The following is a 56,526-nucleotide window of genomic DNA, read 5'->3' on the forward strand; positions in this document are numbered from 1 at the left end:
ACTTCAGCGCGGCGAAGGCCTTTTCAGCTGCATCCAGGGTGATCTGCAGCTCTTTCTCACCATGGACGATCGAAGTGAAGCCCGCCTCGAACGCGCTCGGCGCCAGGTACACGCCACCGTCGAGCATCAGGTGGAAGAAGCGCTTGAAGCGCTCGGCGTCGCTGGCCATCACGTCGTCGAAGGTGACGATGTCGTCGGCGCCACTGAAATACAGGCCGAACATGGCGCCCGCCTGGGTGGTGACGAACGGCACGCCAGCGGCATCGGCGCGCTGCTGCAGGCCATCGAGCATACGGCTGGTGAATGCGCTCAATTCGTCATGGAAGCCCGGGCGGCTGATCAGCTTCAGGGTGGTCAGGCCAGCGGCCATTGCCAGTGGGTTGCCCGACAGCGTACCGGCCTGATAGACCGGGCCCAACGGGGCGATGCAGCCCATGATTTCGCGTTTGCCACCGAAGCAGCCCACCGGCATGCCACCACCGACGATCTTGCCGAAGGTCGACAGGTCCGGCTTGATCCCGTAGTAACCCTGGGCGCCGCCCAGCGAAACGCGGAAACCGGTCATCACTTCGTCAAAAATCAGCACCACGCCGTGCTTGTCGCACTGCTCGCGCAGGCCTTCGAGGAAGCCAGGCGCCGGTGGCACGCAGTTCATGTTGCCGGCCACCGGTTCGACGATGATGCAGGCCACGGTCTGGCCGACCTCGGCCAGGGTCTTCTCGACGGCCGCGATATCGTTGAACGGCAGGGTCAGGGTGTGCTTGGCGAAGTCCGCCGGTACGCCTGCCGAACTCGGCACGCCTTGGGTCAGCAGGCCGGAACCGGCTTTTACCAGCAGGCTGTCGGAGTGGCCGTGGTAGCAGCCTTCGAACTTGATGATGGCGTCACGGCCGGTGTAGCCACGGGCCAGGCGGATGGCACTCATGGTTGCTTCGGTGCCGGAGCTGACCATGCGCACCATTTCCATCGATGGCACCAGCGAGCAGACCAGGTCGGCCATCTCGGTTTCCATCGCGGTCGGCGCGCCATAGGACAGGCCGTGCTGCAACTGGTTACGCACGGCGTCCAGTACTTCCGGGTGGCCGTGGCCGAGAATCATCGGGCCCCACGAGCCGACGTAGTCGACATAGCGCTTGTCATCTTCGTCGACAACGTAGGCGCCTTCGGCATGTTTGAAGAACAGCGGAGTGCCGCCGACGCTCTTGAAAGCGCGGACCGGCGAGTTGACGCCGCCTGGGATGTGTTTCTGGGCTTTGGCGAACAGGTCTTCGGAACGGGACATGGGATCTTCTCTCGAAATCAGGAAGCGAACAGGGCGTTGAAGGCGCGGGCGCGGCGGGTGACTTCCTGCGCGCTGTCGGCACCGAACAGGCCGTGGATCACCGCCAGCAGGTCGGCTCCATGGGCGATCAGCGGGGCGGCGTTGTCGAGGGTGATGCCACCGATCACGGCGATCGGCAGTTTCACCTGGGCACGGGCTTGCTCCAGCAGATCGACGTTGGCAGCCGGCGCACCCGGCTTGGTGACGGAATTGAAGAAGCGGCCGAAGGCCACGTAGCTGGCACCTTCGCTGGCGGCCTGGGCGGCCAGCTCGAGGTTTGCGTGGCAGGTAGAACCGATGATTGCCTGGCGGCCGAGCAGGGCGCGAGCCGGCGTCAGTGGGCCATCGGTCTGGCCCAGGTGCACGCCGACACCCAGGCGCGCGGCCAGTTCGGCGTCGTCGTTGATGATCAGTTGTGTGCCATAACGCTCGCAAAGCTTCATCAGCGCTTCGGCCTCGCGCAGCCGGCGGGCGGCGTCGTCGCTCTTGTCGCGGTACTGCAGCAGGCACACCCCGCCTTCCAGCGCGGCTTCGACGTGGGACAGGAAACGGCCGGCGAGCAGCTGGCTGTCGGTGATTGCGTACAGACCGCGTAGCTTCATTGAAAGCCTCGTATCAGGAGCAGAAATCCAGGGGCAGGCGGCGCGGGACGAACTGGCCTTTGCCCAGCTGCTCGGCGTCGCGCAGGGTGCGCCAGGTGTAATCCAGGGCGCTTTTCACCGCGCTTTGCAGTTGCTCGCCAAGGGCCAGGCGACCGGCCAGGGCGCTGGCCAGGGTGCAGCCCGAGCCATGATAGCTGCCCGGCAGGCGCTGGCAGGTCCAGGTGTGGCTCTGGCCGTCGCGGCTGTACAGGCGGTTATGGATTTCGTCCTCGTCGCCGTGACCACCGGTAATCAGCAGGTGTCTACAGAACGGCAACAGTTTTTCGGCACACTCGTCGGCAGTGCCGTCAGGCAGTTCGGCGAGGATGCGCGCTTCTGGCAGGTTCGGCGTGGCGATGGTCGCCAGCGGCAGCAGGCGTTCGCGCAGGGCATAGCCGACTTCGTCCTTGCCCAGGCGGCCACCGCCACCGGCACGCAGCACCGGGTCGCAGACCAGCGGCAGGTGCGGGTGGGCACTGAGCAGCTCGGCGACGGTGTCGACCATGCCGATCGAGCCGAGCATGCCCAGCTTCACGGCGGCGACCGTGGAGTCGGCCAGCACGGCATTGGCCTGGGCCAGGACCCATTCGCGGTCGAGCACGCGGAAGTCGGAAACGTTGACGGTATCCTGCACGGTCAGGGCGGTCACGGTAGGTGCAGCGTGACAGCCTTGGGCGATCAGGGCTTCGATATCTGCCTGCAAGCCGGCGCCGCCACTTGGGTCGTGGCCGGAGAGACAGAGGACAACGGGGCGGGAGCTGTAGGTATTCATGGTCGGCGAGCTTACCACCAAACCCATTTGTGCGGATCGTCCTACAAACGAGATTTGTTGATCGAGCGGTCAAATTTTATTGGCTATTACCTCTGAAAGCATTGATTTAGAGCCTTTTCTTTAAAAAATGGAGTGGCCCATCGCAAGGGTTGAAAGCTATGCTAGAGTGCTCGGATAACTCGACAAACGGGCTCTGCCGGATTTCGTCGTCTCAAAAGGATTGGAGGCCATCGCGACGCGACCGGACAGGCCATGCTGGGGCTGTATGCGCTATTTGCTGATTATGCTTCTGGGCTTGCTGCCCGCGCTGGCCGGAGCCGTCGAATTCGACGAGGCGACCCGGCACCTTCCATTGGGCAAAGTCATGCAGGTCTACGAGGACCGTGATGGCAGCGCCAGCATCGCCCAGGTCAGCGCGCCTATTTTCGCCAGCCGTTTCCGCACGCACCGCGAGGATGTGCTGAACGCCGGTTACTCGACTTCGGTGTTCTGGCTCAAGGTCGACCTGCACTACGTCGCCTCTGCCAATGCATTGCCACGTCAGTGGTTGCTGGAGCTGGCATACCCGCCCATGGACCATATCGAGCTGTACTTGCCTGGCAGTGATGGCGAGTTCCGCCTGGCTCAGCGCACCGGCGACGCCTTGCCCTACGACAGCCGCCAGATACGCCAGAACAATTACCTGTTTGAACTACCCCTGCAGCCGGGGCAGTCGACCACCGCCTACCTGCGCCTGCACAGTCAGGGTTCGTTGCAGGCACCGCTGGCGTTGTGGTCTGCCGAAGCCTATATGGAAGATCAGCCGACCCGCCTCTATGTGCTGGGCATGATCTACGGCGTGCTGCTGGTAATGGCGGTGTACAACCTGTTCATCTACCTCAGCGTGCGCGACGTCAGTTACCTCTATTACATTCTCTATATTGCCTCGTTCGGCCTATATCAGGTTTCGGTCAACGGGGCGGGGGTCGCCTATTTCTGGCCGGACAGCCCGTGGTGGGCCAACGCCGCAACGCCTCTGTTCATCGGCGCTGCGGGCCTGTTCGGTTGCCAGTTCGCACGTCACTTCCTGCAGTTGGGCAAGATCAGCCGCGGCTTGGACCGGCTGCTGCAGTTCTTGATGCTTGGTGGCGTGCTGGTGATGGTGCTGTCGGTGAGCATGCGCTACGGCATCGCCTTGCGCATGGCCACGGTGCTGGCTTTGCTGTTCACCGTAAGCATCTTTGCTGCCGGCTTGTATGCCTGGGTACGTGGCCTGCGCGTGGCGCGCTGGTTCATCATTGCCTGGACGGCGTTTCTGCTCGGAGGGCTGGTCAACACCCTGATGGTGCTGGGTTACCTGCCCAACCTGTTCATCACCATGTATTCCAGCCAGTTGGGTTCGGCGCTGGAAGTCGCGTTGCTGTCGCTGGCCCTGGCTGATCGCATCAACAGCATGCGCGAACAGCAGGCGCAGACCCTGCGTGATACAGGCCAGGCGTTGGAGCAGATGAACCAGCAACTGGCCAGAAGCAACCACCTCAAAGACGAATTCCTCGCCACCGTCACCCACGAACTGCGTACGCCGATGAATGGCGTAATTGGCTCGCTCGAACTGATGCACACGTTGCCCATGAGCGCCGAGATGGCCCAGTACCACCGCACAGCGGTCGGTTCGGCCCAGGACATGATGGACATGGTTGACGACATTCTCACCTTGACCGAGCTGCAGGCTGGCCGCATGCGCCCGCAGGCGATGCCGTTCAGCTTGCGGCGCACGCTGCAGGACCTGCGTGCCGGCTATGCCGGAACAGCCTTGGGCAAGGGCTTGTACCTGAGCCTGGACATCCCCGCCGAGTTGCCGGACGAGTTGCTGGGCGATGCGCAGAAAGTGGCGCGCTGCCTGGGTTGCCTGGTGGACAACGGCCTGAAGTTCACGCACCAGGGGGGGGTGATGGTGCAGGTTCGCGGTCGCCGCCTTGGCCCTGACAGCCTCGCGCTGAGTTTCACCATCAGCGACAGCGGTATCGGTTTCGATGATCTGGACCAGGCGATCCTCTACCAGCGGTTCTTCCAGGTCGACGGTTCGATGACCCGGCGCTATGGCGGACTGGGTATTGGCTTGTCGATCTGTCGGCAGCTCGCCGAGTTGCTTGGTGGCAAGCTGTCTCATGAGTCGACGCGGGGGCTGGGGAGCCGGTTTGAGCTGACCTTGAATGTGGCCATTGCCCAGGTGCAGATGCCGCCGGGCAGAGCTGTTTCGGGGGTTACGCGGTTCTAGGTGCATGCCTTGAGGGTTTGGCACCTGTGAGATCTTGTGGCGAGCCCCTGGTAGACCTGAGTCTCCCCCTCGCCACATGTTTAGTCATTAATGTCACTTTGACTGACCCGCAGGGAGTGCTTCACTGGGCCTTTCAGGCATGCCCGGATCCAGGAGCTCCCGATGAACCTGCACCAGTACGCTGAAACCCACGAAGTCACCAACCAGCCGCCGTCACTTGACGGTGCCAACCTGTACCGCCTCGATCTGCCATTGCAGGAGTGGTCACGGCGCTTCGGGGCCGGTTGGGCCGAATCGCGGATCGACGCCTATGGTGCCCTGGCCGGCGGGCCGTTGATGGCCGCAGGCTTCCTGGCCAATGCGCACAAGCCGGAATTCAGCAGCCATGACCGCTACGGCCATCGCATCGACCTGGTCGAGTTTCACCCCGCCTATCACGAACTGATGCGCACCGCCGTCGAACACGGCCTGCCTTCATTGCCCTGGGCTGAACCTCGGCCCGGTGCCCATGTGGCGCGGGCGTCGATGACTTACCTGCACAGCCAGGCCGAAGCGGGTACCGGCTGCCCGCTGACGATGACTTTCGCTGCCGTGCCTGCGCTCAGGCTGCAGCCCGAGCTGGCCGAATACTGGCTGCCGAAGATTCTTGCCTGTGAGTACGACCCGCGTAATGTCGGCGACCGGCACAAGGCCGGGGTGACAATTGGCATGGCCATGACCGAGAAACAGGGTGGCACCGATGTGCGCGCCAATACCACTCGCGCTTACCCGGTCGGAGGTCCCGGCCCGGGGCAGCCCTACGAGCTGGTCGGGCACAAGTGGTTCTGCTCGGCGCCAATGTGCGACGCCTTCCTGACCCTGGCGCAGACCGACAAAGGCCTGAGCTGCTTCCTGTTGCCGCGCCACCGGCCCGACGACAGCCGCAACCAGTTCTACATCCAGCGCCTGAAGAACAAGCTGGGCAACAGCTCCAATGCCTCCAGCGAAGTCGAGTTTCGTGGTGCCTTGGCGTGGATGGTCGGCGAGGAGGGGCGTGGGGTACCGACCATCATCGAGATGGTCGCCATGACCCGCTTCGACTGCATGGTCGGCTCCAGCGCGCTGATGCGTCAGGCGTTGACCCAGGCTGCACACCACTGCGCCCATCGCAAGGTCGGTGGCCGGGTGCTGAACGAACAACCACTGATGCAGAACGTGCTGGCCGACCTGGCCCTTGAAAGCGAGGCGGCGCTGGCCCTGAGCCTGCGCATGGGGCACGCCCTGGAGCAGCTCGACGACCCGCAGCAGGCGCATTTCGCGCGGCTGGTCACGGCAGTGGGCAAGTACTGGATCTGCAAGCGGGCGCCGGCAATGATAAACGAGGCCGCCGAGTGCCTGGGCGGTGCGGGTTATGTGGAAGACAGCATCCTGCCGCGGCTGTACCGCGAAGCACCGGTCAACTCGACCTGGGAGGGCTCGGGTAACGTGCAATGCCTGGACGTGTTGCGCGCGTTGTCCAAGGAGCCTGGGGTGCTCGATGCTCTGTTCGCCGAGCTAGGCGACGGGCATGGTGACCCACGCCTGGCCGCGCATATCGGCAACCTCAAAGGGGCGTTTGCCGATACCAGCGATATCCAGTACCGGGCACGGCAGCTGACCGAGGACATCGCCTTGGCGCTGCAGGCCAAGCTGCTGCTGGAGGCGGGTAATGCCGTGGTCAGCGATGCGTTCATCGGTAGCCGGTTGACCGGTGGCGGGCGGGTGTACGGCGCATTGCCGCGCGGGGTGGATGCCGAGGCACTGGTGGCTCGGGCAACGCCAGCCTGGGCTGGATGAATTGCCTTCTTTGCAGGCAAGCCCGCTCCCACAGGGTTATCACCGACCTTGAAGGTGGCTCAGCATGTGTGGAAGGGGGCGTGCCCGCGAAGAAGGCGACACCGATCAATGGGGATGTATTTACCCAAGAAGGCAGGCAAGATGGCTTACACGCATGTCCAGACAGGAAGCCCAGTGTGAGCCAAGCTTTTGTAGTCGTTGATACCCCCGAACAGGCCGTCGACCGTCTGGCGGCCTTGCATGAACAGGCCACCGGGGCCCTGAGCCAGGCCCTCAAGCGTTACCTCAAGGACCGTACCGAGCCGGATGCCGACGAGCGCGCCTTGTACCGCTATCCGGCCCTGCGCCTGACCTACTACAGCCACGGCGAAGTTGCCGCCACTACCCGTGCCTATGCCAAGGTCCAGGTAGCGGGCACCTACAGTGTCACTGTCACCCAGCCCGCGGCATTCCGCGGTTACCTGCTGGAGCAACTGCGCCCGTTGATGCACGACTACACGGTGACCGTGGAAGTCGGCGTCAGCGAACAGAACATCCCGTACCCCTATGTGGTCGACCAGGGCGATGAGCTTGCCGGCAGCGGCATCACCGCCGCTGAGCTTGCGCGGGTGTTCCCCAGCACCGACCTGTCGGCGGCCACCGACAACATTGCCGACGGCCTCTACGACTGGGGCAACGCCGAAACCCTGCCGCTGGCGCTGTTCGATGCCGCCCGCGTGGACTTCTCCCTGCGCCGCCTGGTGCACTACACCGGCAGCGACTGGCGCCATGTGCAGCCGTGGATCCTGCTGACCAACTATCACCGTTATGTCGACCAGTTCATCAGCCATGGCCTTGAGCAACTGCGTGAAGACCCGCGCTTCGTGCGCATGGTGCTGCCGGGCAACGTGATGATCGAGAAGGGCATGGACCACGGCGAAGCTCAAGCCCTGGTGGCCAGTGTGGTCTGGCACCGCTACCAGATGCCGGCCTACCACCTGATCGCTGGCGACGGCGATGGCGTGACCCTGGTCAACATCGGCGTCGGCCCGTCCAACGCCAAGAACATCACCGACCACCTGGCGGTGCTGCGCCCGCACTGCTGGCTGATGATCGGCCACTGCGGTGGCCTGCGCCAGTCGCAGACCATCGGCGACTATGTGCTGGCTCACGCCTATATGCGCCGCGACGGTATTCTCGACCGCGTGGTACCGCCGAACATTCCGATCCCGGCGCTGGCCGAAGTGCAGTTGGCGCTGCAGGAAGCCGCAGCGCAGGTAACCGGTGAGCGTGGCGAAGAGCTGAAAAAGCGCCTGCGCACCGGCACCGTGCTGACCTACGACGACCGTAACTGGGAGCTGCGCTGGGCCCAGGAGCGCCCCTTGATCAACCTGTCGCGCGCCGTTGCGGTAGACATGGAAAGCGGCACCATCGCAGCCCAGGGCTATCGCCTGCGGGTACCGTACGGCACCTTGCTGTGCGTTTCCGACAAACCGCTGCACAGCGAAATCAAGCTGCCGGGTTCGGCCAACGCCTTCTACAACCGTGCGGTCAGCCAGCACCTGAAAATCGGCATCGCTGCCCTCGACCTGCTGCGCACCGAGCTCAATTCGTTGCACTCGCGTAAACTGCGCAGCTTCGATGAGCCGCCGTTCCGCTGAGGATCCATGCCACTGCCACCCCGTTCCAAGCCGCGCCGCCCCCAGGCGCGGCCTGCCGGCCCCCGTCGCCAGGCCAAGGCGCCACCGGCCGAGCCACGCCTGATTCTGTTCAACAAACCGTTCGATGTACTCACCCAGTTCAGCGACGGTGAGGGGCGCGCGACCCTCAAGGATTTCATCGGCATCCCTGGTGTATACCCGGCCGGGCGGCTCGACCGCGACAGTGAGGGCTTGTTGCTACTGACCAACGATGGCGGGCTGCAGGCGCGCATTGCCGACCCGAAGCACAAGTTGCCCAAGACCTACTGGGTACAAGTAGAGGGCGAGCCGAGCGACGAACAGATCCAGCGTTTGCGCGATGGTGTGGAACTGAATGACGGCCCGACCTTGCCCGCCGAAGCCCGGCGCCTCGACGAGCCCGAGCTATGGCCACGCAATCCGCCGGTACGTTTTCGCAAAAGTGTGCCGACCAGCTGGCTGGAACTGGTGATCCGCGAGGGCCGCAACCGCCAGGTGCGGCGGATGACAGCTGCCGTGGGTTTGCCGACCTTGCGCCTGGTGCGTGTGCGGATCGGTGACTGGGCACTGGATGGGCTGGAGCAGGGTTGCTGGCGCGAAGTGGCGCCAAAGCTTTAGACCCCTTCGAGAAACGCCACCACCACGCTCTTGATGATGAAGGCCAGCACCCCCAGCCCAAGCACGAAGAACAAGATCATCGTGCCAAAGCGCCCGGCCTTGGACTTTTTCGCCAGGTCCCAGACGATGAAGCCCATGAAACCGATCAGTACGGTGACCAGGACGATCATCATCCACTCTTCGAATACGGCGGGATCCATCTGTGTTCTCCAGGCAGGCTGAGCTTGCGATTATACGCGGGGGAGCCGGCGTTTAGCGCAGGTGGGTCAATGGCAGCTCGGTGCTCGCCAGCACCTGGTTGAGCACGAAGCTCGAGCGCACGCTGGTAACGCCTTCGATACGGGTCAGGCTGCCTAGTAGCAATTTCTGGTAGTGGTCCATGTCCGGCACCACCACCTTGAGCTGATAGTCGGCATCCATACCAGTGACCAGGCTGCACTCGAGCACCTGCGGCAGGTTGCGGATGGCGGCTTCGAAGGTCTCGAAGCGTTCCGGGGTGTGCCGGTCCATGCCGATCAGCACGTAGGCGGTCAGGCTCAGGCCAAGCTTCTTGCGGTCGAGCAGGGCGACCTGGCGCGAGATATAGCCGTCGTCTTCCAATTGCTTGACCCGACGTGAGCATGGCGATGGCGACAGGCCAATGCGTTCGGCCAGCTCCTGGTTGGAGATGCGTGCGTCACGCTGCAATTCGGCGAGGATGCTCAGGTCGTAGCGGTCAAGTTTGCTCATGGAAAAGGCCTTTTCTGTTCAGATTGCGGTGAATTATCGATCCAGGGTTAAAAATTGCGCAAGTGCTATTTATCTGAGCAATCTTCGCAATCCTCTGCCGCAACCTCTCCCGTATCGTTACCTACAGAATCACTGCCCGGACATCAGTCCACGGCGACGCGCCCTAGGCGGGCGGTCGCGGCCAGCCATCCAACAGGATCTGCAGGCCCCCGGGCTACACAGCTTCCAGAAGACGCTGTGAGGTGAGCCGGCGCCACAAGTGCCGAGCACGGACGACAATTCTCAAAGGGAGGCCAATGGCCTCCCTTTTTTCATGGCCGCGATTTCATCTGCCCGTGGTGCCGGCGCGGTAGACTGGCAGCATGCCGTTTTCTTTACCGTGAGGAACAACATGAAGTCGCGCATCTGGCAGTTGGCAGGTGTTGGTTTGTTGGGTTTGAGCATCAGCTTCGGGGCCATGGCCGAAGGGCCGGGCGAGGGGCATGGCGAGGGGCGTGGCAACGAGGGTGGCCCGGGCCGCCCACTCAACTCGCGTGACGAAGTGCAACAGACCCAGCCCGCGCGGCAGGGCTACTACCAGGATATCCCCCGGCACAACGGCGACAATCGCCACTGGCAAGCCGGCGGCCCGGGGCAACGGCCCGGCGGCGACTGGCAGGGGCGCCCGGACGGCCACGGTAATGGCTGGGGCCCCGGGCCGCAGTATCGCCCTGGGCACACCATCGATCACTTCCCGGACCGCTACTGGAAAGTGCCGTATCGCGGCAATGACTACTTCTACTCCGGTGGTTACTGGTATCGCCCGCACGGTGGCAGCTACGTGGTGGTGACCCCGCCCTACGGCGTGCGGGTCAACTACTTGCCGTCCTATGCACGGGAAGTCTGGCTGGGTGGCGCTCTGTTCTTTCTGGTGGCTGACACCTATTACCAGTACCTGGCTGACAGCCAGGAGTACGTCGTGGTCAACCCGCCCGCCATGGCACCGGCACCGTTGCCAGCGGCAGCCCCGGCCGGCAACAGCTACGACGTGATTGCCTACCCGATGTACGGCCAAGGGCAGGAGCAGCAGGATCAGGACCGCTATCAGTGTCACCGCTGGGCTGTGAGCCAGTCAGGCTTCGACCCGGCAACGGCGCCTTATGCGCCGCCCATCGAAGTGGCGAGCAACTACCGACGGGCGCTGAGCGCCTGCTTCAGCGGCAGGGGCTACAGCGTCAACTGAGTCACACCGGATCGGCATGCACCATCACATCCGCCCTTGGATAACGCTGGCGGATGACCTCCGAGGCCCGCACGCACAGGTCGTGGGCTTCATTCAATGGCAACTGCCCGGGCAACTCAAGGTGCAGTTGCACGAACCACTGGTTGCCCGACACCCGCGTACGCAGGTCATGCACGCCTTTGACGCCCGGAATACCCAGGACCAGCTCGACCATCCCTTCGCCAATGTCGCCGGGCAATTCCTTATCCATGAGGATAGCCGTGCTTTCGCGTGCGATCTGCAGTGCACTCCAGAGGATGTAGAACGCGATGCCCAGACCGAACAGCGCATCCAGTTGCGGCCAGCCGAAGCGTGCCAGCAGTAGCGCGAGCAGGATGCTGCCGTTGAGCAGCAGGTCGGAGCGGTAATGCAGTGAATCGGCGCGCACTGCGGTCGAGCCAGTCAGGCGAATGACCTTGCGTTGCAGTGCCAGCAAGGCGATGGTCAGCGCCAGCGACAGCAGCATCACGCCGATGCCGATGGCGGTGTCACCCAGCGGCTCCGGGGCTTGCAGGCGCTCGACAGCCTGTACCCCGATCAGCACCGCGCTCACCCCGATGAACAATGCCTGGGCCATGCCGGCCAGGGCCTCGGCCTTGCCGTGGCCGAAGCGATGGTCGTCATCGGCCGGGCGCAGGGCGTAATGCACGGCCAGCAGGTTGAGGAACGAGGCGACTGCGTCCAGTGCCGAGTCGGTCAACCCGGCCAGCAGGCTGACCGAACCGCTCAGCCACCAGGCCACCGCCTTGCTCACGACCAGGATGCTGGCCACTGCCAGTGAGGCGCGGGTGGCCAGGCGCAGTAAACGCTGGTGTTCTGCCGGGGTAATCATGCCCAGGGTGAAGTCCTCGTGGGTATCAGGCCGCAGGTACCAGGCCCAAGGCCGCCAGCTGCTCGACGCTGCCGCGGTGCTGGATCAGCCGTGGGTCATCCAGCGGCAGGCGCTGGCCCAGTTCGCTTTCGAGAATGGCTTGCAGCTTGAGGTTGTCGACCTTGCCATCCGGGCTGACGGCATCACGCAATTTTGCCGGGTCGACCTGAGCGGTGTGCCCGCCCCGGTAGTAGATGGCGCCGGTGGCGAAGTCGATGCCGAAGGCGATCAGGCCTGGGATCACGTAGAACAGGATGCCGATGGCGTCCATGGCGGCGACCACGGGGTCGATCTTGCCGCCGATCTGGCCACGGCGCTCGGGATAGAAAATGGTGCCGCAGGCCGTCAGCTGGGTCAGCAGGGTGACGATCAGGGCGCCACCAATGACGCGGGATGGGATGCGCATGTAAATCTCCGAAAAGGTGTTCAGCAGGGCAAGCGAAGCGCCAGCACCTGAAGCTAAGACCATGATAGAGCAGGCTGGGTTCGCCGTTATACTCGCCAGACTGTTCGAGGACCACCATGATTTCTTTACCGATCGATGCTGTCTTGCCCGCCCTGCGCCAAACCCTTGGAAACCGCGACGAAGCCGTGCTCGAAGCACCCCCCGGTGCGGGCAAGACCACCCGCGTGCCGCTGGCGCTGCTCAACGAGCCGTGGCTGGCCGGGCAGACCATCCTCATGCTCGAACCGCGCCGCCTGGCTGCGCGGGCCGCGGCCGAGCGCCTGGCCAGCGAGCTGGGCGAAAAGGTTGGTGAAACCGTGGGCTATCGCATCCGCCTGGACAGCAAGGTCGGGCCGAACACGCGCATCGAGGTGGTCACCGAAGGCATCCTCACCCGCCGGTTGCAGTCCGACCCGGCACTTGAAGGTGTGGGCCTGCTGATCTTCGACGAATTTCATGAGCGCAGCCTGGATGCCGACCTGGCCCTGGCGCTGAGCCTCAATGGCCGCGAGCTGTTACGTGACGACCCACCGCTGAAAATCCTGCTGATGTCCGCGACCTTGGAAGGCGAGCGCCTGTCGCGTTTGCTCGACGACGCGCCAGTGGTCAGCAGTGAAGGGCGCATGCACCCGGTGGATATCCGCTGGGGCCGGCCGTTCCAGCCGGGCGAGTTCATCGAGCCACGGGTTGTGGATAACGTGCTGCTGGCATTGGCCGAACAGCCTGGCAGCGTGCTGGTGTTTCTGCCTGGCCAGGCCGAGATCCGCCGTGTGCACCAAAGCCTGCAGGATGCCTTGGGTGAACGGCCAGATGTTCTGCTCTGCCCGCTGCACGGCGAACTCGACCTCAATGCCCAGCGTGCGGCCATCGACCCGCCAGCCAAGGGCCTGCGCAAGGTGGTGCTGGCCACCAACATCGCCGAGACCAGCCTGACCATCGATGGTGTGCGCGTTGTCATCGATGCCGGCCTGGCGCGGGTGCCGCGTTTCGACCCGGGTAGTGGCATGACCCGCCTGGATACCCAGCGTATCTCCCGCGCTAGCGCCACCCAACGCGCCGGCCGCGCGGGGCGGCTGGAGCCGGGGGTGTGTTACCGCCTGTGGTCCGAGGCCCAGCATGACCAGCTGGCTGCCCACGGCAGCGCCGAGATTCTTCAGGCCGACCTTGCCGGCCTGGCTCTGCAACTGGCCCGCTGGGGCGTCAGGCCTGATCAGTTGCGCTGGCTAGACCAGCCGCCTGCGGCGGCCTACTCCCAGGCCCAGGACCTGCTGGCACGCCTTGGCGCATTCAAGGCGGGCAGCCGTGACAACCTCAGCGACCATGGCCAGGCCATGGCCGAATTGCCGGCCCACCCACGCATCGCCCACCTGCTGCTTCGCGGCCAGGACCTCGGGCTGGCGAGCATGGCCTGCGATGTCGCGGCCCTGCTCGGCGAGCGCGATATCCAGCGTGGTGGCGGTGCCGACCTGCACAGCCGGCTGGCGCTGGTCAGTGGCGAGAGCAAGGCCAGCCGCGCAGGCCAGGGCGGCGTGCAACGCGCCCGGCAGCTCGCCCGCCAGTACCGTGGCTTGCTGCGTGGCAAGCCCGGAGCAGCGGTTGCCGACCCCGATCACCCTCGCTGGCTCGGCGCCCTGCTGGCGCTGGCCTATCCCGATCGAGTCGCCCAGCAGCGGCGTGAGGGCAGTGCGGAATATCGCTTGGCCAACGGCCGCGCCGCCTTGTTTGCTGAAGTTGATGCGCTGATGAAATGCCCGTGGCTGGTGATCGCCGACCTTGGCAGCCGCCAGGGCCAGCGTGAGGAGCGAATCTATCTTGCGGCTGAGTTCGAGCCTGCGCTGCTCGACGATGTACTGGCGGAGCAGGTGGAGCGCGTCGACATCCTCGACTGGGACGAACGTGAACAGGTGCTGCGTGCCGAGCGCCAGATCAAGGTTGGCGAACTGGTGCTCAGCCGCGAGCCGCTGCCTGGCCTGGACGACGAAGCCCGCGCCCGGGCATTGATCGGCCTGGTGCGGCGCAAAGGCCTGAACCTGCTGACCTGGACCCCGGAGCTGCGCCAATGGCAAGCGCGGGTAGCGCTGTTGCGTCAACTGGATTTGGACAAGGAGGGCCAAAGCGAATGGCCCGACCTGGCTGACGAAGCGCTGCTGGCAAGTCTGGAAGACTGGCTGCAACCCTACCTGGGCAAGGTCTCGCGCCTGAGCCACTTCGCCGCCCTGGACCTGTCATCGATCTTGCGCAACCTGCTGCCCTGGCCATTGCCACAGCGCCTGGACGAATGGGCGCCGGCACATCTGGCAGTGCCGTCCGGCTCGAACATCCGCCTGGACTACAGTGAAATCCCGCCGATTCTCGCCGTGCGCCTGCAGGAGCTGTTCGGCCTGGCCGATACGCCGCGCATCGCCCAGGGCCGCCAGCAGGTCAAGCTGCACCTGTTGTCGCCGGCACGGCGGCCAGTACAAGTGACCCAGGACCTGGCCAACTTCTGGCGCACGACTTATGCCGAAGTGAAGAAGGATTTGAAGGGGCGCTATCCCAAGCACTACTGGCCGGACGACCCCTTGGTGGCCGAGGCTACCGCGCGGGCCAAACCACGCGGTACTTAAGCCAGAAAAGTTCTAAAGTGCTCTGGCAGGAACGCGTTGGAGCAAGAAGCGGATCTCAGAACCTTTCTGGGTGTTCATGTAGGAAAAGCGAGGAGTATCTGTTGGCGAATCATGGCGCGCCTTGACTGTCTGGCCGAGATGATCGCGCAGCCGGCACAACAGTGAATCCTCCGACCACTTCAGCGGCTCCACCTTGATGAAGTCGCTGACTGTCGCGTATTTGTAGAGGCCAAGATACCCGTTGCGGCTAATGCCTACTTGCTTGTCGTGATCGGGTCCGCTTCCAGAAATCATGAAGTGCAGCCGATCATCAGTTCTTGAATGCAGCAAGAATCGAAATACATAAGCCTGCTGTTCTTTGCCGGCAATGATCCAGTCGCTTTGCCCATCGATGATTTTACCTTGGCTGTCTTCGAAGTAACTTCGATAAACAGACCGGCGCTGTTCGACGGGAGCTGACTCGCTTGAAGTTTCCACGGTGTGCAAGGTGCCGAGGAAAACCTCAAGGCTATCAATCCAGTTGGCAGGCATGGGTGTGGCGGGCATGGCGTTCTCCTCCGATGTGAAATAACGAAGGCCCACGCTAGTGGGCCCACGGGAGAACTGACAGCTCGTAACCTTTCCCCGAATAGACTGATCAGCTGTCAGCCTGGCCTTCCAGCAACATGAACAGGCGGTACAGCACGACGGTGCTGAACAACTGAAGGAAACCGCTCAGACTATCCATCGCCAGCTCTACCCCGGGCGCAGGCTCCGGGAAGGCCATCAGCAACAGCCCGTCGATCAGCCAGATCGGGGCCAGCACACCCAGCACGCAGATCATGATGCGCATGAAGTGCCCGGTGGTCATGCGCGCACTTTCGCGCATCGACTGCACCACCGGCAGGCCGCGCAGCACCAGCAGGTATTCGGCGAACACCAGGTTGATCATGATCCACACGCCCGGGAACACCAGCAGGGCCAGGCCGGCCATGATCAGCAGCGAGCTGATCGTGATCAGCAGGGCCAGTTGCGGCCACAGCTGCAAGGCGCGGGCGATCAGGTCGCGTTTGCGGATGTCCTGGCCGTTGCTGCGGGTGTCCAGGTAAAGGATCAGCGCCGCGCTGTACAGCGGGTAGAACAACAGGCTGACTAGCATGCCGTAGGCCGGCGAGGCCTGGTCGCCCAGTTGGCGGTACAGCAGCTGGGTGATGAGGGCTTCGAGCACCACCAGTGGCAGGCACAGCGGGATGATGCTGGCCAGGTGGCGGCGGAAGAAGTACAGGGAGTCGCGCAGAACGCTCAGCGGATTCATCAGTCAACATCGCAAGACAGTAAAAACAGGGGCATAACTTTAGCCCAGAGCTGTCACTTGCTGAAAAAAGTTTCACCCGTGCAGTGATTGAATCCTTCGCCCGAGCGCCCCATCTTTGCCATGTCCGATGTCCTGCTAGCCCATGAGGTAGCCCAATGAACACTGATGAACAAACCCTGATCGACGGCCTGTTCGGCCGCATCAAGCAAGCCGAAGACCCAAGCCAGCCACGTGACGCGCAGGCGCAGGCACGGATCGAGGAGCACGTCCGCCAGCAGCCGGCGGCGCCTTACTACATGACCCAGGCGATTCTGGTTCAGGAAGCCGCTATCAAGCGCCTGGACGAACAGAACAAGCAGCTGGAGGCCGAGCTCAAGCAAGCGCGGGCCCAGCTTGAGGCGACACGTGCCAGCAGTGGCAATGGGGGTGGTGGGTTCCTCTCCAGCATCTTCGGTGCCGGTGCGCGCAATCCGGAGCCGGTTCAGCCGCAGCGCGCCAGCGCGCCGGTAACGTCGGGTGGTGGCTGGCGTGAGCCGAGCGCGCCGGGCTTCTCCCAGCCGCAGCCGCAGCCGCAAATGCAGGCACAAGCACAACCGCAACAACCCGGCTTTGGCGCCGCACCAGCGCGTAGCGGTGCCAGCAGCTTCCTGGGTGGTGCGATGCAGACCGCTGCGGGGGTTGCCGGTGGCGTGTTGCTGGCGCAAGGCATCAGCAGCCTGTTCAATCACCACTCGCAGCCTGAGGAAGTGGTCGAGGTGATCAAGGAAGAGCCAGCTCCGGCCAGTGACAGCGGCGGCTGGAATGACCAGGGCGGGCAGCAGCAGGTTGCCGACAACGGCGGTTGGGGCAACGACCAGGGCGGCTGGACCGATACCGACTACGGCAGTGATGATGGTGGCTTCTTCTCGGATGACGATACGTTCGTCTGACCGGTCTGGCATACTGGCTGCATTTTAGGGGGGCGCTTTGCGCCCCTTTCGCGACGCAAGGCCGCTCCTACAAAGATTGCACAGTGTCTGAAGCTGGTGCAGGACCTGTGGGGGCGGCCTTTTGTCGCGAAAGGGCTGCACAGCAGCCCCTGCAGACCGGAGAGGTTCCAAGGTGAAAAAGATCGCGCTGTTCGCCGATGTGCAGAACCTCTACTACACCGTGCGCCAGGCCCACGGCTGCCACTTCAACTACACCGCATTGTGGAAGGACGTCAGCCGCGAAGGCGAGATCGTAGAGGCCGTGGCCTACGCCATCGACCGTGGCGACAGCAAGCAGCAGCAGTTTCAGCAGATCCTGCGCAATCTGGGTTTTGACGTACGCCTCAAACCTTTCATCCAGCGCAGCGACGGTTCGGCGAAGGGTGACTGGGATGTGGGTATTACCCTCGATGTGATCGATGCCGCCAGCCGGGTCGATCAGGTAGTGCTGGCCTCCGGTGATGGTGACTTCGACCTGCTGCTGGAGCGGGTCATCCAGCGCCACGGCACTGAGGCTGTGGTTTATGGCGTCCCCGGTCTGACGGCGTTGTCACTGATTCGTGCCGCCACCCGTTATGTGCCCATCGAAGGCGCGCTGTTGCTCAAGCACTGAGGTTTTTTGTGGAACGTATCGCTGTAATCGACTTTGAAACCACCGGCATTTCACCCGGCGCCGGCTGCCGCGCCACCGAGGTGGCAGTGGTGATGCTGGAACGCGGGCGTATTGTCGAGCGCTATCAGAGCCTGATGAACGCCGGCGTGCCGGTGCCAGCTTTCGTCGCCGGGCTGACCGGCATCACCACCGCCATGCTGCGCAGTGCGCCGCCGGTGGACAGGGTGATGAACGAAGTGGCCGAGTTCGTCGGTGATACCCCGCTGCTGGCACACAACGCATCCTTCGACCAGAAATTCTGGGATTACGAACTGGGCCGCATCGGCCGTAGCCGCCAGCAGTCCTTCGCCTGTTCCCTGCTGCTGTCACGGCGCCTGCTGCCGGCAGCGCCGAACCACAAGCTGGGTACCCTGACCCGCTGGGCCGGGCTGCCGGACACCGGTACTGCGCACCGGGCCATGGCCGATGCCGAAATGGCTGCCAACCTGCTGCAACACCTGGCCGGTGTGCTGCGCCAGAGCCATGGCGTCCAGCAACTTTCCCACGAACTCTTGTGCCGCCTGCAGAAAACGCCTGCGGCGAAAGTTCGCGAAACCTTGGCCAAGTTCGCCTGAGCAGCGCAGCAAAAGTGTGCCGCTCATTTGGAGCGGTTTTGTAACTTATCTTTACTTGAACACAGCCCTAAACTCGGTCACCCGAAAACGGATTTTTTGAGTTGCCTGCCATGCCTGCCTCCCGTCGCTTTCCGCTTTTGCTCGTCGGCGCCTTTCTGGCCTTGTACCTGGTCTGGGGTTCCACTTACCTGTTCATCCGCATTGGGGTCGAGTCATGGCCGCCGATGCTGATGGCGGGCGTGCGCTTCCTGATCGCCGGTGGCTTGCTGTACGGGTTTCTGCGCTGGCGCGGGGTGCCAGCTCCGACCTGGCCACAATGGCGTGCGGCAGGTGCCATCGGCTTTCTGCTGCTCAGCTGTGGCAACGGCGGTGTGACCGTGGCCGAGCATGCTGGTGTGGCATCGGGCGTGGCGGCGTTGGCGGTGGCCACGGTTCCGTTATTCACCTTGGTGTTCGGCTTGCTGTTCGGCCACCGCAATTCGCGGCTGGAATGGGCTGGGATATTCCTTGGCCTGCTCGGCATTGGCTTGCTCAACCTCGGCTCGAACCTGCAGGCCAGCCCCATCGGCGCGGCGCTGATCCTGTTTGCTGCGGCTTCGTGGGCGTTCGGTTCGGTGTGGAGCAAAAGCCTGCCATTGCCCCAGGGGCCGATGGCCAGTGCCGCCGAGATGCTGGTAGGCGGTGCGGTATTGCTGCTGGGCAGCGTGCTGTCGGGTGAGCGCATGACGCAGATGCCGAGTGCTGCTGGCTGGGGCGCGTTGGCCTATCTGGTGCTGTTCGGTTCGATCCTCGCCTTCAGCGCCTACATGTACCTGCTCAAGAACGTGCGCCCTGCCGCTGCCACCAGCTATGCCTACGTCAACCCAGCGGTGGCGGTGTTGCTGGGCATCATCTTTGCCGGCGAAGAGATCGGTGCGGAAGAATGCCTGGCCATGGCGGTGATCATCGGTGCGGTGGTGCTGATCGGCCTGCCGCAGTGGCGCAAGGCGCCCGTGCAGCCGTTGAAGGGCGAAACCTGTAAGTAACCAAGGGACGGCACGGGGTGCTAGCGGCCGTCGCCCTGCGCTCAGATTGACTGTTAGCGGATCGGGGTGATGAAGAACATGCAGTCCCCAGGAATCTGTACATTCAGGTGATCGATGAGCCCGCCTTTCGCACCACCATACTTGGGGTCATTCTTGAGATCGCCAACTTTCACGATTTCGCCCAAGTGGTTACGCCAGCGGCACTGGAGCTTTGTGCCATCCCACGCCAGGGGTTCAATTTTGAAGAACTTGGTTGCATCTGCAGCGGCATACATGCCGACATAACCTTTGTGGCTGCAGGCCAGGCGTTTTCCGTTGTTATCCGAAGTCCCGCAAAATCGATAGTTCAAGCGGTTTGGGGTCTGCGAGTGGTAGATAAGCTTGAAGACTTTTTGCGCGTCTTTGTAGTCAGCGCCTGGAGTACCTTTCATCGCCCAGTTCCAAAGGGAAGTGTCGAAAGTGTTTGCATAATCACTGCGCTGGCTGAGTACTACCGGATAGGTACTGCCCAGATGCAGTACGTCGATGGTGCACTCGACAACGACCAGCTTGCCGAAAGACATCAGGTCCGATGAAGTTACTTGACTGAGATCCATAACTGAGAACTCCTGGTGAGTTGTCACGTTGAGGCAGCGGGGTTGCGGCCTCGGTGCATTCTTGCCAGGAGCCTCAAGTCGCAGCAGAAGGAAACCGCCCCTGTTCAGCTGCCGCAGCGGTGCTTGGCCATCAACAACGGATGAAGGGCGAAATCTGCAAGTAGCCAGGGGCGATGCGGTAAACTTGCCGCCTTCGCTGAACCCCCTGACGGTATTGCCATGAATTTCGCCCAACTCGGCCTGATCGAACCCCTGCTGCGTACCTTGCAGCAGCTGGACTACACCACCCCGACGCCAGTCCAGGCCAAGGCCATCCCTGCTGTGCTGGCCGGTCGCGACCTGATGGCCGCGGCCCAGACCGGTACCGGCAAGACGGCCGGTTTCGCCCTGCCGGTGCTGCAGCGCCTGGCCCTGGAAGGTGAAAAGGTCGCCAGCAATTCGATCCGCGCGCTGGTGCTGGTGCCGACCCGCGAGCTGGCTGAGCAGGTCCACAACAACGTGCGCGAGTATGCCGAGAACCTTCCACTGAGCACCTACGCGGTGTATGGCGGGGTCAGCATCAACCCACAGATGATGCGCCTGCGCCGTGGCGTCGACCTGCTGGTCGCCACACCCGGTCGCTTGCTCGACCTGTTCCGTCAGAACGCGGTGAAGTTCAACCAGGTGCAGACCCTGGTGCTCGACGAAGCCGACCGCATGCTCGACCTGGGCTTTGCCGAGGAGCTGCAGTCGGTGTACGCCGCCTTGCCGCGCAAGCGCCAGACACTGCTGTTCTCCGCCACCTTCTCCGAGCAGATCCGCATGCTCGCGGGCCTGGCCCTGAACGACCCGCTGAGCATCGAAGTCAGCCCGCGCAACGCCGCGGCGACCACCGTCAAGCAGTGGCTGGTGCCTGTGGACAAGAAGCGCAAGGCCGACTTGTTCATGCACCTGCTGCGCAAGCAGCGCTGGAAACAGGTGCTGGTGTTCGCCAAGACCCGCAATGGCGTCGATCAGCTGGTCGAGCGCTTGCTGGCTGAAGGCGTGAATGCCGACGGCATCCACGGTGACCGCCCGCAGGCTACCCGCCAGCGCGCGCTGGACAGCTTCAAGGCGCGGGAGATCCAGGTGCTGGTAGCGACCGATGTCGCGGCCCGTGGCCTGGATATCGACGACCTGCCGCTGGTGGTCAACCTCGATCTGCCGATCGTGGCCGAAGATTACGTGCACCGCATCGGCCGTACCGGCCGGGCCGGCAACAAGGGCGAGGCGATTTCGCTGGTGTGTGCCGATGAAGTGCAGATGCTGTCGGCGATTGAAGTGCTCACCCGGCAGACCTTGCCGCGCCATGAAGAGCCTGACTTCATCCCCGAGCACCGGGTACCGATGACCGATGCCAGTGGCCAGGTGATCAAGAAGCCGAAGAAGCCCAAGAAGCCGAAGGAAAACAGCGCCAAGCGCGGGCTGGGGCGCTGGATGGACAGTGCCGAGGCGGGGGCTGGTGAGCCGGCGGTCAAGGCCGTGCGTAAAGTGCCGAGCTTCAACGGCGGGCCGCGCAAGCGTAAGCCTTGAGATCTCTGGGGCCGCTTTGCGGCCCTTTCGCGACACGAGGCCGCTCCTACAAAGGGCACGCGATTCCCTGTAGGAGCGGCCTTGCCGGGGCGCCGGACCGGTCGGAAAGGGCTGCAAAGCAGCCCCGGCAATTCATCAGGCAGATCGCGCCAGCCAATCCACTGCAGTACGCCCCGCACGAAGCCCGCTGGCAAAGCAGGCTGTCAGCAGATATCCGCCGGTCGGTGCCTCCCAGTCCAGCATCTCGCCGGCGCAGAACACCCCCGGCATTGCGCGCACCATCAACCCTTCATCCAGCCCTTCGAATCGCACGCCACCGGCACTGCTGATCGCTTCGTCCAGCGGCCGCGTTCTCACCAGCGTGATCGGCAAGGCCTTGATCGCCCGCGCCAGCGCCTCAGGATCGGTAAACGTCGCTTGATCCGTCAGCTCCCGCAGCAACCCCGCCTTGACCCCGTCGATCCCCAGCTGGCTGTGCAGATGCTTGGCCATCGAACGCGAGCCCCGCGGCTTGGCCAGTGCCTGGGCAACTTTGTCCACAGGCTTGTCCGGCAGCAGATCGAGCAACAGCCTGGCATGCCCTTCATGCTCGATGGCCTGGCGCAGCTGCGCCGACCATGCATACACCAGGCTGCCTTCGACACCTTGCGCCGTGAGGATGAATTCGCCCTTGCGCGGCGCCATGCCCGGTACGCTCAAGGCAATATTCTTCAGCGGGGCACCCGCGAACTTGTCCACAAGCAGTGGGCTCCAGCCCTCCACTTCGAAACCGCAGTTGCTCGGCCGCAATGGCGAGATTTCCACAGCGCGTTCGGCCAGCAATGGCTGCCAGGCACCATCTGAGCCCAGTCTTGCCCAACTGGCGCCACCGAGGGCCAGCACCACGGCGTCGGCTTTGACCTGCAATTCGCCCTGTGGATAAGCAATCTGCAAGCTACCGTCGGCATTCCAGCCCAGCCAGCGATGACGGGTGTGGATAACTACGCCATTGTCACGCAAGCGCTTCAGCCAGGCGCGAAGCAGCGGGGCGGCCTTCATGTCGGTGGGGAAAACCCGGCCCGAAGTACCGACAAACGTTTCGATCCCCAGCCCATGAATCCACTGGCGCAGCGCATCGGCATCGAAGTCGCGCAATAACCCGTCGATCTGACCCTCGCGCTCGGCATAGCGCGAAACGAACTGTGGATAAGCTTCCGAATGGGTAATGTTCATGCCGCCGACGCCGGCCAGCAGGAATTTGCGGCCCACCGATGGCATGGCGTCGAACACTTCCACCGCCAGGCCCGCCTGGGCCATGGCTTCTGCGGCCATCAGGCCGGCCGGGCCGCCGCCAATGACGACGGCCAGGGGAGGGGTTGCGGGGGATTTTTCTGGCATGGTGGGCCGCAGGCTGTGGAAAAGGCCGCCCATTCTAGCGCAGCAGGGCCGGCAGAAGCACTGGACAAAAAATGATCATTGTTCTGCAGGCCAGACTGGCAAAGGGCTGCAGCGCCTTTCCCGCAGGTTATCCACAAGCGGTTCCACAGTCATTGTGAACAACCCATGACCCGTGCCGCACTGTGGTGAAGAATGCCGTGGCGCTTGGCCAAGGCTTCACGGTCCTTGCTATAGCCACCACCGATCACGCCGACCACCGGGATATCGCGGCCCAGGCAGTGGCGCATCACCATTTCGTCACGCGCTGCCAGGCCCTGGTCGGTGAGTTGCAGGTAACCCAGGGCATCGTCCTTGTGCACATCGACGCCGGCGTCGTACAGCACCAGATCAGGTTGATACAGCGGCAGCAGGTAGTTCAGCGCATCTTCCACCACCTTCAGGTAAGCCGTGTCGCCCATGCCGCGTGGCAGGGGAATGTCCCAGTCACTGTGGGCCTTGCGTGCCGGGAAGTTCTGCTCGCAGTGCAGCGATACGGTAATGGCCTCCGGGGTGTCGTGGAGGATGCGCGCGGTGCCGTCGCCCTGGTGCACATCACAGTCGAAGATCAGCACCCGGTGCACGCGGCCGGCTTCGAGCAGGTAGCGGCTGATCACTGCCAGGTCATTGAAGATGCAGAAGCCGGCCGGGTGGTCATGGTGGGCGTGGTGGGTGCCGCCGGCCAGGTGGCAGGCGATGCCGTGCTGCAGCGCCATCTCGGCGGTCAACAGCGAGCCGCCCACCGCACGCACGGTGCGCCGGGCCAGGGCCTCGCTCCAGGGCAGGCCGAGGCGGCGCTGGTCTTCGCGGGACAGTTCGCCGTTCATGTAGCGCTCGATGTAGCTGCGGTCATGGGCCAGGGCGAGGATATCGTTGGGGCAGATGTCCGGGCGCAGCAGGGCTTGGTCGGTGGTCAGCCCGCTGTCTACCAGGTGGTCGCGCAGCAGGCGGAACTTGTCCATGGGAAAGCGGTGCTCGGCGGGGAATTCCGGGCTGTAGTCTTCGTGGTAGATCAGCGGCAACGGCATGGGGAGTTCGCAATCGGGGCCAGCGCTGATCTTGCCAGTTATTTCCCTGCGCTGGCCAATACGCGTTGCCAGTCCGGCTCGTTCAGGCGGCCAAGGATCCGCGCCTTGCCGTTGGCGTCCACCGAGACAAACAGCGCGCTGGCGTAATTGCTCTCGCGTTCACCGCCAGCCACGCGCTGCTGGCGGGCGAAATGGTCGATGCAGCCATTGTGGGTCACCAGCACCAGGTTGTGCCCCGCACGCTTGCGCGCCAGCGCTTCACTGGCGAACTGGTTGTCGCAGCTTTCCAGCCAGGCTTCGCTGGGTACGCTCTGGCCAAGGATGAAGTGCGCAGTTTGCTGGGTGCGCACTTTAGGGCTGGCGAGCAAATCGGCATTGCCCAGGCCCAGTTGCTTCAACCCTTGGCCTACGCGCGTGGCGGCCTCGCTGCCAGCCACGGTGATGCCGGTGGGGTCGTTCAGGCACGGGCCGGGCGCGCTGTCGCAACGCTCGGCATGGCGGATCATCACGATTACCGCACCGTCGGCCCAGTCCTGCAGCAGGCCGCTTTCGCTCAACTGTTGCTCATTGCCAAGGTCCACGATATGGGTCCTCGTCGCCAGCCAGGTGGTCACAGCCGCGATGACCATGCACAGGCCGAGTGCAGCACCGAGGGCTTTGCGTGACATGCGTCGCTTGCGACGGGCGTGGATGGCGGGATGGCCCAAGGTGTTGCCTGGTTGCATGCGTCACTCCAATGGCGCGGCGGTGGATTGGGGGCATTGTGCGCAGCCGTCTGTCGGGGGCCGGTGAAGGGGTTGTGAAAATTGCATTCTGGGCGCCGCCTGTTGCGTGAAAAACCTGGCCGCGCCTACGCTGTTAAATGCCCCACCGCAAAACCGGAGCTCGCCCCATGACCCCCATCCTTCACCTGGAAAGCGCGCGCCTGGTGCTGCGCCAATGGCACGATGACGACCTGCGCGAGTTCGCCGCGTTGTGTGCCGACCCGCAGGTGATGCGCTATTTCCCGGCGCCGATGACACGGCTGGAAGCCGCGGCGCTGATTGGCAGGATCCGTGGGCATTTCAATGAGTACGGCTTTGGCCTGTGGGCCCTGGAGCGCAAGGATAGTGGGGCGTTCATCGGCATGACGGGGCTGCTCAATGTCAATTTCGACGCGCCGTTCGCCCCGGCGGTGGAGATTGGCTGGCGCCTGGCCCGGCGCCACTGGGGCCTGGGGTTTGCCAGCGAGGCGGCGTGGACCTGCCTGCGTTGTGCTTTCGCCCAATTGCGCGTGGAGGAGGTGGTGTCGTTCACTAGCGAGAGCAACTTGCCGTCGCAGAAAGTCATGCAGGCCATTGGCATGGTCCAGGACGTCAATGGCAGCTTCGACCACCCCCGCCTGCCCATTGGCCACCCGCTGCGCCCCCATGTGCTGTACCGCATCGACCGTGCGCATTGGGAGCAGACCCTGCGCACTGAATGAGCCGTCATGCACGGCGTCAATGGCAAACCCTGTATCATTTCCCACCTGAGAGCGCCGTAGAGCTGTGATGCCTTGCTAGGAGAACCCCCGATGAGTCATGTGTTGGACGACCTGGTCGACCTGTTGAGCCTCGAGTCGATCGAGGAGAACCTGTTCCGTGGCCGCAGCCAGGACCTGGGCTTCCGCCAGCTGTACGGTGGCCAGGTGCTGGGCCAGTCGCTGTCGGCCGCCAGCCAGACGGTCGAGGATGCGCGCCACGTGCATTCGTTGCACGGTTACTTCCTGCGCCCGGGCGATGCCAGTTTGCCGGTGGTGTACTCGGTTGACCGCGTGCGCGATGGCGGCAGCTTCAGCACCCGGCGGGTGACGGCGATCCAGAAGGGCCAGCCGATCTTCACCTGCAGCGCGTCGTTCCAGTACGACGAGGAAGGTTTCGAGCACCAGGTGCAGATGCCCGACGTGGTCGGCCCGGAAAACCTCCCGACCGAAGTCGAGCTGGCCAGCGCCCATGCCGACAAGCTGCCCGAACGCATCCGCGACAAGGTGCTATGCGCCAAGCCGATCGAGATTCGCCCGGTGACCGAGCGCGACCCGTTCAACCCCCAGCCCGGCGACCCGGTGAAGTACGCCTGGTTCCGCGCCGACGGTACCCTCCCTGACGTACCTGCACTGCACAAGTACCTGCTGGCCTACGCCTCCGACTTCGGCCTGCTGACCACTTCGCTGCTGCCCCATGGCAAGTCGGTGTGGCAGCGCGACATGCAGATCGCCAGCCTCGACCACTCGCTGTGGTTCCACCGCAACCTGCGTGCGGATGAGTGGCTGCTATACGCCACCGACAGCCCGTGGGCCGGCAATGCCCGTGGTTTCTGCCGCGGCAGCATCTTCAACCGCGCCGGCCAGCTGGTGGCGTCGTCGACCCAGGAAGGGCTGATTCGCCACCGCAAGGACTGGGCATGAGCCTGGGCCAAATCCGCAACTGGGTGTTCGACATGGACGGCACCCTGACCGTGGCGGTGCACGATTTCGCCGCCATCCGTGTGGCCCTGGACATCCCGGCCGAGCACGACATTCTCACCCACCTGGCGGCGCTGCCAGCGGCGGAAGCGGCAGCCAAGCATGCCTGGCTGCTGGAGCATGAGCGTGATCTGGCGATTGCCTCGAAAGCCGCCACCGGGGCAGTGGAGCTGGTGCGTGAGTTGGCCGGGCGCGGTTGCCGCCTGGGCATCCTGACCCGCAATGCGCGGGAGCTGGCACATGTGACGCTGGAGGCCATCGGCCTGGCCGACTGCTTCCAGGTCGAGCACATTCTCGGGCGTGATGAGGCTGAGCCCAAGCCCAGCCCGGATGGGCTGTTGAAGATTGCCAGTGCCTGGGGCGTGGCGCCCCGCGAGCTGGTGATGGTCGGGGACTACCGCTTTGACCTGGACTGTGGGCGGGCCGCTGGCGCGCGTACGGTGCTGGTGAATTTGCCAGACAACCCGTGGCCTGAGCTGGTGGATTGGCATGCTGCCGATTGCCGCGCTTTGAGGGTGCTTTTGGGCTGAGCCTTCTGCTGCCTGTGCAGGCCCTTTCGCGGGCAAGCCCGCTCCCACAGCGACCCCACATGCTTCAGGCTTGTGGAGATCCTGTGGGAGCGGGCTTGCCCGCGAAGAGGCCGGAAATGGCTATGCTGAACCCCAGTCTTTCTCTGAATGGAGCCCCAGTCATGACCAGCAAGGCCATCTATGTGCAACCCGGCGGCGGCTACGACAAGGTCGAAGTCGGCACCAGTGAAGCTCCCGCACCCAAGGCCGGTGAAATCACCGTGCGCCTGCACGCCAGCTCCCTCAATTATCACGACTTCGCCGTGGTCAGCGGCATGTGGGGCCCGAGCGAGCGGCGTATCCCCATGGCCGACGGTGCCGGTGAAGTGGTCGCGGTCGGTGCGGGCGTCAGCGAGTTCAAGGTTGGCGAAAACGTCGTCAGCACCTTCTTCCCCGATTGGCTCGACGGCCAGGCCAATGTCGAAGGCTTTGCCCGGGTGCCCGGCGATGGCCTCGACGGCTACGCCCGCGAACAGGTGACTGCTCCGGCTACCTCCTTCACCCTGGCTCCCCAAGGCTTCAGCCACGCCGAGGCAGCCACCCTGACCACGGCGGGCCTCACCGCTTGGCGTGCGTTGATGAGTGATGACCACCTCAAGCCCGGCGACACGGTGCTGGTGCAGGGCACCGGCGGCGTGTCGATCTTCGCCCTGCAGTTCGCCAAGCTGGCGGGGGCCACGGTGATCGCCACGTCGTCCAGCGACGCCAAGCTCGAACGCCTGAAAGCGCTCGGCGCCGACCACCTGATCAACTACAAGAGCACCCCGGCCTGGGGCGACAAGGCGCGTGAGCTTACCGGCAATCGCGGCGTCGATCATGTGATCGAAGTGGGTGGCCCGGCGACCCTGGAGCAGTCGATGATCGCCGCGCGCATCGGCGGGCATGTGTCGCTGATCGGCATTCTCACCGGCGTGGCCGGGCAGCTGCCGCTGGTGCAGGCACTGGTGCGGCAGATCCGTCTGCAAGGCGTGCTGGTGGGCAGCCGTGCGCAGCAGCAGGCGATGGTGCGGGCGATCGATGCCAATGGCTTGCGGCCTGTGGTGGACAAGCATTTCGAGCTGGAGCAGATCGTCGATGCGTTCCGCTATCAGGAGAGCAACCGGCATTTCGGCAAGATCTGCCTGACCTGGTAACCCGCCCTTGTGGGAGCGCCCTTGCCGGGGCGCCGGACCGGTCGGAAAGGGCCGCGACGCGGCCCCGGGGATTCAGCGGTGATGCACAAATCGTCGGGGCTACTGCGATCTCTTGTAGGAGCGGCCTTGTGTCGCGAAAGGGCTGCGAAGCAGCCCAGGCAATCTCTGCTTCACGCTGACAACCTGGGGCTGCTTCGCAGCCCTATCGCGACACAAGGCCGCTCCTACAACGGTCTCGGAAGGTCGAGGGTTACGAGCAACCCGCCACCGATCCTCGGCCCCAGTCTCAGGCTGCCACCATGGGCACTGGCAATGCTGGCAGCAATGCTCAACCCCAACCCATGGCCACCACCACTGCGTGAAGGGTCGGCCTGGTAGAACGGCTCCAGCACCCGCTGCAGGTGCTCCGCCTCGACCCCCGGCCCGCGGTCGCCGATCTGGATGCGCAGCCGGTCCGGCGTATCCCGCACTTCGATATCCACCGGCCCCGGCGCATGTTGGCGGGCGTTGTCCAGCACGTTCTGCAGGCAGCGGCGCAGGCCACTGGGGTGGGCGCGGTAGGGCAGGGCATGGCCACTGACGCGGACCTCACAGCCGAGGTCTTCGAAGTCGGCTTGCAGGCCCATCAGCAGCGCGTCGATGTCCACCGGCTCGCGGGCTTCTTCCAGCTCGCCACTGCGCAGGAAGTCGAGGCTGGCCGACACCATGTCTTCCATATGTTGCAGGTCGCCACGAAAACGCTGGCGCAGGTTTTCCTCTGGCAGCAGCTCGGTACGCAGGCGCAGGCGAGTGATCGGCGTGCGCAGGTCGTGGGAGACGGCGGCGAAGAAGCGCGTGCGCTCGGCGATGCTGTCGATCAGCTGGCGTTGCATGGCATTGAACGCCTGGGCTGCCTGGCGTACTTCCTGCGGGCCGTCCAGGCTCAGCGGCGGCCGGTGGATATCCTGCCCCAGCGCCTCGGCCGCCGCCGCCATCTGCTTGAGCGGGCGCAAGGCCAGGCGCACGGCGAGCAGCGCGATCAGCACCACGGCGATGCTGCGCAACAGGTAGATGCGGAAGATGAAGTCGAACACCAGCGAGCCGATCGATGCATTGCGCCAGCCCTGGTCTTCGGTGGCTTGCAGGTACAGCGGGCGGCCATCGGGCAAGGTCAGTTCGACCACGGCGCGCACGCTCGCCGGCGCGCCACGCAGCAGCATCGCTGCACCGCCTGGGCGGCCTTCGCCGTTGACGATATCAAGCTGAAGCAGGCGTATCGGGGCAGGCCCGTCCGTACGTGCCGCCAGCAGTTCCTGCAGTAGCCGTGCATGCGCAGGTTCCACGGGTTTGCCTGGGGGCGGTGACGCTGGCAGGCGATGCCAACGAGAGGACTCCATGCCGTCAAGCAAGGCCGGCAATTGCGCCGGCTGGTCGTGGGCCACGCGCAGCAGGTCGGCCATGCGCCCGGCCAACAGGCGCAGGGGAATTTCCAGCACCTGGGTCTGGCGTACTTCGTACCAGATGCTGCTGGTCAGCAACTGCGAGGCCAGCACACCACCCACCAGGATCAGCACCATGCGCCCCTGCAGCGAGCGCGGCCACCAGCGGGTCATTCGCTGAGCACTGCGTCGACGGTGAGCATGTAGCCCTCGTTGCGCACGGTGCGGATCAAGGTCGGGTTGCGCGGGTCGTCACCCAGGTGCTGGCGCACGCGGCTGACGCACACGTCGATGCTGCGATCGAACGGCTCGCGCTCACGGTCGAACACGTGGTTGAGCAGGAAGTCGCGGCTCAGCGCGCGGTTGGGGTGCTGCAGCAGCAGGCGCAGCAGGCGGTAGTCGGAATTGCCCAGGCTGATCACCAGGCCCGCGGGCGAGCGCAACTGGCGCGTGGCGGTGTCCAGGCTCCAGCCGGCGAAGCGCAACCGGCCGGCTTCGTCGAGCCGGGCACGCTCGGGGAAGCTCTGGGTGCGGCGCAGCACCACCTTGATCCGCGCCAGCAGCTCACGTGGGTCGAATGGCTTGCCGAGGTAATCGTCGGCGCCCATCTCCAGGCCGACGATGCGGTCCACCAGGGTGCCGCGGGCGGTCAGCATGATCACCGGGATGTTGCTGCGCACGCGCAGCTCGCGGCACAGGCTCAGGCCGTCCTCGCCGGGCAGCATCAAGTCGAGCACCACCAGGTCGACCCGGTGTTCTTCCAGGCGCTTGCGCATCTCGCGACCCTCGGCCGCCACCGAGGTGCGGTAGCCGGCTTCATCCAGGTAGGTGGAGAGCAACTGACGGATCTCGGGGTCGTCGTCGACGATGAGGATGTGGTCGGGTTTGGTCATGCAAGGGCTCGTACGGGGGGCTCATGGCGCGTGAATGGAGGGCACCTTACACCGCGTCTGCTGGCGCGAATGTAACGGAATGTGTTGCAGGGCCGACGGCCTGCACGGCAATACATTTGCGGACACAAGCGGGCTGCTGGCCATCATTAGAATTCCGCAACACAAATGAGACTGATTTTCTTTAAGGAATTCACATGCCCCTCGCGTCCCTTCAGCGGCTGCCTGCGACCCTCGCGCCGGCCTTCGGCCTGGTGATCGGTGCCTGCGCAGCTTCTGCTTTTGCCGACAACCAGGCCCTCGACCTGCCCGCGACCCAGGTGAACGGTAAACAGGACCGCTACAAGGTCGACAGCGTGACCTCGAGCAAGATCACCACGCCGCTGCTGGACGCACCACAGAGCATCAGTGTAGTGCCACGCGCCGTGCTCGATGAGCAGAACGCCCAGAGCCTGCAGGACGTGCTGCGCAATGTGCCGGGCATCACGTTCATGTCTGGCGAGGGCAACCTGGGCTGGGGCGACCTGTTCTCCATCCGTGGCTTCGCCGCCGAGCAGAGCATGACCGTCGACGGTGTGCGCGACGCCGGCATGGCCAGCCGCAACGACACCTTCAACCTGGAACAGGCCGAGGTATACAAGGGCACGGGCTCGGTGGAGTCGGGCGTGTCCGCCGTCGGCGGCAGCGTCAACCTGGTCAGCAAGCGTGCGCACCTGGGCGATGCCGGCAAGCTCTCGGCCGGTATCGGCACCGACAACTACAAGCGCCTGACCGCCGACATCAACCGCCAGCTCAACGACACCACCGCCGTGCGCATCAACCTGATGAAGCACTACAACGCCGTGGCCGAGCGCGACGAGGTGGACTACGACCGCTGGGGCTTCGCCACGTCGTTCGGCTTTGGCCTGGGCACCGACACCCGGCTGTGGCTCGACGCCTTCTACCAGAAAGACAAGAACACCCCCGACGGTGGCGTGCCGATCCAGCGCGGCACCAACGGCAAGCGCATGCCCGGGGTGTCCCGCGACGCCTGGTATGGCGATTCCAGCCTTTACACCCAGCGCAGCGAAACCCGCTCGCTGACCGGCCTGTTCGAGCACGACTTCAGCGACGACCTGACCCTGCGCAACCAGCTGCGCTGGCAGCAGACTGACAACTGGGCGGTGCTGTCGCCGGCGCGCTTCATCGCGGCCGACGCCGATGGCAACAAGACCTGCACCGGCACCCGCTGCGCCAGCCTGGGCTATGTCGGCGTCGGCGGGCTGAGCTCGATCAACGGCATCAACGCCTACACCGACTACGCCAACAGCAGCAGCGGTTACGGCTACCTGCGCGGCAGTGATTTCGGCCAGTCCAAGCGCTACGAGATCATCGACAACCAGACCGACCTGCGTTTCAACCTCGACACCGGTGGCATCCACCACGAGGCGGTGACCGGCATCGAGCTGTACCGCGAGACCTATGGCGGCTTGCACAAGACCCTGGACGTGCCGGCCGGCGACATGTTCTTCGACCTGTCCGACCCGTCGCACCATTTCGCTTCCACCAGCACCGACAAGGGCTACGGCGACCCGCGCAGCGTGGTCAAGGATGCCGCGCTGTACGTGTCCGACACCATGACCCTGAGCCCGCAATGGCAACTGCTTACGGCCCTGCGCTACGACCACTGGCAGGTCGACACCGATCGTTCGACTGGCAGCAGCAGTACCCGTGACGATGCCTTTGGCGGCCGCCTCGGCCTGGTCTACAAGCCGCTGCCCAATGGCAGCATCTACGTGTCCTACAGCCAGGCGGCGCAACCGTCGGCAGTGGGCGCCAGCACCAACAACCAGATCTACGGCGCGGCCAGCACCGAAGACTACAAACCGGCGGTGTCAAAAACCTACGAGCTGGGCACCAAGTGGGAGCTGTTCGACGAGCGCGTGAACCTCACCGCCGCGCTGTTCCGCACCGAGCTGGAAGACAGCTGGGAATACACCGAAGGCGAAAGCGCGCCGGTGCGTTCATTGCCGGCCAAGCGGGTGGACGGCATCGAACTGGGCCTGCAGGGCCAGCTTACCGAGCGTTGGTCGGCCTACGCCGGTTTCGCGGCAATGAAGAGCCGCCAGACCAAGGGCGACAACAAGGGCGAGGAGGCCAAGAACGTTCCCGACCTGACCGCCAACCTGTGGACCACCTACGACCTCACCGACCAGCTCAGCGTCAGTTACGGCGCCGACTATGTGGGCCGACGCCGCTACAGCGACAACAAATACGTCGGTGGCCTGAACAACAACAGCAGCTATGCCAACGGCTCGGCCGGGGTCTACACGATCTACACCCGTGACCACGAAAAGGCGCCGTCTTACTGGCTGCACAGCCTGGCCGCGCGCTACAAGGTCGACAGCCAGACCACGGTCAACCTCAACGTTTCCAACCTGTTCAACAAGTTCTACTACAGCCGTGTCGGCGCATCCCTCGATGGCTTCCAGCTGTACGGCATTCCGGGGGCCGGGCGCACCCTGACCGCCAGCGTGGACTACAGCTTCTGATGCTGGTGGAAATCGACCGGCTGTTCAGTGCCGATGAACTGGATGCCCTGCGCCGGCAATTGCTGGCGCAACCCTGGGTCGACGGCAAGGCCACTGCCGGCGTGCAGTCGGCCCAGGCCAAGCACAATCGCCAGCTGGACGAGGACGACCCGGTCGCCCGCCAGCTCGGCGGGCTGATCTTGCAGCGGCTGTCGGACAACCCGCTGTTCATGTCTGCCGCCTTGCCCAAGCGCATTTACCCGCCGCTGTTCAACCGCTATGGCGAGGGCGAGGGTTTTGGCTTTCACATCGACAACGCCATCCGCGGCATCAAGGGCGTGCGCGAACGGGTGCGCACCGACCTGTCGGCGACCTTGTTCCTCACCGAGCCCGACAGCTACGACGGTGCGAGCTGGTGATCCGCGACACCTTTGGCGAGCGCCAGGTCAAGCTGCCGGCTGGCCACCTGGTGCTGTATCCGGGCAGCAGCTTGCACCGGGTGCAGCCAGTGACCCGTGGCGAGCGCCTGGCCGCGTTCTTCTGGGTCGAGAGCCTGGTACGCGAAGACAGCCAGCGCAGCCTGTTGCTGGACATGGACGTGGCCATTCAGCGCCTCACCGCCCAAGGGGCCGACACGGGTTCGTTGCTCGAGTTGACCGGGGTCTATCACAACCTGCTCCGTCGCTGGGGCGATACCTGACCATGGGAATCTTGCAATGAATCGTCAACGATCCTGGCGGCGTCTGCTGCCTTTGCTGCTGGTGCTCGGCGCCTGTTTGGGCATCGCCTGCAACGCCAGCGCCGTGGAAGTGACCGACGTGCTCGGGCGCAAGGTCGAAGTCGACCACGCGCCGCAGCGCATTGTGCTGGGCGAAGGGCGGCTGTTCTTCGCCTTGGCGCTGCTCGACCGCGACAACCCGTTCCAGCGGGTGGTCGGCTGGCAGAACGACATGCGCCTGCTCGACCCTCACACCTACGAGGTCTACGCCAAGCTGTACCCGCAGATGGCCAAGCTGCCATTGATCGGCCAGGCCTCCGAGCAGAGCGTCAGTGCCGAGCAGATTCTCGCGCTCAAGCCGGACCTGGCGATCTTTAGCATCGCTGGCGAAGGCCCGACCCAGCACAGCCCGGTGGCCGACTTGCTGGAGAAAGCCGGCGTACCGGTACTGTTCATCGACTTCCGCGTGTACCCGATCCGTAACACGCGGGTCAGCATGCAGGCGCTGGGCACCTTGCTTGGGCGTGAACAGCAGGCGCAGGAATACCTGAGCCTGTACGATCGCCACCTCAAGCACATCACCGACAGCGTGGCGGCGCTCAAGGCCAGCGAGCGGCCGAAGGTGTTTCTCGAACTGCTGGCGGGTGTATGGCAGGCGCCGGGGCACACCACTGGCAAGAGCGGCCTGGGCAGCGTGGTCGAGGCGGTCGGCGGGCACAACATCGGTGCCGACGTAGTGCCGGGCGCGCTGGGCGACGTCAGTGTCGAATACGTGTTGCAGGCCGACCCTGACGTGTACATCGCCACCGGCAACCGTGCACCGGGCGTTTTGCTGGGCGCGGGTGTTTCCACCGAGGCTGCACGCCAGAGCCTGGCGAAGATCACCGCCCGCCCCGAGTTCGCACCGCTGCGGCCGATCCAGGCCGGGCAGGCCCATGGCCTGTGGCATGACTTCTACAACTCGCCATTCAACATCCTCGCGGTCGAAGCCATGGCCCGCTGGGTGCATCCCGAGCGCTTCCAGGATGTCGACCCGCAGGCCACCATGGGCGAAATCAACCGGCTGCTGAAGGTAGGCCTGGACGGCCAGTACTGGGTCGACGCCAAGTGACCGCGCTGGCTCAGCAGGGCGCGGCACTCGCGGCCTGGCATTACCGCCGCCTGCTGTGGCGGCGAGCAGCGCTGGTGTTGGCGCTGGCGCTGTTGCTGCTACTGTCGGTGCTCGGCGACCTGGCCAGCGGTGCCTCGGGCATGGGCCTGGGGCAACTGCTGCACGGCATCTTCGACCCGGCGACGCTGAGCGCCACCGAGCGGGTGATCATCTGGAACGTGCGCCTGCCGTACTCGCTGATGGCAGTGCTGGTGGGGGCTGCATTGGCCCTGGCTGGCGCCGAAATGCAGGCGATCCTCGACAACCCACTGGCCAGCCCTTTTACCTTGGGCGTGTCGTCATCGGCGGCGCTCGGTGCATCGCTGGCGATTGCCTATCCACTGGGTATCGCCTGGCTGGCGCCAAGCGCGCAGGTGACGGTGCTCGCTTTTGTCTTCGCCTGCCTGTCGGTGGTGCTGCTGCAGGCCATGTCACGCCTGCGCGGCGCGGGGGTGGAGAGCCTGGTGCTGTTCGGCATCGCCCTGGTGTTCAGCTGCAATGCGCTGGTCTCGCTGCTGCAGCTGCTGGCCACCGAGGACGTGTTGCAGCAACTGGTGTTCTGGACCCTGGGCAGCCTGGCCCGGGCCGACTGGCAGAAGCTCGGCATCCTCGCCCTGGTGCTGGCGCTGCTGTTGCCGTTCTCGCTGCGCGCAGCGCCGGCCATGACCCTGTTGCGCATGGGCGAGGACCGTGCGCGCAGTTTTGGCGTGGATACCCGGCGCTTGCGCTTTGCCTCGCTGCTGCGCATCAGCCTGCTGTCAGCCACGGCGGTGGCGTTTGTCGGCACCATCGGTTTCGTCGGCCTGGTCGGGCCGCATATCGCCCGCTTGCTGGTGGGCGAGGACCAACGCTTTCTGCTGCCGGCCAGTGCGCTGGTGGGGGCGCTGATGCTGTCGTTGTCGTCACTTGCCAGCAAACTGATCTTGCCCGGGGTGATCGTGCCGGTGGGCATCGTCACGGCGCTGGTCGGTGTGCCGGTGTTCGTGCTGTTGGTGTTCCGCCGGGGGAGAAAACTGTGAGCCTGCTGATCGATGAAGTGGCGGTCGCCTATGGCGCGCGGCAGATCCTGCATGGGGTGAGCTTGCCAGAGCTGCCGGCCGGCAGCCTGGTGGCGCTGGTCGGGCCCAATGGTGCGGGCAAGTCGACCTTGCTGCGGGCGCTGGCGGGTCTGGAGCGGATGAAGGGCGGCTTGAGCCTGGATGGCCAGGACGTGACCCGGCTGAGCTTTGCCGAGCGCTCGCGGCGGCTGGCCTACATGCCGCAGCAACTGCCACCCGGGATTGCCCTTGGGGTACTGGAAAGCATTGTTGCGGCGTTGCGCGTGAGCGGTGCGGATGACCTGCTTGGCAACGCTTACGAGGCATTGCGCCAGTTGGGTATCGAGGCGCTGGCCGAGCGCTCGCTCGACAGCCTTTCAGGTGGCCAGCGGCAGCTGGTGGCGCTGGCGCAATTGCTGGCGCGCAACCCGCAGGTGCTATTGCTCGATGAGCCGACCAGTGCGCTGGACCTGCATTACCAGTTACGGGTGATGGGCGCGGTGCGCGAGCGGGTGGTGGCGCACCGGTTGCTGGCGGTGGCGGTGTTGCATGACATCAACCTGGCGGCCAGCCATGCCGATTGGCTGGTGGTGTTGCGCGAGGGCAGGGTGGTGGCGTGCGGGGCGCCGCAGGAGGTGTTGCAGCCTGAGTTGCTGGCTGAGGTGTATGGCGTCGAGGCGCGGGTCGAGTGCTGTTCGCAAGGGCGCCTGCAGGTGCTTGTTGATCGCGCGCTGGCCTGATTTTTCAGGCGGAAACGGTCATGTGTGGGAGCGGCCTTGTGTCGCGAAAGGGCTGCACAGCAGCCCCGGCAATTTGTGCTGGGGCGAAGATTTTGGGGCCGCTGCGCGCCCCTTTCGCGACACAAGGCCGCTCCCACAAGGAAATGCGCAATACCTGTCAGTTTTCAGTCCGGCAGCAAACGATCCCGGCTGTTGGACAGGTGCAGGCAGATCGCCGCCCGAGCCGCATCCGGGTCCTGCCGGCGGATGGCATTGAGGATCGCCTCATGCTCAAGGTTGGCCAGGTACGCATGCCGCGCCAGCCTGGCCCCGGCGCGTTCGGCCAGGGCCATGCGGTTACGCGGGATCAGGCCATTGCCCAGCTGCGCCATCATCTCGCTGAAATACAGGTTGCCGGTAGCCTCGGCGATCAGCAGGTGAAAGCGCCGGTCCGCCTCGATGCAGCTGTCCCCGGCCGCCGCCAGGTCCTGATAGTCATCCAGCGCCTTGCGCATGCGTGCCAGGTGCTCGTCACTGCGGCGCACGGCGGCGAGGGCGGCCGCCTGGCCTTCCAGGCCGATGCGCAGCTCCAGCAGGTCACGCACACTCGCGGCGTTCTCTGCCCCCACGCGCAAACCCGCCTGGCCCTGGCGCTCCATCACGAACGTGCCAATGCCATGGCGCGGTTCAACCAGGCCTGAGGCCTGCAACTTCGACAGCGCTTCGCGGACCACGGTGCGGCTGACGCCATGCTCGCGCACCAAAGTGTTCTCCGACGGCAGCTTGTCACCCGGCTTGAAGGTGCCCAGCAGAATCTGCTGAGTCAGGCTCGACACCAGGTCGTGGGCGCGGCTGTGGCTGCGTTTGGCTGGGGAAGTATTCATGAGGTTTCCGGGTCAGGGCTACTTGTACGACAAGTTAATCATCAAAAATATTTTTTGCCTGTTTTTTCTTTGCACGGTATAGGGCTGTTAAACGCGTTTGCATCATGATCGATACAATACTGCCATTTATCAGCTTGTATTTTGCTGTTTAGGCGACATTTGCCGTCTTGTCGTACAACCTTGCTGCGCATATGCTCCGTTCCACTGTCATGTCAGACAACTTCGACCCGCACAAAAACAATTAGTGGGAGATCCACAAGTGAACGACACCCTCGCTCCGTCTGCCCGGAATGAAGGCGACGCGTTGGCCAGTGCCGTGGCCAAGGTCAAGCGCCACGTCCTGCCGCTGTTCGTCATCATGTTCATCGTCAACTACCTCGACCGCGTCAACATCGGCTTCGTCCGCCCACACCTGGAAAGCGACCTGGGCATCAGTGCCGCCGCCTTTGGCTTCGGCGCCGGGCTGTTCTTCATTGGCTACGCGTTGTTCGAAGTGCCCTCGAACATGCTGTTGCAAAGGGTCGGTGCGCGGCTGTGGCTGACCCGCATCATGTTCACCTGGGGCCTGGTGGCCACCGCCATGGCCTTCGTGCAGAACGAGACCCAGTTCTACGTGCTGCGCTTTCTGCTGGGTGTTGCCGAGGCCGGCTTCTTCCCAGGGGTGATCTATTACTTCACCCGCTGGTTGCCGGCCGCCGAGCGCGGCAAGGCGATCGCCATCTTCCTCAGCGGGTCCGCCTTGGCGTCGTTGATTTCCGGGCCGCTGGCCGGCGCGCTGATGCAGATCCAGGGCCTGGGCCTGCATGGCTGGCAGTGGATGCTGTTCATCGAAGGCATGGCCTCGGTGACCCTGTGCTTCTTCGTGTTCTTCTGGCTCGACTCCAAGCCGCAGGATGCCAAATGGCTGAGCCAGGCCGAACAGGACGCGCTGGTCGCCACCATCGACCGTGAGCAGCGTGAGCGCGAAGCCGTCGGCGCGGTGAAGCCTTCGGCCTGGAGCCTGCTCAAGGACCGCCAGATCGTGCTGTTCTGCCTGATCTACTTCTGCATCCAGCTGACTATCTACGCCGCCACCTTCTGGCTGCCGAGCATCATCAAACGCATGGGCGACCTCAGCGACTTGCAGGTCGGCTTCTTCAACTCGATCCCATGGCTGATCTCGATCATTGCCATGTATGCCTTCGCCGCCGGTTCCACGCGCTGGAAGTTCCAGCAGGCCTGGGTGGCCGGTGCCCTGGTGGTCGCTGCCATCGGCATGTTCATGTCCACCACCGGCGGCCCGGTGTTCGCCTTTGTCGCGGTGTGCTTCGCCGCCATCGGTTTCAAGTCGGCCTCGTCGCTGTTCTGGCCGATCCCGCAGGGCTACCTGGACGCCCGCATCGCGGCGGCAGTGATCGCCTTGATCAACTCGGTCGGCAACCTCGGCGGCTTCGTCGCCCCCACCACCTTCGGCCTGCTCGAGCAGCAGACCGGGTCGATCCAGGGCGGGCTATATGGCCTGGCCGTGACCTCGGTGCTGGCGGCCATCGCCATCTTCTTCGTACGCATTCGCCCGAAGGGCGCCCCTTCTGACGACCTCAAGGCGCCTTCGGCCTTGGGCCAGACCCACTGATGACTGCGAGACAACAACCATGAATATGCAGACCAATCCCGCCGTTCACACCAGCACCCCCGTGGTCACCGAACTGCGCGTGATCCCCGTGGCGGGCCACGACAGCATGCTGCTCAACCTCAGTGGCGCCCACGGCCCGTACTTCACCCGCAACGTCGTGGTGCTACGCGACAGTGCCGGCAACACCGGCCTTGGCGAAGTGCCCGGTGGCGAGAAGATCCGCCAGACCCTGGAGGACGCCCGCAGCCTGGTGGTCGGCCAACCGATCGGCCACTACCAGCGCGTGCTCAACGCCATGCGCCAGACCTTCGCCAACCGCGACTCCGCCGGCCGCGGCCTGCAGACTTTCGACCTGCGCATCACCGTGCATGCGGTGACGGCCATCGAGGCGGCGCTGCTCGACCTGCTCGGCCAACACCTCAACGTACCGATGGCGGCACTGCTGGGTGAGGGCCAGCAACGCGAGGCGGTGAAGATGCTGGGTTACCTGTTCTACATCGGTGACCGCCAGCAGACCGACCTGGCCTACCGCAACGAAGCCGATGCCGATGACGACTGGTTCCGCCTGCGCCACGAAAAGGCCCTGACCCCGGAAGCCGTCGTGCGTCTGGCCGAAGCCGCCAAGCAGCGCTACGGCTTCAGCGATTTCAAGCTCAAGGGCGGCGTGCTGCGTGGCGAGGAGGAAATGGAAGCGGTGACGGCCCTGGCCGAGCGCTTCCCCGAAGCGCGCATTACCCTCGACCCGAACGGCGCCTGGTCGCTGAAGGAAGCCATCGCCCTGTGCCGCGACAAGCACGATGTGCTGGCTTATGCCGAAGACCCGTGCGGTGCCGAGAACGGCTACTCGGGGCGTGAAGTGATGGCCGAGTTCCGCCGAGCCACCGGCTTGCCGACGGCCACCAACATGATCGCCACCGACTGGCGGCAGATGGGCCATGCGATCCAGCTGCAGTCGGTGGACATCCCCTTGGCCGACCCGCACTTCTGGACCTTGCAGGGTTCGGTGCGGGTGGCGCAGATGTGCAACGACTGGGGCCTGACCTGGGGCTCGCATTCGAACAACCACTTCGACATCTCGCTGGCGATGTTCACCCAGGTGGCAGCTGCGGCGCCCGGTGAAATCACGGCTATCGATACCCACTGGATCTGGCAGGACGGCCAGCGCCTGACCCGTGAGCCGCTGCGCATCGTCAATGGCCATGTGCGGGTGCCGGCGCGGCCGGGGCTGGGGGTGGAACTGGATGAAGACCAGCTGGCCAAGGCCCATGAGTGCTACCGCAACATGGGGCTGGGGGCGCGGGATGACAGCGTGGCGATGCAGTTCCTGATTCCGGGCTGGAGCTTCGACAACAAGCGACCTTGCCTGGTGCGTTAAGGCATAGCTTGTCAGCACTTGTAGGAGCGGCCTCGTGTCGCGAAAGGGCTGCAAAGCAGCCTCAGGATGTCAGCGCAGATGCATGAATTGCTGGGGCTGCTTCGCAGCCCTTTCCGACCGGTCCGGCGCCCCGGCAAGGCCGCTCCTACAAAAAGCAGTGCAGCTCGGGTTATTCAGGCTCGAAGAATGCCCGCGCCATCTCCACAAAACCCCCGAGCACCGGGTTCGGGTTATCCCGGCAGAACGCCAGAAAGATCTCCGCCTGCTGCTCCATCCCCACCAACGGCTTGAACACCACCTGCTCCAGGCGCAATGCCTGCGCCGAAGCCGGCACCACCGCGCAACCCAGCCCGACATTGACCAGGCCCAGGATCGAATGCGTCTGCCCCAGCTGATGCAGATACCGCGGCTGCACCCCATGCCGGGCAAACAGATTGGCAATGCGGTCATGGAAATAGCGCCCTTCGTTAGCGCTGTACATCACGAACGGCTGCCCATCGAAATCGCTGGGCCTGAGCCGCTCGCGCGCTGCCAGCGCATGCCCGGCGGGCAGGGCGGCGACGAACGCTTCGCGGTGGACCGGCAGGTATTCCACGCGCGCACTGGGCAGCACCTGGCGCACCAGGCCGACATCGATCAGGCCGGCCTCCAGGTCATGCACCTGGGTGGAGGACACGCGTTCGCTGAGCACCAGCTCGATGTCTGGCAAGGTCTGCCCGGCGTGCACCAGCAAGCGCGGGATCATGCTGTAGGCGCCGACAGCGGTGAAGCCCAGGGTCAGGCGGCCCGCTTCGCCATGGGCGATACGCCGTGCCGACTGGCTGGCCGATTCGGCAACTTGCAGGATACGCCGGGCATCTTCAAGAAAGCTTTGCCCGGCCAGGGTCAGGCGTGCCTGGCGGTTGTTGCGCTCCAGCAACAGCACCCCGAGGGAGTGTTCCAGCAGCTGGATCTGACGGCTCAGCGGCGGCTGGGTCATGTGCAGGCGGGTGGCGGCGCGGCCGAAATGCAGCTCTTCGGCGACGGCGACGAAGCAGCGCAACTGATGCAGCTCCATGATTCAATTCCTGAATTATTCGATCCACTATCTATATTAGACCTGTATCAAATGTGGGCCTAGCATCGAGTCATGTCTTCGAACTGCCGGATGCCCAGGATGAACAACAATCCCATCGACGTGCTGTTGACTCAGCCCGTCCCAGAGGCCATCGATGCCCAGCTGGTGAGCGCCTATCAGGTGCATCGCCTGTATCAGCATGACCACCCGCAACAGCTGCTCGCCGAGGTCGGCCCGCGTATTCGCGGCGTGGTCACAGGTGGCGCCAAGGGCCTGTCGAACGCACTGATGGACCAGCTGCCGGCCCTCGAAATCATTGCCATCAGTGGTATCGGCACCGACGCCGTGGACCTGCGCCACGCGGCCAGCCGCGGTATCCACGTCACCACCACGCCGGGTGTGCTTACCGCCGACGTGGCCGACCTGGCCATGGGCCTGATCATCAGCGCCTTGCGCCGCCTGGGCGAGGGTGAGCGGCTGGTGCGCGACGGTTTGTGGGGTACGGTCAACCTGCCCTTGGCGCGCAAGGTCAGCGGCATCGAACTGGGCATCGTCGGCCTGGGTGAGGTCGGCAAGGCCATCGCCCGGCGCGCCGCTGCATTCGATATGCGCATTGCCTACAACGGGCGGCGCGAGCAGCCAGGGACCGGTTACCGCTATGAGGCTGATCTGGTCGAGCTGGCGCGGTCGGTGGATGTGCTGGTGGTGGCGGCCTCTGCCGATGGCGGGCAGGTACTGGTGACGGCAGAGGTGCTCGATGCACTGGGGCCGCAGGGGTATCTGGTGAATGTGGCGCGCGGCAAGTTGGTCGATGAAGACGCGCTGGTCGAGGCGCTGCGTGAGCAGCGTATCGCCGGGGCAGGGCTGGATGTGTTCGTCGATGAGCCGTATGTGCCGCCGGCACTGCGTGACCTCAATCAGGTCAGCCTGCAACCCCATCGCGGCAGCGCCACGCTGCAGACCCGGCTGGAAATGGGGCGCATGGTGCTGAGCAACCTTGAGGCCTGTTTCAGGGGTGAGGCGCCGCCGAACCGGGTGATCGACCTTTAGAGCCTCTTCGCGGCTAAAGCCGCTCCTACAGGTACACCACCGTCTGTGTAGGAGCGGCTTTAGCCGCGAAGAGGCCGGCACAGGCAGCACAAGGCCCAAAGGGCCACACCTTCTCCGCACAAGAACAATCGCTTCCACCGAGAAGCAAGAGGGTCCACATGAACAGCAAATCCGCCGTTGCCGCATCGCAGGCCGTGGCCGGGGTCGGTCGCCATCGCTTCCTGGTCCTGGCGCTGATCTTCGTCATCACCGTCATCAACTACGCCGACCGCGCCACCTTGTCGATCACCGGCACCGAGGTATTGAAAGACCTGGGCCTCGACCCGGTGATGCTGGGCATGATCTTCTCGGCCTTCGCCTGGGCCTACGCCCTGGGCCAGGTCCCCGGAGGCTGGCTGCTCGACCGGTTCGGTGCGCGCCGGGTCTATGGCATCAGCCTGATCCTCTGGTCACTGTTCACCCTGCTGCAAGGCACGGTTGGCTGGCTGGGCCTGGCCGGGGTATCGGCGGCGGTGGCGCTGTTCTCCATGCGCTTCATGCTCGGCCTGGTGGAGTCACCGGCATTCCCGGCCAACTCGCGTATCGTCAGCTGCTGGTTCCCCACCCGTGAACGCGGCACGGCGTCAGCCTTGTTCAACTCGGCGCAGTACATGGCGGTGGTGGTGTTCGCCCCGCTGATGGCGTGGATGACCCACACCTTGAGCTGGGAGCAGGTATTCATCTGGATGGGCGTGCTGGGGTTGGTGCTGAGCGTGGCGTGGTTCCGTCTATATCACGAGCCGCACAGCGCACCGGGGCTGAGCCGCGAAGAGCTCGACTACATGCGCGAAGGCGGTGCCCTGGTCGACCTGGAGCAGGAGCGCAAGACAGCCAAGAGCAAACCGACTCGCGCCGAGATCGCCCAGCTGTTCACCAGCCGCAACCTGTGGGCGGTGTACCTGGGCCAGTACTGCATCACCGCGCTTACCTACTTCTTCATCACCTGGTTCCCGATCTACCTGATCAAGGGCCGTGGCATGACCATCATGGAAGCCGGCTGGGTCGCCGCGCTGCCGGCCATCTGCGGCTTCACTGGCGGCATTCTCGGTGGCTTCGTTTCGGACTGCCTGATCCGCCGCGGCGTGCACCCGTCCAAGGCACGCAAGACGCCATTCGTGATCGGCATGGCACTGTCCACCAGCCTGGTGCTGGCCAACTATGTGGATGGCAACGCGGCAGTGATCGCCCTGATGACCCTGGCCTTCTTCGGCAAGGGCCTGGCGGCGGTGGGCTGGGCGGTGCTGTCGGATGTGGCACCGAAAAAGATGGTCGGCCTGTGCGGTGGCGTGTTCAACGGTATCGGCAACATTGCCGGCATCGTCACTCCGCTGGTGATCGGCTACGTGGTCGCCAGCACCGGTTCGTTCCACAACGCACTCTGGTTCGTGGCCGCCCATGGCGTGCTGGGGATCTTCGCTTACCTGTTGCTGGCCAGGCGCTTCGAGCGCACCGGGCAGGCGTAGGCAGACGCCTGAGCAACAGAGGCCCCGGGAAACCGGGGCTTTTTTGTTTGTGTCACAAGCCTTCGCGGGAAAGTCGGGGCGCCGAAGAGGCCGGGCCTGGTGACACACATCCAGATGAAAAACAAAAGCTTCAAATGCCACGCTGGCGTAATCGGATATGCCATTCGCGACATCTGGCGTTTCTGGAAATGCGCTGTCGTGATCGAACAGTTCCGAGGCGTTCTCGTGTAATTTCCCACAGCCTTGCGGGGCTTAAATGAAGCCCGAACCACACCGGCATCTTGCTCTGTGACGCGTGCCAAAGATCAACAACAGACCGCCAGCAACATGTCGACTTATTGATTTGAAAGGAGATATTTTCGCCTACGCCTGCCCGTCCTTCCTTGTGTCAGCAAAAAGAGAACAACATCAATGAACACCGTGGGATCTGATGGCAACCTTGCACAAGGTTTCAAGCCACGTCATGTAACGATGCTGTCCATCGCCGGCATCATCGGCGCAGGACTTTTCGTAGGCTCCGGGCACGCCATCGCGGCGGCCGGGCCAGCCACCATTATTTCGTACTTCGTGGCCGGGACCTTGGTGGTACTGGTCATGCGCATGCTCGGCGAAATGGCCGTGGCGCATCCGGACACTGGATCGTTCTCCACCTATGCTGACCAGGCCATCGGCCGCTGGGCCGGCTATACCATCGGTTGGCTGTACTGGTGGTTCTGGGTGCTGGTGATTCCCATCGAGGCACTGGCGGCGGGGCATGTGCTCAACGCCTGGTTCCCTGATATCCCTAGCTGGATCTTCGCCCTCGCCTCGGTGCTGTTGCTGGCGGGCACCAACCTGTTCAGCGTGGCCAAGTACGGCGAGTTCGAGTTCTGGTTCGCCATTCTCAAGGTCACGGCGATTCTCGGCTTCATCGGCTTGGGCTTTGCAGCGCTGATGGGCTGGCTGCCGAACCGTGAGGTCAGTGGTTTGAACGGCTTGATCGCCGAGCATGGCGGCTTTGCGCCCAAGGGCTGGTCTGCAGTCATTGGTGCGTTCATCACCGTGATGTTCAGCTTCATCGGCACCGAGGCCGTGACCATCGCCGCCTCCGAATCCAGCGACCCTTCACGCAACATCGCCAAGGCCACCCGCTCGGTGATCTGGCGGATCAGCACCTTCTACATCCTGTCGATCTTCGTGATCATCTCGGTGGTGCCGTGGAACGACCCGCAGTTGGCGGTGGTGGGTTCGTACCAGCGCGCGCTGGAAATCATGAACATCCCTAACGCCGCCTTCATGGTCGACCTGGTGGTGCTGGTGGCGGTGACCAGCTGCATGAACTCGTCGATCTACATCGCCTCGCGGATGATGTATTCGCTGGCCAAACGCGGCGACGCCCCAGCGTTCCTCAACAAGACCTCCAAGGTCGGCGTGCCCCGTGCCGCCGTGTTCGGTAGCACCCTGATCGGCGCCGCCATCGCCATCCTCAACTACTTCGCACCCAAAGGCGTTTTCGAGTTCCTGCTGGCCAGCTCCGGCGCCATCGCGCTGCTGGTGTACATGGTCATTGCCATCTCCCAGCTGCGCATGCGCCGCCGCCTGGAGCGCGAGAATACCGAGTTGAAGTTCCGCATGTGGCTGTTCCCGTACCTGACCTGGGCGGTGATCATCTTCATCGCCGGTGCACTGGCGGTGATGATGTACACGCCTGAGCACCGGGCGGAAGTGAGTTCGACCTTGGGCCTGGCGATCGTGATTTCCTTCCTGGGGATCGTGACCTCGCGGGGCCATGCGCAAACGGTGGGGGCGCGGTCGATGGGGTGATTGAGTTCACCTTGCAACAAGGGCAAGGGCACCAGTGGATGGGTGCCCTTGTTTTTTTGTTTTTGACGTGATGGTTTCAGCGCCTGGTAGATCGAGCGCCGCCCGCGCGGCGCATCGCGGATAAATCCGCTCCTACATCTGTTGCAACGTGCCGAACCTGTAACGCCATGGTTGTCAGCCCTGGCACATGACTTGAGTCCTACAGGGCGGCTGACAACCATGGCCTCACAGGCATGGCCACGTTGCAACAGATGTAGGAGCGGATTTATCCGCGATGCGCCGCGCGGGCGGCGCTCGATCTGGCAGGCGCTGAAAACATCACGGCGAACACCAGGCAGCAGATAAAAGTCTCACCAGTCGTGAGAAAAATTGTTCGGCCACTAATCGCCCACCATCTCGATGTACCTGTTCACCGCCGGCGCTTTCTCGAAGCGTCGGTAAACCAGGCTCAACCACGAGCTGGCCTGGCAATCGGCAATCCGCCGGTAGTTCACCTGCGGCAGGCTGATGCGCTGCACCACCGATTCTGGCACCACGGCGATCCCTTGCCCCAGCGAAACCAAGGTAATCACTGCCACCAGGCTGCCCGGTTGTGGCCCGAGCCGTGGTACGAAACCACCCTGCGCCGCCGCCTCCAGCGTGCCGGAAATCTGCTCCGGCAGGATGAAGGTCTCGTTGGCCAGGCGCGCGGCCGGAATCTGCGCCAGCTCGTTGATCCGCGAACTGGCGGGCAGGGCGAGCACGAAACCCTCCTGATGCAAGGCGATGGCTTCGAGTTCTTCTGGCAACTCCATCGGCGAGCGCACATAGGCCAGGTCGAGCAGGCCATCACGTACCCTGCCCGGCAGGTCGGTCATGGGCAGTTCGCGGATGTTCAGGCGCACGTCGGGGTGAGCATCGGTGAAGCTGATCACCTGCCGCTGCAGCATGCCCGAGTACGCCGCCGACGCCACGTAGCCCAGCTCGATACGCCCGCTTTCCCCGCGCCCGGCGCGCTGCGCACCCAGCTGCGCGGCATCGAACTGGCGCACTGCCTGCTCGGCTTCGATCAGCAGCGCCTGCCCGGCGGCGGTGAGGTTCACTTCGCGCTGATTGCGCTCGAACAGCCGCACGCCCAGCTCGCGCTCCATGTCCTGGATCTGCCGGCTGAGCGTGGGCGGCGCGATGCCCAGCTGCTCGGCGGCACGGGTGAAGTGACCGTGACGGGCGACGCAGAGGAAGTAGCGGAAGTGACGGATTTCCATGCGGTGTTACCTGCAGGCTAATGACGCGGTCCCTTGAGGCTAACAAGCTTCGGGGCTGCTGGCATTAAGGTGAGTCCAACACGACAAGGTTGCCAGTGACATTGCAGGGGACCGCTGCGCGGTCCATCGCCGGCAAGCCAGCGCCCCCAAGGCTATGCGTTCCCTTGTAGGAGCGGCCTTGCCGGGGCGCCGGACCGGTCGGAAAGGGCTGCAAAGCAGCCCCGGCGATCTCACTGGCCAGCCAACCAGCTCAAACCTCGGAGCCTATCCATGCCCTCTGCACGCTTCACCCTGCTTACTGCCTCCCTGGTCTGCGCCCTGATCATCCTCGACACCAACATCGTCGCCGTCAGCCTGCCCAGCATCGCCCGCGACCTGTCCGGCTCGTTCGCCGATATCGAGTGGGTGGTCAGCGCCTACCTGCTGGCCTTCGCTGCCTGCCTGCTGCCCGCCGGCAGCCTGGCCGACCGCTTCGGCCGCCAGCGCATGCTGCTGATCGGCCTGGCCGTGTTCGCAATTGCCTCACTGGCCTGCGGCGCAGCCCCCAGCCTGCTGTTCCTCGACCTGGCCCGCGCGGCCAAAGGCGTAGGCGCGGCAATGCTGCTGACCTCGGCCCTGGCCGCCATCGGCCACCGCTTCCACGAACCCCAGGAACGCATGCGCGCCTGGGCATTCTGGGGTGCCTGCATGGGCGCGACCATCACCTTCGCGCCACTGCTCGGCGGCGTGATCGCCAGCACCCTCGGCTGGCGCTGGATCTTCTACATCAACCTGCCGCTGGCGGCGGTGCTGGCGCTGATGGTGTTGCGCAGTATCGAAGAGTCCCGCGACAGCGATGCCGCCCGGCTCGATCCGATGGGCAGCCTGACCTTCGCTGGCAGCCTGGGCTGCCTGATCTGGGCAATGATCGAGGCCAACCAGGTTGGCTGGTCCAGTGTGGATACGCTTGGGCGGCTGCTGATCAGCGCGTTTTTGTTGGGGCTGTTCATCATGGTCGAACGGAGCCAGCCACGGCCCATGGTCGATCTGCAGTTGATGCGCAGCGGGCGCTTTATTGGGGCATTGCTGGGCATGTTCGCCTATGCCGCTTGTGCGCAGGTGATGATGACGCTGTTGCCGTTGTATCTGCAGAACGGGCTGCAACTGTCGGCGCTGGCGGCGGGAGCGGGGATGTTGCCGTTTGCCGTGGCGATGTTGCTGACGCCGCGGTGGGGGATGCGTTTGGCTGAGCGTTTGAGCCCGGCGCAGGTGTTTGCCCTTGGGTTGGTGTTGGTAGGGCTGGGGAATCTGCTGTGTGCCTGGGCTGTTGGGATTGGCGGGTATGTGGTGTTTGCCCTGGCCAGCTTGGTGTTGGGCGCAGGGGCAGGGCTGCTCAATGGGGATACCCAGAAGAACATCATGGCTTGTGTGCCGCGGGAGCGGACGGGGATGGCTTCTGGGTTGAGTACGACTACGCGTTTTGGGGCGATTGTGCTGGCGATTGGTGTACTCGGGGGTGTGCTGGCTGCACGCAGTGGGCAGTTGTTGCGCGAGGCCATGGTGGGCTTGGCGCCTGAGCAGGTCGGCAAGGTGGGGGAGATGGCCACGCGGGTCGCTGCGGGTGACTTGCAGGCTGCTTTGGCGTTGCTGCCGCCGGGCTTGCGTGAAGCGGCGGCGCCGTTGGCACGTGAGGCGTTCATGGGCGGGTTCCAGGCGTTGTTGCAGGTTGCCGGGGCGTGCGCGTTGCTGTTGGCGGTGGTGGTTGGCGTATTGCTGAGTCGCCCGTTTCTGCAACAGGAGGGCGGCGTGACGCAAAACACAATGGCTGAAAACTTTACACGTGGTCGGGGTTAACAGTGCATGTCGAAGCGTGTGGTGTGTCCGATGATCCGAAATCCGCTGTGTTTGTTTACCTGTGTTAATGCACAGCTTGGACGGGATGGTGGCTTTTTGCTTAGGGTATTGGCAGACAGTCGATCAACCAGGAGTGATCAGCCATGAAGAATATCTTTGCCGTTGTCGGTTTTATCGTGGTCGCCACCAAGGGTTATGAACTGTACCGCGAGTACAGCGAGATGAAGCGCGAGAAAGAGGCGCGGGAGGCAGCAGCAGGTTCGGAGTGATGCGCGTCGATTAATGGCAAAAAGCTAACGAGTCTCTATGGCACGTTAACAGCCAGTGCGCAGGAGTTGATGGCAGATGAAGGGGAGAGCCGATGCCGATTCGTCCGATGCCTTACAGGCTTGAATGCTCGAAATGCAGCTGGAGCAAGACTGTCGCCCCCGCCAGCGACGTCTTGTCACCAGGGCAGTGGTACGAGTGCTGCCCACGTTGTGGCGGCCCTCTATGCAGAAAAGTGCTGAGCGGGCCGATACAGCAAATACTCGCCAAATGGTGGGTGTCGATGCGACCCAAGTGAACTTGACAGTCGTAGTGGCAAAATGCAACTTTCCGGGCGAATTGGATCCGGCCGAGGACGATTAGGGAACGATATGAGTAAGGCTCAAGATTTCTCCAAGCTTTACGCTCGGGTAGCGAGCGACATTGCCACTGCCCTGGACGATGTCTCCAGACTGGATGTCAGCAATGACAAGGGAAATGCGCACCTTGCAAGCGTCAAGGAAAAGCTCGGTGAAATGAAGTCGCGCTTCGACGGCGAAATTGCCTACCTGGAAAAGCACGCCGAATGGGAGAACTTCACCATTGCGTTCTTCGGTGAAACCAACGCAGGCAAGAGCACCATCATCGAGAGCCTGCGCATCCTTTTCGAAGAGAAGAAGCGCCAGGCTCTGATTGAGCGCAACCAGGCGACTGCCAGCGATATCCAGGCGGTGTTCTCGAGCAAAAGCGACGAACTTATCGAAGAGCTCAGCACCCGCTATGTCAGCTTCTGTGAAGACATTGCCACGCTCGGCGACGACATCGGCGCGTTGGTCAACCAGACCCAACGTGATCTGCAAAGCACGCGTCAGCAGCTTGAACACACTCAGCAGGATTACGCTTACTGCAAAGAGCGCCTGAGTGTTGCGACAACCGATCTGGACAGCACTCGGCAGACGCTGCAGGGCACTGAAACGCGTCTGGCGGATAGCCAGAGAGAGCTGGCCAGAAACCAGGGCGAACTGCAGCAAGTTGGCCAGCAGTTGCAGGGTGTGCGCGCAGACTTCCAGCGCAGCCAGCAGCAACTTACGGAGCAAGGGGCTCAGTTGCAGGCCGCTCAATCGCAATTGAGCGAATGCCTGCGCCAGAGCGAAGCTGCCCGCACTTCGCTGGAGCAACAGGCAAAATTGAAGCTGGTGATCGGACTGGTAGGTGGTGTGGTGATCGGTGTCATCGCCGGTGCCTTGGGCTACGCGCAGTTGCTGTAAGCCTGGGCATCGATGGCTCTGTAGTTACCTCCCTACCGTAGAAACCGGACCCAACTCATGCGCGAACAACATTCCTTGAGCGAGTTGGTCAGCGACAGGCTGCCAACCCTGCTGAAACAACAGCAACAACTCGAGCGCCTGCAGCGCACTGCAGGCCAGGTCGATGGCGAAATTGTCGGCACTGGCCAGGCAGACTTCACCCAGGACAACGTGATCTATCAGTTCAGCCACCAGGGCAAGAGCTTTCAACTGATCGACGTGCCGGGCATCGAGGGTAACGAGTCGAAGTATGAAGCGATGGTTCAAGCGGCCATCGCCAAGGCCCATTTGGTGTTCTATGTGAACGGCACCAACAAGAAGCCCGAGAACAAAACCGCCGAGAAGATCAAGCATTACCTCAACCGTGATGCCAAGGTTTACGCCATCTGCAACCTGCGCGGCAAGGCTGACTCCTACGAGTACGACCAAGACCGTGAAGCGCTGGAGCGTACCCACAAAGACGCCGTCGAAACCCGTGAGCAAACGCGCGAAGTGCTTGAAGGCATTCTTGGCGCGGAACTCGTCAGTGGATGCCAGAGCCTGCAAGGTTTGCTCGGTTTTGCCGGTGTGGCATTCGATGAGCGTGGCCTGAGCAGCATTCATCCGAGCCGCACCGATCTGATCAAATCGCAGCGCGCCTACAAGCAGGACTTTGCCAGCCAGCAGGCGATGCGCAACTTCAGCCAGCTTGATCAGTTGCACAAAGTCATTGGTGATGGTTGCGCCAACTTTGAAGTCGACATTGTTGAAAGTAACAAGCGCAAGGTGCTGCGTTTGCTGCAGGACACTGTGAATGACCTGCAGAAGCAGCGGGATGAGCATCAGGCGTTCTCCGGCAAGATGGGCGCGGAGATCGAGGATTGCCAGGGCGTAATTCGCAAGAGTTTCGAAGACCTGAAGAGCAATTTCAGTGCCGGGCGCAGCAATGCCTTAGATACATTTTTCACCGAGTTGAATAAGGCAGCGTGCGCCGCTGTGCAAGAGCACTTCAGTGACAAAGACGATGTGGAGCGAGTGATCAACCAACTCGTCGAGGAGGGGCAGGAGAAGTTAGCGCAAGAACTTGAAACGGTTCAGGAGGAGCTGGTAGAGGGCATCTCGCAAGCGATAGGGCGGGCGCTCAAACGCTTGCAGGAAAACGCAGAGCGCGTGAATTTCCAGCAACGCTTGAGTCAGGCAGCCAGTAATTCGCTGTCGCTTTCCAGCGCGATGGATGCCATCAGCTTCAATTTTTCAGACGTCGGCGGGCTGCTGCTGAGTATCGGTAAATATGCATCGAGTGGACTTTTGATCGGCTCGTTCGTACCGGGTGTGGGCAATATTGTCGGCGCAGTCATCGGTGGTGTTGTAGGGCTCTTGGCCGCTGGTCTGAGCTACATCTTAGGTGGACGCAACAAGAAAATCCTTGAAGCTCAAGGCAAAGTCAGCGATGCGATCAAGAAACAGCACTTAGCCAGCAAGGAAGCGTTCGATCAGGATACTCAAACCATGGTGGCGAACATCAAGGAACAGATCGAGAAAACCACGCTCGCCCAGTTGAAAGACGAGCGGCGAAAAATGGCCGACATCACAGCCTTGTTCGACAAAAAAATTGCCTCAATCCAGGCACTGAAAAATCAAGTGGAAGCGAAACCTCATGGAACAATTTAAGCAGTTCAATGCCAGCAAGACCGAGGTCATCAAGTCGCTCGACAACCTCCAGAAACTGGTGGGAGCGCTTGAAAGTTTGGGGCTAGACGTCTCCCAGGACATCGACAAGATCAAGAAAGCTATTGGCGATGTGCAGTCAGATGCATTGCGCATCGCCCTGCTGGGCGCCTTCTCCGACGGCAAGACCAGCGTGGTTGCTGGCTGGCTGGGCCAGGTCATGAAGGACATGAAGATCGACACCAACGAGTCCTCGGACGCGCTGGCGATCTACCGCCCGGACAACCTTCAGGACCGTTGCGAAATCGTCGATACCCCCGGCTTGTTCGGTGACAAGGAAAAGGCCGCAGAGAGCGGCGCACTGGTGCAATACGGCGATATCACCAAGAACTACATTTCCGAAGCACACCTGATCTTCTACGTGGTCGACGCCACCAACCCGCTCAAGGAAAGCCACCAGGACATCGTGCGTTGGGTACTGCGCGACCTGAACAAACTGAGCTCGACCATCTTCGTCATCAACAAGATGGATGAAGTGGCCGATCTGCGCGATGCCGAAGAGTTCGAGCAGCAGAGCACCATCAAGAAGAACAACTTGCTGGACAAGCTGCAGCGCTTCGTAGACCTCACGGCTGCCGAGCGTGAAGCGATCAACGTGGTCTGTGTTGCCTCTAATCCGAACAGTCGTGGCCTGGAGTTCTGGCTCGCGCAAAAAGACCTGTATGACCAACGTTCGCGGATCAGCGAGCTCAAGCAAGTTACTCAGCAAGTACTTGACGGCAGCGGCCGTGAAACCCTGATCAGAAAGACCGGCATCGATGTCGTGCGCGATGTGCTGGGCAAGAAAATTACCTCAGCGAAGGATGAGTTGATCAAGTTCGAGCTGCTGGCCAGTAACCAGCGTCAGGACGCGAAACGTATTCAGGAGGACATCGACGAGGGCAGGAGAAAAGTCCTGGCCACTGTGGACAACCTCTTCAATGAATTGAAAAATCTTGAAGCTGATCTGCTGAACAGCATTCGCACCTTGCCCCGAGATCAGGTGCGCGCTTTCCTTGAGGCGGAAATCGGCTTCTCCAAAGATGACATCGGCGAAAAGCTGCGTTTTCGCATCGATCACCTGTTCCGCACGGCATTCAACCAATCTTCAAGCATCATGAGTGGCATCAGCGCGAAGATTGAGCATCAGCTGGACAGCTCTTCGAATTTCGCCGACAGCATCACCGCCTCGGCGCTGACTGCATCGAGCCGCGCACTGACTGCCGTGTCGAAGATCCCGGTCGAAAGCATCAAGAACGGTGTGTTCCTGGCCCGTGAGACCCTGAAAAACCTCACCGGTTATGTCTACAAGTTCAAACCCTGGGAGGCGACCAAACTGGCCGCCAACATCAGCCGCTGGGCCGGGCCGATCGGTGCAGGTATCCAGGTGCTGACCGATGTCATCAGCGTCGTCCAGCAACAGCGGGCCGAGACTGAGCTTAAGCAGCTGCAGAATGACTTGGGAGAAATGGTCAAAGCCCATTTTGCCGAGCCGATGAAGTTGCTTCAGGATCATGACAAAGTCATAGAAGTCTTTGCCCCGCAGATCATGGCGTTCGAGAAAATCCTGGCAGAGCAGCAAGCCGGTCTCGAGAGCCTGAGCAAGCGCCAGGCACAGTTGGCAGAACTTGAGGCTCATTTGAGTCAGGCGTTTGGCTCGCAGTCTGTGATCGAAGGCGAGTATCGAGTGGTCTGATCCGCCGAGCCTGGCCAGCCACAAGGCTGGCCAGGGTTTTTCAAAGCGTCAGAGCAACCCTTCGTTATCGAGCTTGAAGCGGGCGTAGAAGATAATCGCAACGGCGGGAATCAAAGCTGAGTAACCTGGCTTTACCGCACTCTTCAGATTGGTCACCGCAGCCTTTATGCGCTGGGTCGGAATCAGATCAGCCAACGTCGACATTGCCGATGCGGATATCAGCGTCAGTTCTTTGCTGGCTTTTGCAGGGGCAGCCTTGCGGTATTCGGGCCTGGGCGCTTCAGGCGTCGAGAAGTAGGACGTCATGGTCAGGCTTGCCGCCAACGCATCGACCTGCTCGAAATAACCTTTCTCGGACATGGCATCCATCTGCGCCACGATATCCTTCCTTGCCGCCAGCACATGACCCTCGCCGAATGAAGAGCGGAAGCACTTGCTGATGAGCAGCGCCTCCATTTCGATCACCTGCGCACAGTCGTGCAGCTCTGCCTCCAAGTCGTAATGCTCGGCCAGCATGAGCAGAATCTGCACATACTTGAGGCCACGCCCTCGCGCCAGATTGACCAGGCAGTGGCCGCCCAGCAGTTGGAATTCCTTGGCCAGCGGATAAACCGAGTTGTCGATCTCAAGGCTCGCCCAGCTGCTGCTGCGTACGTGCTTGACGACCTGATCGCGGATCCGGCCACTGGTCAGTTCGAGCAGGTCGTAAAGCAGGTGGTCGGTGACGACAGGGTCGGGTTTGTCGATCGTTGGCTGGGGCTGGTTCAGGGCGGGTATCCCGCCTCTGTAGCCCTGGAAACCTGATGCACGCAGAACCTTTTCCAGGCCGGGCCAATAGTCGGTATGGCTGAAGCCGGGCATTGGCACATCCTCGCAGTGTTCGACTTTTTGCCGGCCCGCACTGCTTTCCCCCAAGTTCAACAGCAATACGTAGTCATCGCTTGAACGGGCATTGTAGAGCTTGCCCTTGATGCGCTTGCCGATGGCGAACGCTTGATCCCCCGACAGTTCGGTGGCGGCCGCCATCAACAGCACGTCGCCAATCTCCAGGTTGCCGTCGGTAGGCTTTTTCATCGAGTCGAGTAGGGCACTTACTACCACTCGACCGCCCAGAGAGTGGCCGATCAGATTCACCCGCGATATGTAAGGGTGGTGCTGGAAGAGATAGCGCTCAAGTTGCTGAAGCAGTGTCTTGCCCATCTCTGTGGCACGGTTGCGGCTGGTGTTGAAGTGCACCGCCCGATCGGCCACCGCGGCGACAGTGCCGGCGAGCACGTTGAACCGGGCAAGCGCCGACACACCGCCACTGGTCATTGTGTCGAACTGGCTCCAGTGCCCCGACGGCCAGAAGGCGAAGATGTTGATGCAATTGTGCAGGGAGGACGGAATGCACTTGCGCAACGCACAACGGTCTTCCATGTCGTGGCCGGCGGAGTAACCGTGAATGAAGACGTTGGCAACTTCACCGGAGCGTTGGGGGAGGGTATGGAACTTGAATTGAGGGTTCACGACATGAGATTCGTAGCTAGGCGGGAGCTGGATGATGGCAGTTGGCCTTTTTCTTGTAAATCGGTGGATGCCGTTGTCTTCCCAAATCTCAGTGAACCGTTTGCTGAAATCTGGCCGGCGTTTGTTGAAGACCGAAGTTGGCAGTTCTGAAGCACCAAGATTGTAGGGCTAAGAGTATCATTCGCGCCGTATGCCTAGTTTGAAGCCATTATTCCGTTAAGGAAGTGGCTTCAAACTTCTTGTCTATTAGGAGCACCTTGAGCATCAAACGTTTTCGGCTTTACGCCAGCGCCTTCCTTCTACGTTTGGCTTTAGGAGAGGCCGTGTGCTGGGCCCTGATTCGTTCCAGCAACGTACTGGCCGGTTCTTCGTTCGAGTCTTGTGGCACTAGTTCGCCTCGGAAGGCCTTGGCAAGGATGCTTTGGGTCAGACGGTCAACACGGACTTGGGCAGCCTTGACTCGGGCTTCCAACTGATCGGCAAAGGCGAAGAACTGCTCAACGCGGCGCACGATTTCGATTTGTTCGGCCAGTGGTGGCAGATTGATCGGCATCCTTTTCATCGAGCCAACGTTGAAGTGCTGCTGTGCAACACCTACTTGGTTCTCCGCAACATTTCGCTGTGCTACTTCAGAATTCATGTAGATGCAGCCAAACCCAGAATTTAGCTTATCCGATGGTCGGGCTATTACAAGGTCAGAACAGTTAGCTATGGGTAGCGACTCAGGAATCACGCACGTAACTCCCGGGGCGCCCGAACGAACGATTGCCAAGTCGCCAGGCTCAAGCCGAGACTTTATGATTGATGAGTGAAACTCCTCCGAGATATAGAGAATGTTATCTAACGAAAATCTCATAGGCCTTACATTCTGGGAGCGCAGAAACGGAACTCCCTGCGCCTGATATTGATTGGCCATCTTTCCTACATAACCAACGGTGATTTCTCTGCAGATATCCCCAAATGTGGTTTCTGTCCACCCCGCCGGTGATATCTCTACTCC

At 63.1% G+C, this 56,526-nt stretch carries 49 protein-coding genes and 1 pseudogene (2 of these 50 cut by a window edge); 30 read left to right on the forward strand and 20 right to left on the reverse strand.

What is annotated here, in order from left to right; translation table 11 throughout:
- The 3 genes in view from hemL to BUQ73_RS01655 are tightly spaced (at most 17 nt apart) and all read right to left on the reverse strand, a layout consistent with a single transcriptional unit that may run on beyond the window.
- Positions 1–1,282, reverse strand: the 5' portion of a protein-coding gene (hemL, locus tag BUQ73_RS01645; RefSeq protein ID WP_027917754.1) for a glutamate-1-semialdehyde 2,1-aminomutase. Its footprint begins 2 nt before the window's first position; 1,282 of the gene's 1,284 nt are visible here — the first part of the coding sequence; its start codon is at positions 1,280–1,282; its stop codon straddles the left edge of the window (only 1 of its three bases is visible, at position 1).
- Positions 1,283–1,299: 17 nt separating this feature from the next.
- Positions 1,300–1,923, reverse strand: a complete 624-nt coding sequence (gene thiE, locus BUQ73_RS01650; protein ID WP_027917753.1) for a thiamine phosphate synthase — start codon at positions 1,921–1,923, stop codon at positions 1,300–1,302.
- Positions 1,924–1,936: 13 nt separating this feature from the next.
- Positions 1,937–2,734 carry a hydroxymethylpyrimidine/phosphomethylpyrimidine kinase gene (locus BUQ73_RS01655; protein WP_027917752.1) on the reverse strand — a complete coding sequence of 266 codons (798 nt, stop codon included), beginning with the start codon at positions 2,732–2,734 and terminating at the stop codon, positions 1,937–1,939.
- Between the two features lie 265 nt (positions 2,735–2,999).
- On the opposite strand from BUQ73_RS01655, the gene BUQ73_RS01660 reads away from it, so the two are divergent.
- The 4 genes from BUQ73_RS01660 (at position 3,000) to BUQ73_RS01675 (ending at position 9,082) form a co-directional block, all read left to right on the forward strand.
- On the forward strand, positions 3,000–4,991 hold the full coding sequence (locus BUQ73_RS01660; RefSeq protein ID WP_079226419.1) for a hybrid sensor histidine kinase/response regulator: 1,992 nt from the start codon (positions 3,000–3,002) through the stop codon (positions 4,989–4,991).
- Positions 4,992–5,153: 162 nt separating this feature from the next.
- Entirely contained in the window at positions 5,154–6,806 is a 1,653-nt protein-coding gene (locus tag BUQ73_RS01665) for an acyl-CoA dehydrogenase family protein (protein ID WP_079226420.1), read from the forward strand.
- Between the two features lie 176 nt (positions 6,807–6,982).
- A complete protein-coding gene (gene amn / locus BUQ73_RS01670; RefSeq protein WP_027917749.1) occupies positions 6,983–8,446 on the forward strand; it encodes an AMP nucleosidase in 1,464 nt (487 codons plus the stop codon).
- Between the two features lie 6 nt (positions 8,447–8,452).
- Positions 8,453–9,082 (forward strand): pseudouridine synthase, encoded by a 630-nt coding sequence (locus BUQ73_RS01675; RefSeq protein WP_079226421.1) that lies wholly within the window; start codon positions 8,453–8,455, stop codon positions 9,080–9,082.
- Here the strand turns inward: BUQ73_RS01675 and BUQ73_RS01680 are convergent.
- Complete coding sequence (locus tag BUQ73_RS01680) at positions 9,079–9,282, reverse strand: DUF2788 domain-containing protein (RefSeq protein WP_027917747.1); 204 nt, start codon at positions 9,280–9,282, stop codon at positions 9,079–9,081. The two genes, BUQ73_RS01675 and BUQ73_RS01680, sit on opposite strands and share 4 nt — an antisense overlap.
- Before the next feature lie 52 nt (positions 9,283–9,334).
- A complete protein-coding gene (locus tag BUQ73_RS01685; protein WP_003249795.1) occupies positions 9,335–9,811 on the reverse strand; it encodes an Lrp/AsnC family transcriptional regulator in 477 nt (158 codons plus the stop codon).
- Positions 9,812–10,202: 391 nt separating this feature from the next.
- On the opposite strand from BUQ73_RS01685, the gene BUQ73_RS01690 reads away from it, so the two are divergent.
- The gene (locus BUQ73_RS01690; protein WP_079226422.1) at positions 10,203–11,033 is read left to right on the forward strand and encodes a DUF6515 family protein; all 831 of its coding nucleotides are present in this window, start codon (positions 10,203–10,205) and stop codon (positions 11,031–11,033) included.
- A 1-nt stretch (position 11,034) separates the two neighbouring features.
- On the opposite strand, the gene BUQ73_RS01695 is transcribed toward BUQ73_RS01690, so the two are convergent.
- Entirely contained in the window at positions 11,035–11,904 is an 870-nt protein-coding gene (locus BUQ73_RS01695; protein ID WP_079226423.1) for a cation diffusion facilitator family transporter, read from the reverse strand.
- Positions 11,905–11,929: 25 nt separating this feature from the next.
- Positions 11,930–12,349 (reverse strand): polyribonucleotide nucleotidyltransferase, encoded by a 420-nt coding sequence (locus BUQ73_RS01700; protein ID WP_079230462.1) that lies wholly within the window; start codon positions 12,347–12,349, stop codon positions 11,930–11,932.
- Between the two features lie 116 nt (positions 12,350–12,465).
- On the opposite strand from BUQ73_RS01700, the gene hrpB reads away from it, so the two are divergent.
- Positions 12,466–14,994, forward strand: a complete 2,529-nt coding sequence (gene hrpB, locus BUQ73_RS01705; RefSeq protein WP_079226424.1) for an ATP-dependent helicase HrpB — start codon at positions 12,466–12,468, stop codon at positions 14,992–14,994.
- A 12-nt stretch (positions 14,995–15,006) separates the two neighbouring features.
- Here the strand turns inward: hrpB and BUQ73_RS01710 are convergent, their stop codons facing one another.
- Both BUQ73_RS01710 and BUQ73_RS01715 read right to left on the reverse strand, forming a co-directional pair.
- The gene (locus BUQ73_RS01710) at positions 15,007–15,540 is read right to left on the reverse strand and encodes a hypothetical protein (RefSeq protein WP_152031495.1); all 534 of its coding nucleotides are present in this window, start codon (positions 15,538–15,540) and stop codon (positions 15,007–15,009) included.
- A gap of 91 nt (positions 15,541–15,631) precedes the next feature.
- Positions 15,632–16,288 carry a YciC family protein gene (locus BUQ73_RS01715; protein WP_079226425.1) on the reverse strand — a complete coding sequence of 219 codons (657 nt, stop codon included), beginning with the start codon at positions 16,286–16,288 and terminating at the stop codon, positions 15,632–15,634.
- 155 nt (positions 16,289–16,443) lie between these two features.
- Here BUQ73_RS01715 and BUQ73_RS01720 point away from each other — a divergent pair, with 155 nt between their 5' ends.
- The 4 genes from BUQ73_RS01720 (at position 16,444) to yedA (ending at position 19,508) form a co-directional block, all read left to right on the forward strand.
- On the forward strand, positions 16,444–17,217 hold the full coding sequence (locus BUQ73_RS01720; protein WP_079226426.1) for a DUF2076 domain-containing protein: 774 nt from the start codon (positions 16,444–16,446) through the stop codon (positions 17,215–17,217).
- 172 nt (positions 17,218–17,389) lie between these two features.
- Positions 17,390–17,869, forward strand: coding sequence for an NYN domain-containing protein (locus BUQ73_RS01725; protein ID WP_027917740.1), 480 nt, complete (start codon positions 17,390–17,392; stop codon positions 17,867–17,869).
- Positions 17,870–17,877: 8 nt separating this feature from the next.
- The gene (locus BUQ73_RS01730) at positions 17,878–18,483 is read left to right on the forward strand and encodes a PolC-type DNA polymerase III (RefSeq protein WP_079226427.1); all 606 of its coding nucleotides are present in this window, start codon (positions 17,878–17,880) and stop codon (positions 18,481–18,483) included.
- Positions 18,484–18,593: 110 nt separating this feature from the next.
- Positions 18,594–19,508 (forward strand): drug/metabolite exporter YedA, encoded by a 915-nt coding sequence (gene yedA, locus BUQ73_RS01735; RefSeq protein ID WP_079226428.1) that lies wholly within the window; start codon positions 18,594–18,596, stop codon positions 19,506–19,508.
- 53 nt (positions 19,509–19,561) lie between these two features.
- Here yedA and BUQ73_RS01740 read toward each other — a convergent pair whose 3' ends face one another.
- Entirely contained in the window at positions 19,562–20,104 is a 543-nt protein-coding gene (locus tag BUQ73_RS01740) for a hypothetical protein (protein WP_079226429.1), read from the reverse strand.
- Between the two features lie 219 nt (positions 20,105–20,323).
- Between BUQ73_RS01740 and BUQ73_RS01745 the strand changes: the two genes are divergently transcribed.
- The gene (locus BUQ73_RS01745; protein ID WP_079226430.1) at positions 20,324–21,655 is read left to right on the forward strand and encodes a DEAD/DEAH box helicase; all 1,332 of its coding nucleotides are present in this window, start codon (positions 20,324–20,326) and stop codon (positions 21,653–21,655) included.
- Positions 21,656–21,790: 135 nt separating this feature from the next.
- Here the strand turns inward: BUQ73_RS01745 and BUQ73_RS01750 are convergent, their stop codons facing one another.
- The 3 genes from BUQ73_RS01750 to BUQ73_RS01760 all read right to left on the reverse strand — a co-directional run bounded on the left by BUQ73_RS01750 (position 21,791) and on the right by BUQ73_RS01760 (position 24,821).
- Positions 21,791–23,032: a TIGR03862 family flavoprotein gene (locus BUQ73_RS01750; protein WP_079230464.1), complete on the reverse strand. Its 1,242-nt coding sequence runs from the start codon at positions 23,030–23,032 to the stop codon at positions 21,791–21,793.
- A 149-nt stretch (positions 23,033–23,181) separates the two neighbouring features.
- On the reverse strand, positions 23,182–24,096 hold the full coding sequence (locus BUQ73_RS01755) for a histone deacetylase (protein WP_079226431.1): 915 nt from the start codon (positions 24,094–24,096) through the stop codon (positions 23,182–23,184).
- Positions 24,097–24,134: 38 nt separating this feature from the next.
- Positions 24,135–24,821 (reverse strand): histidine phosphatase family protein, encoded by a 687-nt coding sequence (locus BUQ73_RS01760; protein WP_079226432.1) that lies wholly within the window; start codon positions 24,819–24,821, stop codon positions 24,135–24,137.
- A 167-nt stretch (positions 24,822–24,988) separates the two neighbouring features.
- Here BUQ73_RS01760 and BUQ73_RS01765 point away from each other — a divergent pair, with 167 nt between their 5' ends.
- The 4 genes from BUQ73_RS01765 to BUQ73_RS01780 all read left to right on the forward strand — a co-directional run bounded on the left by BUQ73_RS01765 (position 24,989) and on the right by BUQ73_RS01780 (position 28,280).
- Positions 24,989–25,561, forward strand: coding sequence for a GNAT family N-acetyltransferase (locus tag BUQ73_RS01765; RefSeq protein WP_027917733.1), 573 nt, complete (start codon positions 24,989–24,991; stop codon positions 25,559–25,561).
- Between the two features lie 90 nt (positions 25,562–25,651).
- Positions 25,652–26,521 (forward strand): acyl-CoA thioesterase II, encoded by an 870-nt coding sequence (tesB, locus tag BUQ73_RS01770; RefSeq protein ID WP_027917732.1) that lies wholly within the window; start codon positions 25,652–25,654, stop codon positions 26,519–26,521.
- A complete protein-coding gene (locus BUQ73_RS01775; RefSeq protein WP_079226433.1) occupies positions 26,518–27,108 on the forward strand; it encodes an HAD family hydrolase in 591 nt (196 codons plus the stop codon). The genes tesB and BUQ73_RS01775 overlap by 4 nt, the downstream gene beginning before the upstream one ends.
- Before the next feature lie 161 nt (positions 27,109–27,269).
- Entirely contained in the window at positions 27,270–28,280 is a 1,011-nt protein-coding gene (locus tag BUQ73_RS01780; protein ID WP_079226434.1) for a zinc-dependent alcohol dehydrogenase family protein, read from the forward strand.
- 224 nt (positions 28,281–28,504) lie between these two features.
- On the opposite strand, the gene BUQ73_RS01785 is transcribed toward BUQ73_RS01780, so the two are convergent.
- Both BUQ73_RS01785 and BUQ73_RS01790 read right to left on the reverse strand, forming a co-directional pair.
- Positions 28,505–29,872, reverse strand: coding sequence for an ATP-binding protein (locus BUQ73_RS01785; protein WP_079226435.1), 1,368 nt, complete (start codon positions 29,870–29,872; stop codon positions 28,505–28,507).
- Positions 29,869–30,591 (reverse strand): response regulator, encoded by a 723-nt coding sequence (locus tag BUQ73_RS01790; RefSeq protein ID WP_079226436.1) that lies wholly within the window; start codon positions 30,589–30,591, stop codon positions 29,869–29,871. The genes BUQ73_RS01785 and BUQ73_RS01790 overlap by 4 nt, the downstream gene beginning before the upstream one ends.
- A gap of 194 nt (positions 30,592–30,785) precedes the next feature.
- Between BUQ73_RS01790 and BUQ73_RS01795 the strand changes: the two genes are divergently transcribed.
- The 5 genes and pseudogenes from BUQ73_RS01795 (at position 30,786) to BUQ73_RS01815 (ending at position 36,743) form a co-directional block, all read left to right on the forward strand.
- Positions 30,786–33,119, forward strand: coding sequence for a TonB-dependent receptor (locus BUQ73_RS01795; RefSeq protein WP_079226437.1), 2,334 nt, complete (start codon positions 30,786–30,788; stop codon positions 33,117–33,119).
- Positions 33,119–33,798, forward strand: a pseudogene (locus BUQ73_RS01800) (Fe2+-dependent dioxygenase). The gene BUQ73_RS01795 and the pseudogene BUQ73_RS01800 overlap by 1 nt, the downstream one beginning before the upstream one ends.
- Positions 33,799–33,814: 16 nt before the next feature.
- Positions 33,815–34,927, forward strand: coding sequence for an ABC transporter substrate-binding protein (locus tag BUQ73_RS01805; RefSeq protein ID WP_079226438.1), 1,113 nt, complete (start codon positions 33,815–33,817; stop codon positions 34,925–34,927).
- Positions 34,924–35,985, forward strand: coding sequence for a FecCD family ABC transporter permease (locus BUQ73_RS01810; RefSeq protein ID WP_202818629.1), 1,062 nt, complete (start codon positions 34,924–34,926; stop codon positions 35,983–35,985). The genes BUQ73_RS01805 and BUQ73_RS01810 overlap by 4 nt, the downstream gene beginning before the upstream one ends.
- A complete protein-coding gene (locus BUQ73_RS01815) occupies positions 35,982–36,743 on the forward strand; it encodes an ABC transporter ATP-binding protein (protein WP_079226440.1) in 762 nt (253 codons plus the stop codon). Before BUQ73_RS01810 ends, BUQ73_RS01815 begins: the two co-directional genes overlap by 4 nt.
- A 164-nt stretch (positions 36,744–36,907) precedes the next feature.
- On the opposite strand, the gene BUQ73_RS01820 is transcribed toward BUQ73_RS01815, so the two are convergent.
- A complete protein-coding gene (locus tag BUQ73_RS01820; RefSeq protein ID WP_079226441.1) occupies positions 36,908–37,606 on the reverse strand; it encodes a FadR/GntR family transcriptional regulator in 699 nt (232 codons plus the stop codon).
- 259 nt (positions 37,607–37,865) lie between these two features.
- Here BUQ73_RS01820 and BUQ73_RS01825 point away from each other — a divergent pair, with 259 nt between their 5' ends.
- Both BUQ73_RS01825 and gudD read left to right on the forward strand, forming a co-directional pair.
- Positions 37,866–39,218 (forward strand): MFS transporter, encoded by a 1,353-nt coding sequence (locus tag BUQ73_RS01825; protein ID WP_079226442.1) that lies wholly within the window; start codon positions 37,866–37,868, stop codon positions 39,216–39,218.
- A 19-nt stretch (positions 39,219–39,237) separates the two neighbouring features.
- Positions 39,238–40,593: a glucarate dehydratase gene (gene gudD, locus BUQ73_RS01830; protein WP_079226443.1), complete on the forward strand. Its 1,356-nt coding sequence runs from the start codon at positions 39,238–39,240 to the stop codon at positions 40,591–40,593.
- A 169-nt stretch (positions 40,594–40,762) separates the two neighbouring features.
- On the opposite strand, the gene BUQ73_RS01835 is transcribed toward gudD, so the two are convergent.
- Entirely contained in the window at positions 40,763–41,650 is an 888-nt protein-coding gene (locus BUQ73_RS01835; protein ID WP_079226444.1) for a LysR substrate-binding domain-containing protein, read from the reverse strand.
- Between the two features lie 99 nt (positions 41,651–41,749).
- Between BUQ73_RS01835 and BUQ73_RS01840 the strand changes: the two genes are divergently transcribed.
- The 3 genes from BUQ73_RS01840 to gabP all read left to right on the forward strand — a co-directional run bounded on the left by BUQ73_RS01840 (position 41,750) and on the right by gabP (position 46,005).
- Complete coding sequence (locus BUQ73_RS01840; RefSeq protein ID WP_079226445.1) at positions 41,750–42,700, forward strand: 2-hydroxyacid dehydrogenase; 951 nt, start codon at positions 41,750–41,752, stop codon at positions 42,698–42,700.
- Between the two features lie 158 nt (positions 42,701–42,858).
- Positions 42,859–44,202, forward strand: coding sequence for an MFS transporter (locus BUQ73_RS01845; RefSeq protein WP_079226446.1), 1,344 nt, complete (start codon positions 42,859–42,861; stop codon positions 44,200–44,202).
- A 411-nt stretch (positions 44,203–44,613) separates the two neighbouring features.
- Entirely contained in the window at positions 44,614–46,005 is a 1,392-nt protein-coding gene (gene gabP / locus BUQ73_RS01850) for a GABA permease (protein WP_079226447.1), read from the forward strand.
- Between the two features lie 380 nt (positions 46,006–46,385).
- On the opposite strand, the gene BUQ73_RS01855 is transcribed toward gabP, so the two are convergent.
- Positions 46,386–47,249 (reverse strand): LysR family transcriptional regulator, encoded by an 864-nt coding sequence (locus BUQ73_RS01855; protein WP_079226448.1) that lies wholly within the window; start codon positions 47,247–47,249, stop codon positions 46,386–46,388.
- A gap of 270 nt (positions 47,250–47,519) precedes the next feature.
- Between BUQ73_RS01855 and BUQ73_RS01860 the strand changes: the two genes are divergently transcribed.
- From BUQ73_RS01860 to BUQ73_RS01875, 5 genes are all read left to right on the forward strand, one after another.
- Complete coding sequence (locus BUQ73_RS01860) at positions 47,520–49,082, forward strand: MFS transporter (protein ID WP_079226449.1); 1,563 nt, start codon at positions 47,520–47,522, stop codon at positions 49,080–49,082.
- Positions 49,083–49,225: 143 nt separating this feature from the next.
- The gene (locus BUQ73_RS28810; protein ID WP_265349607.1) at positions 49,226–49,351 is read left to right on the forward strand and encodes a hypothetical protein; all 126 of its coding nucleotides are present in this window, start codon (positions 49,226–49,228) and stop codon (positions 49,349–49,351) included.
- Positions 49,352–49,669: 318 nt separating this feature from the next.
- Positions 49,670–50,596, forward strand: coding sequence for a hypothetical protein (locus BUQ73_RS01865; protein WP_237772735.1), 927 nt, complete (start codon positions 49,670–49,672; stop codon positions 50,594–50,596).
- A 57-nt stretch (positions 50,597–50,653) separates the two neighbouring features.
- The gene (locus BUQ73_RS01870) at positions 50,654–52,285 is read left to right on the forward strand and encodes a dynamin family protein (protein ID WP_079226451.1); all 1,632 of its coding nucleotides are present in this window, start codon (positions 50,654–50,656) and stop codon (positions 52,283–52,285) included.
- A complete protein-coding gene (locus tag BUQ73_RS01875; protein WP_079226452.1) occupies positions 52,272–54,017 on the forward strand; it encodes a LeoA/HP0731 family dynamin-like GTPase in 1,746 nt (581 codons plus the stop codon). The genes BUQ73_RS01870 and BUQ73_RS01875 overlap by 14 nt, the downstream gene beginning before the upstream one ends.
- 48 nt (positions 54,018–54,065) lie before the next feature.
- Here BUQ73_RS01875 and BUQ73_RS01880 read toward each other — a convergent pair whose 3' ends face one another.
- The gene (locus tag BUQ73_RS01880; protein ID WP_079226453.1) at positions 54,066–55,526 is read right to left on the reverse strand and encodes a DUF726 domain-containing protein; all 1,461 of its coding nucleotides are present in this window, start codon (positions 55,524–55,526) and stop codon (positions 54,066–54,068) included.
- Positions 55,527–55,806: 280 nt separating this feature from the next.
- On the reverse strand, positions 55,807–56,526 hold the 3' portion of the coding sequence (locus BUQ73_RS28545; RefSeq protein WP_237772736.1) for a restriction endonuclease subunit S. It continues 585 nt past the right edge of the window; only the last 720 of its 1,305 coding nucleotides appear in the window; its start codon lies beyond the right edge, outside the window; its stop codon occupies positions 55,807–55,809.

The sequence above is a fragment of the Pseudomonas putida genome, assembly GCF_002025705.1.
GTDB lineage: Bacteria > Pseudomonadota > Gammaproteobacteria > Pseudomonadales > Pseudomonadaceae > Aquipseudomonas > Aquipseudomonas putida_J.

Coding starts and splice junctions, on each gene's coding strand:
- BUQ73_RS01865 (WP_237772735.1), top strand. CDS start 49,670: ATGCAACTTTCCGGGCGAATTGGATCCGGCCGAGGACGATTAGGGAAC.
- BUQ73_RS01790 (WP_079226436.1), bottom strand. CDS start 30,591: ATGACCAAACCCGACCACATCCTCATCGTCGACGACGACCCCGAGATC.
- BUQ73_RS01680 (WP_027917747.1), bottom strand. CDS start 9,282: ATGGATCCCGCCGTATTCGAAGAGTGGATGATGATCGTCCTGGTCACC.
- BUQ73_RS01795 (WP_079226437.1), top strand. CDS start 30,786: ATGCCCCTCGCGTCCCTTCAGCGGCTGCCTGCGACCCTCGCGCCGGCC.
- BUQ73_RS01760 (WP_079226432.1), bottom strand. CDS start 24,821: ATGCAACCAGGCAACACCTTGGGCCATCCCGCCATCCACGCCCGTCGC.
- BUQ73_RS01860 (WP_079226449.1), top strand. CDS start 47,520: ATGCCCTCTGCACGCTTCACCCTGCTTACTGCCTCCCTGGTCTGCGCC.
- yedA (WP_079226428.1), top strand. CDS start 18,594: ATGCCTGCCTCCCGTCGCTTTCCGCTTTTGCTCGTCGGCGCCTTTCTG.
- BUQ73_RS01750 (WP_079230464.1), bottom strand. CDS start 23,032: ATGCCAGAAAAATCCCCCGCAACCCCTCCCCTGGCCGTCGTCATTGGC.
- BUQ73_RS01675 (WP_079226421.1), top strand. CDS start 8,453: ATGCCACTGCCACCCCGTTCCAAGCCGCGCCGCCCCCAGGCGCGGCCT.
- BUQ73_RS01835 (WP_079226444.1), bottom strand. CDS start 41,650: ATGGAGCTGCATCAGTTGCGCTGCTTCGTCGCCGTCGCCGAAGAGCTG.
- BUQ73_RS01720 (WP_079226426.1), top strand. CDS start 16,444: ATGAACACTGATGAACAAACCCTGATCGACGGCCTGTTCGGCCGCATC.
- tesB (WP_027917732.1), top strand. CDS start 25,652: ATGAGTCATGTGTTGGACGACCTGGTCGACCTGTTGAGCCTCGAGTCG.
- BUQ73_RS01685 (WP_003249795.1), bottom strand. CDS start 9,811: ATGAGCAAACTTGACCGCTACGACCTGAGCATCCTCGCCGAATTGCAG.
- BUQ73_RS01745 (WP_079226430.1), top strand. CDS start 20,324: ATGAATTTCGCCCAACTCGGCCTGATCGAACCCCTGCTGCGTACCTTG.
- BUQ73_RS01690 (WP_079226422.1), top strand. CDS start 10,203: ATGAAGTCGCGCATCTGGCAGTTGGCAGGTGTTGGTTTGTTGGGTTTG.
- gudD (WP_079226443.1), top strand. CDS start 39,238: ATGAATATGCAGACCAATCCCGCCGTTCACACCAGCACCCCCGTGGTC.
- BUQ73_RS01755 (WP_079226431.1), bottom strand. CDS start 24,096: ATGCCGTTGCCGCTGATCTACCACGAAGACTACAGCCCGGAATTCCCC.
- BUQ73_RS01780 (WP_079226434.1), top strand. CDS start 27,270: ATGACCAGCAAGGCCATCTATGTGCAACCCGGCGGCGGCTACGACAAG.
- BUQ73_RS01870 (WP_079226451.1), top strand. CDS start 50,654: ATGCGCGAACAACATTCCTTGAGCGAGTTGGTCAGCGACAGGCTGCCA.
- hrpB (WP_079226424.1), top strand. CDS start 12,466: ATGATTTCTTTACCGATCGATGCTGTCTTGCCCGCCCTGCGCCAAACC.
- BUQ73_RS01775 (WP_079226433.1), top strand. CDS start 26,518: ATGAGCCTGGGCCAAATCCGCAACTGGGTGTTCGACATGGACGGCACC.
- BUQ73_RS01695 (WP_079226423.1), bottom strand. CDS start 11,904: ATGATTACCCCGGCAGAACACCAGCGTTTACTGCGCCTGGCCACCCGC.
- BUQ73_RS01805 (WP_079226438.1), top strand. CDS start 33,815: ATGAATCGTCAACGATCCTGGCGGCGTCTGCTGCCTTTGCTGCTGGTG.
- BUQ73_RS01700 (WP_079230462.1), bottom strand. CDS start 12,349: ATGCGCATCCCATCCCGCGTCATTGGTGGCGCCCTGATCGTCACCCTG.
- BUQ73_RS01715 (WP_079226425.1), bottom strand. CDS start 16,288: ATGAATCCGCTGAGCGTTCTGCGCGACTCCCTGTACTTCTTCCGCCGC.
- BUQ73_RS28810 (WP_265349607.1), top strand. CDS start 49,226: ATGAAGAATATCTTTGCCGTTGTCGGTTTTATCGTGGTCGCCACCAAG.
- BUQ73_RS01660 (WP_079226419.1), top strand. CDS start 3,000: ATGCGCTATTTGCTGATTATGCTTCTGGGCTTGCTGCCCGCGCTGGCC.
- BUQ73_RS01655 (WP_027917752.1), bottom strand. CDS start 2,734: ATGAATACCTACAGCTCCCGCCCCGTTGTCCTCTGTCTCTCCGGCCAC.
- BUQ73_RS01710 (WP_152031495.1), bottom strand. CDS start 15,540: ATGCCCGCCACACCCATGCCTGCCAACTGGATTGATAGCCTTGAGGTT.
- BUQ73_RS01845 (WP_079226446.1), top strand. CDS start 42,859: ATGAACAGCAAATCCGCCGTTGCCGCATCGCAGGCCGTGGCCGGGGTC.
- BUQ73_RS01665 (WP_079226420.1), top strand. CDS start 5,154: ATGAACCTGCACCAGTACGCTGAAACCCACGAAGTCACCAACCAGCCG.
- BUQ73_RS01840 (WP_079226445.1), top strand. CDS start 41,750: ATGAACAACAATCCCATCGACGTGCTGTTGACTCAGCCCGTCCCAGAG.
- BUQ73_RS01785 (WP_079226435.1), bottom strand. CDS start 29,872: ATGACCCGCTGGTGGCCGCGCTCGCTGCAGGGGCGCATGGTGCTGATC.
- gabP (WP_079226447.1), top strand. CDS start 44,614: ATGAACACCGTGGGATCTGATGGCAACCTTGCACAAGGTTTCAAGCCA.
- thiE (WP_027917753.1), bottom strand. CDS start 1,923: ATGAAGCTACGCGGTCTGTACGCAATCACCGACAGCCAGCTGCTCGCC.
- BUQ73_RS01875 (WP_079226452.1), top strand. CDS start 52,272: ATGGAACAATTTAAGCAGTTCAATGCCAGCAAGACCGAGGTCATCAAG.
- BUQ73_RS01820 (WP_079226441.1), bottom strand. CDS start 37,606: ATGAATACTTCCCCAGCCAAACGCAGCCACAGCCGCGCCCACGACCTG.
- BUQ73_RS01855 (WP_079226448.1), bottom strand. CDS start 47,249: ATGGAAATCCGTCACTTCCGCTACTTCCTCTGCGTCGCCCGTCACGGT.
- BUQ73_RS01765 (WP_027917733.1), top strand. CDS start 24,989: ATGACCCCCATCCTTCACCTGGAAAGCGCGCGCCTGGTGCTGCGCCAA.
- BUQ73_RS01740 (WP_079226429.1), bottom strand. CDS start 20,104: ATGGATCTCAGTCAAGTAACTTCATCGGACCTGATGTCTTTCGGCAAG.